Here is a 57,671-nt window from a genome sequence, read left to right as displayed (position 1 = left end):
GGCACCTGCTACTAATTGTGATACGTAATGCTGCTCTCTGTTACACGCCCTTATCTGTTGGATACTTTCTAACGTCTCTGTTAACGCCGACTGGAATAACTCGAAGGCTTTATTCTCTTTACCTTTCAGGTGCTTAACCTGTTTAGCAATACGGGTAGTGAAGTAGATCACGACGGGGTTGAGGAACAAAATAAACAGCGCTAACTGCCAATGCATCCACAATAAGATGACCGCTGTACCCAGTATCGATAGGAACGCAATTAATAAACGACTAAGAGAGCTTCCCAGAAAACGATCAATCGTATCCAGATCGGTCACAAAATGTGATGCGACGGTGCCACTGCCAAGGGTTTCGTACTCTGACATAGAAATACGCTGTAACCGTCCCAGTAAGCCTTCACGTATTCGGTAAGTCACATCCTTAGAGATAATTGTAAATTGTCTGGCTTGCCAGACATTCAACATCAACGCAGTTACGCGTAACACAATCGTGAAAAGTAGTATTGTGCCTATATACAGCGTGGGTGACTGCCAAGCATCCGGGATGTACTGATTTACCGTATTAACAATAGAACCCGGCTGATCTAGTAGCACTTCATCTACAAGTAATGGCATAAACAGAGGCAGAGGAACCGAAGCTATCGCCGCTAATAATGCGATGATATTTGCCTTGGCCAACTCACTTCGATGCTCCTGCGCAACACTAAATATATAATGCCAGGTGTAGAGTTTTTTCACTTTCAATCCCTTACTGAGCCAACTTATAAACAGGGGTTTCGATTATTTATTAACTATTATCATTATCATATACGAAACTAAAGCCCACTACGATCAGCAGCAAAATAGAAATAAAAAAGCCCGCTAGAGAGCGGGCTTAATCGAACTTGTATCTGGTTTTATGCTTGAAGCATAGCGTACAGTTCATCCTTCAGTTTAAGGCGCTTATACTTTGCCTCTTCCTCTACCTGAGTAGAAACAGCTTCCACCTCTGCTTCCATTTTTTCCACAGATTTTGTGACCTTATGGTACTCATCGAACAAGCGGGCGAAGCGAGCATCTTCCATCTTCAGTTCATGTATACGTTCACGGTGCTCAGGAAATTCGTGAATCAAATCATGATGCTCATTAATCATTTGTGTTCCCCTTAATTATGCTTTCTTAACTCTCTGAGTTCAGTCTCCTCCTGTTATCAGAGGAAAGCATTGACGGGTATCAATACTGAATCCAAACTATGAATAAAGTGTCTTTATCAATATTCGGGAGGTGATTTATGTATGCTGCCATCATGAATACAGCACTGGGATCATTGCTGATCAAGGCCGATGACTCTGCAATTAGCTCCATCCACTTCCTAAAAGACAGTGAAACGGTCCCGGAACTTATAGATAACCATCTTATCAATCAGTGTATCCGGGAACTGGGTGAATACTTCGCAGGTCAACGGGTAAAGTTTGATGTCCCGTTGGCCCCCAAAGGCACAGAGTTTCAAAAGTCGGTCTGGATGAAACTACAAGAAATCCCCTACGGGAACACAGCAAGTTACGGTGAAATCGCACGACGCATAGGAAATCCTAAAGCAGCCCGGGCCATTGGGCTGGCCAATAACCGCAACCCCATTCCAATTATCATTCCCTGCCACAGGGTATTGGGGAGTAACGGAAGCCTGACCGGATACGCCGGAGGGATGGAAAATAAAAGCTATTTATTAGCACTTGAGGGAAAGGCAACAGAAGGCTAGTGGCTAGAACTGCCACTAGCTCCTCTGAAAAATCGTTAAACCGCCACACTCTGAACAATGACTTTCGAGGTTTCAGCAAGCTCCACGGATGAACGTTCTGTAGCCTGTGCAGCTAATTGCGCTATTTGCGCTGATTCTTGTATCGAGGTCATATTGTTCATTAACTCCTCTGCAGCGGCGCTCTGCTGAGAGGACGCACTGGCAATTAATGTGCTCATATCATCGATACTTCCTACACTCGAAAGAATATTCTGCAAAGCTTCGCCCGCATCACCTGCTTTATCCACACAACCACGCGCAGCACTTTGGCTGGTTTCCATCATATTCATTGCCTGTGTTGCCTCAGTCTGCAACTCGGCTATGGTGTCATCGATCTCTTTTGTGGACAGCTGAGTTCGCTTCGCCAACTCTCGTACTTCATCAGCAACAACCGCAAAGCCGCGCCCTTGCTCACCAGCACGCGCGGCCTCAATAGCCGCATTCAACGCCAGAAGGTTAGTTTGGTCCGCTATTTCAGTAATCACTGAGGTTTTCGTAGCAATCTCTTCGGTTGCCTGACGTAAACTTTCAATCTGCTGCGCGGCCCGCTCAACATCTGCTGCAAGACTATTAATAGCATCGATTGTTCCACCAACGACTGAATGTCCCTGATTAGCGATATCCGAAGCAACCTGAGTTTCTTCCGAAGTCGTTCTCGCATGCTGCGCTACTTCCTGAATGGCAAACGAAAGCTCTTTGATGCGCTCAGAAACATTTTCAATATCACGCCCTTGCTGCTCGATTGCGCTGTTTGCCTGTCTGGCAATCCCGATCGTATCATCACCCTGTCGGTTCAGATCCTGCGCTGAGTAACTCACTCGGGCATTTGCAGAAACCATACGCGCATGGTCCAACATGGTTTCCAAATAGATAGAACCCACGTCACACACAGCATTCGCATACATCTCTTCCAACACAGGCGAATCCAAAGAACGTTTTGCTCTGGCCTGTAGGAATTTAAGTGGTGCTAATAAGCGGAAGCTAACCCCAGCCGAGATCAAAAAAGATAAGCCGGCTGTTCCCATCATAACCAGTGAATCCCAACCCGATAGCCAACCAGCAAGCATGGGTATAGAACATACGCAAAGCAACAGAATCAGTGTTCGTGCCTGTACAGACAGGTCATGTACAGACAGTCGTGGTCGTCCACTATTGATACGCCCGTAGACACGCTCTGCTCGCTCAACCTGCCCTTTAGTTGGCACCGTTCGTACCGATTGGTAACCAATAGTCTGGCCATTTTCGACGATCGGAGTTGAGTAAGCATTTACCCAATAGAAAGACCCATCTTTACAGCGGTTTTTTACGATCCCTATCCAGGGCTTATTCGCTTTCATTTTCTCCCAGAGATCACCAAAGACAGCAGGTGGCACATCGGGATGGCGAACAACATTATGTGGCTTGCCGATTAGCTCTTCACGAGTAAATCCTGAAACCTCAACGAAGGCATCATTAACAAAAGTGATCTGACCTTTAAGGTCCGTGGTGGAAATCAGAGGGGTGTCGTTGCTAAATGTTCTTTCGGTATTATTAACCGGCTGGTTATTCTTCATAGCAGCCTCTTACTACACAGCATTGGCGTTTATTTTTTATTTTCGGTTACCCGAATATAAAGTGATATCCATGAGAATAAAAGAAAAATAATCCCTATAATTCAACAAGTTACACAGACCGATCGGTCTGTAAATATGCATTAAAAAAGCGCCCAAACAGGACGCTTTTAAAATTTACTTATCTGCCTTTGAACCACCTAGGCAAGTGGGTGAAGGCATAACAGTTCGGCCTTTTTCATTCCACTCATCTAGTGTGAACAGATGCATCGCCAGTGCATGAATCGGGTTATTCATGCGATCCGACATCAACCCATAAATCTGCTGATGTCGCTGGACCAGGCGTTTCCCTTTAAAGTCGTCGGATACTACGGTCAGTTTGAAGTGGGAATCATTAGCCGGACCTGAATGCATATGGCTTTCGTTCTCTATCACCAGATGCTCGATACTCAGGCCATCTTCCAAACGATTACGAATTACAGCTTCAATACTCATCTCTTTCCTTTACTTTCAGGGTCATTTTTCTTGGACTGATCAGTTGCCATCTTCAGAAAACGCTTATGTATTTTACGTGTCAGGAACGCGACCAGACCAATTACTATCGGAACCGATATACCCAGAAGCAGATCTTTGTTCAGATCCACACCCGAATTGTAAGCCGCTTCCAACAGGTACTTTATCAAACCAATAGTGTAGTAACTAATTGCTGCAACCGACAGGCCTTCGACCGTATGCTGCATCATTAACTGAATCTGCGAACGCTGATCCATTGAAGCAAGCAGTTCCTGGTTTTGTGACTGAATCGAAAGCTCAACTCGGGTTCGCATCATGTCAGCCACCCGATCAATCCGTCGTGACAGGTCTTCTAGACGGTTACTGGTTGCTCGACAGGTCTTCACCGCAGGTGTCAATCGGCGCGTCATGAACTCGGTAATAGTCAGGTGTCCGGAGACCTCATCTTCACGTAGTTCTTCCAGTCGAGTAATCACCAGGTCATGGTAAGCATAGGTCGCGCTGAACCGGAAGGTAGCCCGCGCTCGGCAATCTTCAACCCAGGAAGCCATATCCGTCAGCTTAGCCAATAATTGCTGCTCATTAATATCAGAACCATGTGCTAGATGGTCGGTAATATCGGCCAGTTTCTGATCCATATCACCCAGGGTTGGGTTAATCTCACGCGCTGTAGGTAACGATAACAGTGCCATCAGACGATAGGTTTCAATCTCCATGAGTCGCTGCGTAAGACGCCCCAACTGGCTATCACTCATCTGCTTGTTGTAGATAAGGAAGCGGCCAAATCCATCACTATGCATCTGAAAGGTTGTCCAGACTCTGGCATCACCATCCTGCGGACTACTACCCACCATACGCATCCCTTCGAAGAAGCGTTTAACTAAAGGCAGATTAAGTTCATCTGTTTGGCGCGCATCTTCAACCGCAACGTGAAATGCCGAAATAACCGTACCGGGTATTTTTGCTAACCAGCCTTCCGGTAATGGAGACAGCCCGGTTTGTTCGAAAGGGTTGCCCCCCTGCTCAATGCCCGTGTTAATAAACGTATAGGTCGTAAACTCCATATGCTTTTCACGGCGGACCCGCAGTTCATCGAAATCTACGTGGTAACAAAGTTCGTCTTTTTCCGGTGGCGTAACCCCGTAAAAGCTATACAGTTCTTTTAAATGCTCAAACTGCTGAGCACTTTGCTCCGCATTACACATTACTGCGATATGCGTAATCCGTGCAGGGCTTGGAATAACCTGAAAAGGCCGCGAGTGCAGTTCACTGTATAGCGCCTGCCGCATCGGATGCATTTTCAATCCGTGTTGATTAACCATCTGCTCCATTTAGCTCTCCAATACCCGTACTACTGTTCTTCCAAAGAAGCCATCAACAAGGGTTGCTGGCTCAGGTCCAACGCCATAACCTGTGGATATACATCAAACCATTGCTGAAACAACGAAAGGCTTAACTCAAGGGGCCAGAAATCTCCTAATTCATCCCAGGCTGAAAGTTCATTGATGAAGATCTTCTGCCAGTTACTTTCCAGGGCTTGCTGAAATTCCGCTTCGTTATCGACTTCATCTATCAGATAAACCGTTCCTTCCCGGCGATGCTCTTCCAGGGTTAACGACTGGTGTAATCCATCGGCCTCAACATCAAGTCCATTTGTCCACTCAGCAAATGGCTGTTTTGGTAACACAACAAATGCCGATCGATTCAGCAACTTCATGGTTCTTATCCTTAGCTTTAGATATACTCGCTGGCGAAACAGCTGAGCTGTCATAATAACAGCTGCTTCAGATACCAACAGGGGTAAAGAGTTGAGTTTACACTCTGATAGTTAAGATTTTTAGCTTACTACTCTTGGTGGATTCAGATGAACTGCAAAATCAGGTTTTTGTTTGGTTATACCGGTACTCAATAAGCTTTCGACACGGGAGCAATGGTTAGATTTCTGCCGCCGCGAAGCGCCTTATTGCTTTGTGGAAGCCCCCGAGTGCCTGATAGATTTTCAATCAACATTCCTTAAAATAACGCTACTTCCTAATCATTCGCTCGTTCATGATGCTGTTAAATACAGCCTTGGTTCTCGAAGTTCGATGGAGCCCGTCTGGCGTTTGATAAAAAGCTGCAACTGGAATATCCAGCATATTATCCAGGGCCTGGAAGAGATGGACTTCAGTAGTAACGTACGTGACAACTCATTACTCAAAGCCCATACAGATCTGTCAGTCCGTAAATATTTCAGTCGCGAGCGTTGCCTGGTAGCACCTGGCTCACTCGGGTTATTGGAGCCATTAATGGCTGTGCCGGATATCTGGAGTGCCTATCATCTTGCTCAGATGATCACTCACGGCCAATATAAAGATTTACGTAATGAGAAGAAACTTCTGCAAGGAGCCTCCCCTTATGCTGGACTGGAAGCCCCTGATAGCTCGGAGATTATTCTGATTCTGCTAGACCCTGTTGAGCAATGTATAGGCCAGAAAATTGATGGCAGACTGCATATTTTCCGCGGCAAGCAACCTTTCATAAGCCTGATCCCCGAACTCGACTGGCCAAAACCGCGCCTGAAGAAAAGCGCCAGTTAACATACCAGCCTGACAACAAACTAAAAAGGCCGATGCAATGCACCGGCCTTGATGTTAGCTCACTGCTGAAATCAGACTAAGCTGGCTCAACTTCAAAGCTTTCCTCAGCACTATTTTCTGCTTCATCAGCTTCTAAAGCCGCCATCATTTTCAATGGATTGTCAGAATTAAGTAACTCACGCCCCTGCAAGGTTGGGAATTCAACGTCCAGATCGACCACACGTCCATCACGACAAACATTGATGATGGTATCCATGCATGAACTCAGCAATGAATACTTTTCATCCGGGGCAGCAATGATAGTTTGTAACCCCAGATCGCTCATAAAGCCCAGGGACGTAACAGTATTTTCCGAATCCAGTTTGTTAAATGCTTCATCAAATACCGACAAACTCATACCACCGATTGGTTGGCCATCGTTACCTTCTCTGAGTCGGTACGTTGCCCCCTGAGCCGCAGCAATCGCCACATAGAATGGAACCTGATGCTCACCACCTGAACCGGTTTTAATACGCTGCGTCAGGGTTGTCTTACGGTTACCCTGCAGATCTTTAACCACCAATTCGAAGTTGTAGAAGTTTCGGTAATCCTGAAGCAGGCTACTTTCGCCTTCATCTTTAAGCACTTCGTGGATCTTAGCCAAGGCATCTTTATGCGGTTTATCGCTGTCGAACTTAAGGTCAAACAGAGAACCGACATTGGCTGAATCCATCTGTGTATAGGCCTCAACCAATTCCAGAATATCTTTCAGTTCTGGGTTTGGCGTCATCTCGAAACTATACATCTCTTTATGGAACGGACGCCCTTTAAGATGCTGATTCAGTTCGCGGATCATATCTTTGATCTTATTGATCTGATCATTCAGATGAGCCACAAAGTCAGACCGGAACGCAGTTTCAGCCTCCAAACGGGCCCTTTCAGCTTTCTGACTGTAATTTGCCAGCTCAGAATCTTTCAGTGCCTGGACCGTTTCATCAACAAATGCAGACAACTCTTCATGGCTTGAATCCGGGCTGATCTTGTCAAGCTGCTGATGGCTTAAACCACCGCCATGGTACTTAGCTTTGTATTGCGCAACGCCATCACGAACAGCGTTTTTCTTCTTCTCGTGGAGGGAGAGTTCCGATTGCGCTTTTTTAGCGGCTTCGAAGATAATTCTCTCCAACTCACCAGAACAAGTTTCATCGAGATAATCACGTTTTTCCTGTGCTGACTGAGCATCAAACGCGACCTTCTCTTCACACTGGCTACGTGCATTAGAGTGTTCTTCAAGCTCCTGATCGAACACTTCCAAGGATGCAGTATCTTTGATAATCGAGGTGCGAATTTTTTGCAGCTTGTCCATCAGAGTACGCTGCATCTGTTCAGCTTCTTTTTGCTCAGTAACCAGATCACTGATTCGCTGCTGCACGCCTGTATCGTCCTGGTTACGCAGGTCAGTAATCGCCTGACGCTGACCATCGATCTCAGTGGCTAACTGCTCACGCTGATTAACCAGGTCAAACACACGCTCATTTACATTATCTAAACCGTTGTTAAGGGTAATCAATGCATCACGCAGTTTTTCTAAGGATTCATGACTACGACCTAGCTCGGTAAACTCTGTCACCATTTGATCAACCTGCTTACCTTGCAGGGCAGCTTGATCTGAACGACGTCGAATACCCATAATTGGCTGAAGTTCATTGATCGCAGTGGTAGACCCTTCAGTCTGCAACATGCAGTCATAGGTCAAAGCACGCTCGTGGCGCAGCAGTTCGGTTTCTGTTTCAACCGCCATCACTCCGCCCAATGCTCGATTCATATAAGCGCGGGCATGGTCGTTATCGGTATCAATAAAGTGCGCCAGTGAACCCGCTTTATATCGATTTAACCAATCACCTGATTTAGTGGTATTGACGATACGGCAACCTTTCAGGTGGCGACCTTTACGACGATACAAGGTGATTGCCTCTTTCACCCGATCAGGGTCAACAATCAACGCTTCACGACGAGCTCCAAGGAAGGACTCAATCGCTATACGCCATTTATCATCATTGATATCGGCCAATTCACAGATAGGTGTCGATTCAATTCCATAACCCTGTAGCAGTTCCATCAGCTCACGGGTGTTTCGGCGCACAGGTGCATGCCCCTGCTTAAGCGCTTCGACCGCACTCTTCTGATTCTGAATTTCGGAGCGCAACTCATTGATGCGAATAACCGAATGCTCATAACGGCGCGCCACATCGCGGCGCACACCTTCAACCTGAAGCTTTAGGTTTTCCAGAACGTTATCGACTTCAACCGGCGAATGAGGCCACAGATCAGCCATCATATCCTGACCCGAGCGCCACTGCTGAACACACTGCTCAACGACTGGACGGAATTTTTCAGGCAGTAGCTCGCTATTCTCAGCAAACCCTACCGTGGTGCGCATCAGGTTATATACACCCTGAATACGCTCTTTAACCACATTCACTTCATGGGTCTTAGCCGTGATGGAGGACTCAAGTGCTTTCACCTTATGGGCAGAATCTGAAGTATTCAGCTCGGCACGGGCATCAGCAAGGTTCTGCATAATCTGGTTAAGCTCTTCGCTCTTGTTACCCAGATCCTTTTGCAACTGTTCCTCTTTCTCACGGTTGTCATCCAAACGCTCTGCTGCATCTTCCTTTTTCAGGTCAGCATTTTCAAAACGAGTCTCATGGACAACCCATTCATATTCAGCGGCATTCTTAACGTTGCGCTGAATGCCATTACATAGCTCCTGAACCTTTTCCAACTCACCAATTCGATCAGCCACTTCACGGGTTTTGGTCTCCATCGCGCGATATTCATCCAGCGATTTACGGAAAGCACCCACATGGACAATGTTCTCATCCAAAACAAACTCACGAATAAAGCGAGTTGGGCTATCGATCGGTACAAACTTCAGGGCGTTTTTGAAGTTCTTGACGAATTTTTCATCGTCGTTCGGCATCTCAGGATCGTAACTCAGGTGAGATACCATCTCTTTCACAAAACGGCTCGAGCGTTTTTCGATGATCATTTCAGGACACTGCTTCAGAAGATGAGCACGTACTGAATCCCAGGATTTAGGTAAACGCCCTTCACCTTTCTTCTCTGTAAAGTCATCTAGCGAGACCGAAAAGTCAGGAAGGATAAAGCGTCCCAATACATCTTCATCAGCTGATGCCGTTGATGCACTGATCGCTACGCCGACGGTGGTTTCTTTCGCTGTTTCGGTATCAAAAAAGCTCAGCGCCAGATAACAGAGAGAGTCGTGACGGGCTGTATTCTTCTTACCATCATCATCCAGAAAGCCAAGGCAGTATGTACGTAAGCTTCGTTCTGACTTCTCACCTGCCGATGCGTTGAAGCTCAGATGACGCTTGTTGCCGCCCATAAGCACAGTCTGGATCGCATCCAGTAGTGATGACTTACCTGAACCATTTGGGCCAACAACCGCTACGTTACCCTTAATCGGGATCTCTACTGCACCCAATACATACCAGTTAACCAGAATAATTCGGTTTAGCTGCTTCATGGTGTTTCTACCTCTTCTGCCGCCGCTGTTTCTTGTGCAGCAACAGGTTCTTCATTAGTCGTCTCTTCTACCTCAGCCTCCTGAGAAGGCGCTTCAACAGGAGCAGACAATTCATCAATCAGCGCGTTTTCCTGCTCATCCGGATCACAAAGACCTTCTAACTGTCGGACAAAGTCCTCAACAACAACCTGACGAATCACCGGATTAATCTTCAACGGAATATTCTTAGGCGCCATCTCATCAGGCTTTCCTCGCTCAATAACACCATGGCGAGAAAACAGCGAAAGTATCTCTTTCAGACGGGTTTCGTTGGGAATCTCTTTACCTGTCAGGTTTTCATACAGAGTTAGCAGGTCATCTGTACTGGTATATGCCTGACCTGCTTCCACTTCGAAACTTTCCAGTTTTTGCTCATACTGTTGACGAATACAAAGGAGCAGCAAGGATTCGTCGAGGCGCAAACGCATAAAACGCTCTTCCCCCTTTGGAATGATACCCATATACGCTTCATCGGGCTGATGAACAAACGACCAGCCAATCGCTTCGAACAGGTTAGTGAAGTAATCAACATGTGAGGCTACCAGAAAGTAACTTTCTCGATGAGCTGGGCGTTCCGCATAAAGGAACTGGTTTGTCAGCAGTTGATTGGCTGCACGGCTAAAATCGCTTGCCTGGTAATGATCACTGCGACCAATAATTTTTTGCAGATCACCTAGCATTTGAAACGTCCTTTGAATGATCTTTTCTGGTTATACTGAAATTACGACACTCCACCATATCAGCGACGTTGACATAGTTTTCCTCGAAACGGATATCGTATTTCTGAATAGTTTTCTTCGCTTTTTTACCTAATGACTGAAGATGACGGACATAGCTGAAGCAGATGTAATCTTCGATACAGTCAATTTCAAAATCAGCAGCGTCTACCTGATCGCGGCCAATCAGGTGTCTCTCAAGGTAGGCTTCGATACGATCCACCTTAACTTCACGGCGCTCTTTATACTCTTTGAAGAGTTGGCGAAGTTGCAGAACCTTAGGATCGATCTCCTGACGGGTAATCACTTTAGGTTCTGCTGGGGTTTTACGCTTAACCGGTGCTCTCACACTACCTGGAGCCAGGAATCCAACCGTTTCCAGTGTACGGATACGTGGAATTTCGCGGCCATCTTTCTGAGAGATCTCAGAGATCACACGGGACAATCGTGACGCCATACCTGGTGTCGTTTTATCCATATAGCGCACCGTATCCGATACCCTTTTCTCAAGGCGGTAGCGGAAGTCATCGATGATCGCTAAACGCTGATCAACTGATTCGAAGATTCGGATAATACGGTTAATGTGTTGATGAACCCTTGCCTCTGCGTCATGAACATCAACTTCAAACTGCTGCTGGTAATGCATTATCAGCTGCTCGAGTTTTACCGTATCAAACTGAAGCTCTCGCAGAATAGACAAAATCTGCTGACGGAAGCGGAACGGGTTATTCTTGGTTTTCAGCGTCTTATAATCTGAAACAAGAATATGCTCAACGAAGCGGTCAAAGAAGTTTCTGACAATTTCCTGCGGGTTATTCGTTTGTGAGAGGTTAATCTTAAGCTCACGCAACCCTAGCATCATATCGGTGAGGTGCGCGCTAAAGTCTGCTGCAGTCTGCGCAGCTTCTGACAGCGTAATACCACGCCCTTGAGGATCATTAATTGCGGCTTCCAAAGAACTCAATACGTTCAACACCGCACCGCCATAGCTACGCTTTTCAAGGTTTGCGATAGAAACCAGTGTTCTCAGCAGGAAGCTATTGGCAGGCGATAAAAGCACGTAAGTACGATAAATACGTTGCTCTTCCTCAAGCCAGCCAGTTGCGACAAGCCTGCGATAAATTCGGCTTGTATATTCGGCAGTGGATCGCGGCAGCTCTTGCTGCTCTTCTTCTGAGTCATCCTCTTCAGGTTCCCAGCGGCGCACCCCTAACCGAATTACAGCACCTTCAATGGTTGAACGTACCAGGTCCTTAGGTACAAACGGGTCAACCAAATCCTCATCAAAGAACAGGTCGGCCAGTGATATCAGTACAGCCTGATAGACCTGCCGGTTTTGCCCGGAAAGGGGCAAAAACAAGTTATCAGGGAGTTTATTAAACAGCATTCAGCTTTAGTCCACGGTTTTCAAAACCTGGAAATAGGTTTCTGTTTTCTTCGGGTAATAGAGACCGATTCTAGCGGAAAAAAGAGCGAGGGATAAGGGGTAAAAACCTTTGTCTATTCAGGTTTATATATCCTATTGATAGACAAGAAAAAAGCACCCCGAAGGGTGCTTTAGATCAAGGCTTCGTTAACTCAGGTATTAATTACCATCATCAATATGGTTGTTTGTCAGAAGATCATTCAACATAGCCACCGCATCAGCATCAGTTGCTACTGATAGGCTCTGAAGATCTACAGTTTGAACAACATCCGAAGTTGAATTAGTAATTTGCAACTGCAAATGCCCGTCACTTTCAACCGCACCTATTGAATAATCAGGGTCAACCAATACATCAGAAAGATCCAACACATCACCTTCTGCAGTATTGAAGTCGACCACGACATCAGCATCTGGTGCTGCAGCAGTACCCAGATCAGATTGAGTCCAGACGAACAAATCAACACCATCATCACCAGTTAAGATATCATTTGAAGATGTTGCCTCCAGAATATCATTCCCTGTAGAACCATCAATCGATCCATATCCACCAATATTGATGCTAAGGATCGCTGTTGAAGTATCGCCATCAGCATCCACAACACTGTAGTTGAACTGAGCCACGATAACTTCATCAACCGACATTCCGTCTTTGGTATCACGATTAACCTGGAAGCTGTAGTTACCGTCAGAATCAGTTGTCAGAGTACCATAAGGAGAAGATGTATCTCCCCAGACAATCTGACCGCCCTGGTCAGCACCTTCCTGGCTAAGAACCGTTCCAGACACCTGCGGTAGCGGGTCTGTAGATACGATAGAGCCATAAACCACAAAGTTATTTGCAGCATTCTCATCTGTGTAAATCGTTGTTACAGCCTGTGTCGGATTGTTTGGATCACGGAAGCCTTCTATCGAGATAGTGTATTCCTGCCCAGCAACGGTCACCACCTGTGAAGTTGCAGGAAGCGAAATGATATCACGCGGATCAGCTCCATCATTTGGTGTTTCAGTATGATCAAGCAGAACACCGAAGGTGACACTAGTAGACACACCATTGATCACGACGTCCATGGTCATTGTCAACGTCACCTGATCCAGTGTCGAGGATCCAGAGTTAATTGGCCAGTTATTGTGGGTGAATGTCCCCAGATTAATCAACTCACCAGCAACGACTTCATCGCCAGTACCTGATGTGTATTGAGTGTTATCAACAAGAGCGTAACCAGACTGCCCTGAACCACTTGCTGGAGTACCCCAACTCATACTATCAGTATAAGAATCACTATCTGTGTTGGTTAGGACGCGCTGTCCAGTGCCATTATCAAACACAGGGTTAGTCCAACCCGCCTGAAGGTCATTAATACTAATTACATCAACAGGAACAAACACATTAGCTTGAGTAGCTGTTGCAACTGGGGAATCATCTTCAACAGAAACAGTTAGTGTCGATGATGAACTCCCAGATTCATCTGAAATAACAACACCAAAGTCCAAATCACGTGCTTCTTCTTGAGAGGTATCGCTATGATCGATCGGAGCATTCAAATCTACACTGTAATTCACACTGTAGTTGCCAGCCGAGCTACCTGCAGATACCGCACTTAGTGTAATAACCATCACACTGGTAATCGAAGCTGTTGAGCCCGTCAAAGTCTGGTTTGCAGAATTCCAGGTCCAAGTAACAGCTTCACCACCAGAAGTAATCCCACTCGGGCCAGACAAACTAACCGAAAGATCGGCCAATTGGCTATCAGCGTCAATGAAGCTAATGCTGCCACTTGCTTTATCAGAATTTGTGGTATCAGGATTACCAATTGCGTCAACGATTGCATTAGCTAATCCCTCTTCGGAAACAGAAACTGTATCTGGCTGGATAATAAATGGAGTACCACCGCGAATAACATTGAGATCGACGTTACCGGTAGAAATATCCCCATCATTGTCGCGTAGAGAGAATACAAAGGTATCTGTAATCGCACCTGTCAACGTAGCATCAGGCGTGTAGGTATAGTTACCATTATTCATATCTACATTTAGCAGACCACCATTAGAGGTTTCAACAATAAAGCTGCTACCAGCTATTGTAATGTTGTCACCAGCTGCTCCGTTGTGGGTCAGAGTGTTTCCATCATAAGAGAAGTTAACAACTTTAGTGCTGGCTCCATCAGGAATAGTTACCTGAATTGAGGTTACATGGCCATCACCATCCGCTCCGAAGCCACCGCTAGCCAGCGAACCAAACAAGTTACCAGCAGAAGGCTCAACAACTGTTTCAAGAAGCAACTCGGTCAAATCACTTCCTTGCGCTGTTGCATCAAGAGCTGGTCTTTCCTGACCATCAACGCCATTGTAAGCAATTGGCTCTAACGCATTAATATTTGCACCTGCAAAACCAACAGCATAGGAATCAATATCGTTGGAAGTTACAAAGTTTTCCCAAGCAGTAATCTCGGCACCGACAATACCATCACTTCCAGTACCATTGTCGTCAGTTGGCTGACCATCTGATAAGAAGTAAGAAATATTGTTACCTTGTGCAATCTTGCCTGTAGATTCCGCAAATGCCAGTTGAGCCTGGGCTAAGGCCGCATCGTAATCTGTAAGACCTCCCATATTGCTATCAGTTAATCCAGAGATATAACTAATCGCATCGCTTGCAGATATCCAACCGCCATCATTACGAGTAGTTGCACCACTTGAGAAGCTGACAATTTGAACTGCTACTTGCCCTGTATTCTCGTAAGCTTCAAGCATTTCAATTACCGAAGCTTTCATTTGCGTTAGTTCAGCACCACGCATACTTCCCGAGAAGTCCAATACCAACATAACGTTAGCTTTTGTCTCAGGTACGATTATTGTGTCTGAAATATCTCCACTAATAGGCTTATCGTCTTCGATACCTACTGTGAGATTTGCTGTTGTGGTATTAGCACTCTCATCCGTAACAGACACAGTAAACTGAGCAGTCAAAACATCTTCAATACTGTTAACAGGATGATCCACTGGTGCTAACAAATCTAGTGTATAACCAATACTGTGATTACCACCATTACTAACAACCGGATCAAGAGCAATCGTCAATACATAATCAGATGCAGGAACGTCTGAAAATGCTTGACCTGCAGAGTTTGTGAAACCAGTCAGTACCCCTGTTGCTTGATCATAGTGCCACTCCACTGCCTCACCATCAGAACTGATACCAGCAGGCCCTGACAAAGAGATATCAAAGCTGGAACTATCGTAATCGGTGATATGAAGTGTTCCATTAACACTCGCGTTATCCGTAGTATCACTTGGTACTGGTGCGGTATTACCTGTGCCATCCGTATTGTCAGCAATACCGTTAACCAACCCTTCCTCTGATACACGTATTGAAGAATCGGCAATTCGAGGAGCAGAAGACGGCTCAAGCGAAAGATCAACTGTACCAGTAGAACGATCACCATCCGCATCCACAAGGGTGTAATCAGCAGAGAAATCAATACCTTCTTGGTAGTTGTTCGAACTAACCCCACTAAATGCAATTCGATACGCATTGTCGTGGTTTGAAGGAAGAGAACCATCATTGTAAGTAACAACCTGACCCGTTGCAGAATCTATCAGATTACCATTATCGAAATAATAGCTACCGTTCAGGTATTCCCCAGAAGCGGGATCTACAGGATAGGTAGTTAATTCAGGTGCAGATACCTCCATATCAGTGAAGTAAATTGCACCTTCAAGCAATGGAATATCGAAGTTGAAATCAGTCTGAGTTGATCCACCAAAGTCTTTGTCACTGTTTCCGCTTCCATAGAAAACACCGGAATAGGTAACGAGCGTTCCAGCTAGATCAACGCCTGCTGTAACAGTCCAGTAAACAGCATAAACATCAGTTGCAGAATTTCCGGATCCCTCAACCGTCAGGTTGATACCTCTTACTTGCCCTGGGTTACCATCAACATCTTGGAAATCCATTACCAAGTTATCGTTGTCATTGAACCAGTTACCATCAACACCAATAAAGCCCTGACGAGTATTAACCGAAGCATCAGTGCCATTAGCATCTGATGAAGCTGTCATGCTGTCAATCAGGTAAGAACCGAAGCCCAGATCCAACTGACCGGTATTACCACCATTGATAATAGTACCCTGGGAATCATCACTATCAACGAAGCCTAATCGGCCAACATTTTCAAATAATTCAAAGCGATACTGCGGGTTCATATCTGCATTGACATTAGTTGGATCGATTGAAACAGACAGCACATCAGTTCTGACAGTAGAACCTGAACCATCCACGGTCTCGATATAACCGATTAAACTTCCAGAACCATTATCCTCATACTGAACGGTATAGCCATCTACTGTTAGAGCACGAACTTCACCTGTATCAGGATCAATAGCTCCAAGGTTAGCGGTATTCCACTCAACAGAAGTAATGTCATTGGAAATAGTCGCAGTAGTTAGTGTCTGCCATCCTGAGTCGTAACTACCATCATTGTCAGTAGTGATACTTAAATCACCCGCAACAGGAGCGTCATCCGAAACGTTCACTGTGAAACTTGCAGTTTGTCCAGTGCCTTCAGCAATCAAAGTAAATGGTAGGGCAACAGCTGTATCTGCTTCACCTTGAACAGTAGGTAAATGATCAATTGCAGCCAACTGGATAAATGAATAACCGTCATTTGTATTGTTCAATGTAAGCTTGAACACATCTCCAGCACTAGTACTACCGGTTAGAGTTTTGGATCCAGCATCCCAACTGTAAGTGATAGGCAAACCATTAGATGTGAAGGCTGACGGATCAGGGTCTGTATCATCGATCCTTAGGGCAACATCAACTGCAACGTTGTTAATGGTACCGGTGTAAACAGCATTATTACCTGCATCGCTATCGGTATTTTCATTAACATCATCGTCATCTGCTACAGCATTAGTCACAGAGAATGTGTCGTTATCAAGAATAGACGTTGTCTGACTACCAGAATAATTCGTGCCCGAAGTATCAGTGAAGCCATCCACATCAACTGCTTCAAACTCACTGGTAACTACATTCTGAATAGTCATTGTGTAGCTTTCAGAAACTTCAACTAGAAGATCATTAACAGTATCCGCTGTCAGGCCTACACTGCTGCCGTTTGCGGGGATCGTAACCGTGATGTCCTGGTTATGGCTGTACTCTGTGTCTGCATCTTCTGTTGACACATTGGTAAAGCGTACTACCACATCTGTAGCAGAGGTTACTGTCACTGGGTTGCCGTGTTGATCTAACAAACTAACAGTATAAGCAGCCTGTTCTCCCTCTCCAACGCTACTATCTCCGCTAATAACCGCATAGACGATATCTTCAGGTCCCGGAGGTGTATCAGGACCGGTCTGATCAGAGATCTGACCTGTCACGCTGTTATCCGTTGGGTGCTCAACCACGTTCTCGAACGTGTTCGCATTATCCACGATCGTACCAACGCTCAGGGTGTAACCTTCGATACCTTCTGCCAGGTAGTCATCAACAACCGTGTTAGTGATGTCTGCGGTGTTCGCAGGACCACTGATCGTTACCTGAGTGGTCTTCGTGCTGAAGTCCGCACCTTCTGTTGTGTCAGCTGTGTACACCAGGTTAACCGTGATCGATTCACCTGCCGCCAGTGTCACTGGGTTACCCGCTGCATCGACCAGCGATACGGAGTGATCCAGAGTTGCACCGGTTGCTTCATCAACACTGTCGTTGCCCGTCAGACGTACGTAAACCGTATCCTCAGGGCCCGGAGGGGTATCTGGACCGGTCTGATCAGAGATCTGACCTGTTACGCTGTTATCCGTTGGGTGCTCAACCACGTTCTCAAACGTGTTCGCATTATCAACGATCGTACCAACGCTCAGGGTATAGCCTTCGATACCTTCTGCCAGGTAGTCATCCACTACGGTATTAGTGATGTCTGCGGTGTTTGCAGGACCACTGATGGTTACCTGAGTGGTCTTCGTGCTGAAGTCTGCACCTTCTGTTGTGTCAGCTGTGTACACCAGGTTAACCGTGATCGATTCACCTGCCGCCAGTGTCACTGGGTTACCCGCTGCATCGACCAGCGATACAGAGTGATCCAGAGTTGCACCGGTTGCTTCGTCAACACTGTCGTTGCCAGTCAGACGTACGTAAACCGTATCTTCTGAGCCCGGAGGGGTATCTGGGCCGGTCTGATCAGAGATCTGACCTGTCACGCTGTTATCCGTTGGGTGCTCAACCACGTTCTCGAACGTGTTCGCATTATCCACGATCGTACCAACGCTCAGGGTGTAGCCTTCGATACCTTCTGCCAGGTAGTCATCCACTACGGTGTTAGTGATGTCTGCGGTGTTCGCAGGACCACTGATCGTTACCTGAGTGGTCTTCGTGCTGAAGTCCGCACCTTCTGTTGTGTCAGCTGTGTACACCAGGTTAACCGTGATCGATTCACCTGCCGCCAGTGTCACTGGGTTACCCGCTGCATCGACCAGCGATACAGAGTGATCCAGAGTTGCACCGGTTGCTTCGTCAACACTGTCGTTGCCAGTCAGACGTACGTAAACCGTATCTTCAGGGCCCGGAGGGGTATCTGGACCGGTCTGATCAGAGATCTGACCTGTCACGCTGTTATCCGTTGGGTGCTCAACCACGTTCTCGAACGTGTTCGCATTATCCACGATCGTACCAACGCTCAGGGTGTAGCCTTCGATACCTTCTGCCAGGTAGTCATCAACAACCGTGTTAGTGATGTCTGCGGTGTTCGCAGGACCACTGATCGTTACCTGAGTGGTCTTCGTGCTGAAGTCCGCACCTTCTGTTGTGTCAGCTGTGTACACCAGGTTAACCGTGATCGATTCACCTGCCGCCAGTGTCACTGGGTTACCCGCTGCATCGACCAGCGATACGGAGTGATCCAGAGTTGCACCGGTGGCTTCGTCAACACTGTCGTTGCCAGTCAGACGTACATAAACCGTATCTTCTGGACCTGGAGGATTATCAGAGCCCGTTTGATCAAGAATCAGCGTCGTTGTGCTATTTGTGCCAATTTCCAAGCGATCAAAACTACCGCCAGCAACATTAGTAATACTAACGGAATACAACTCACCATTATCTGCCAGGAAGTCATCAAGCGTTTGTACTTCAAATGTCGCAGATGTTGTCCCCGCAAGGATTGTCACATCCGTAGTAACAGGAACCAAATCACCATTCTCTGTTGTAATATTGCCAGTCACCACGCTAACAACAACATCAGATGAAGGTGTTCTATCGATAGATACTGTATAAGTAGCAGTTTCACCTTCTACTACAGATGCCGGGCCAGAGATTGAAACCTCAGCAACAACTGGTTCAATCAAATCGCCTTCATATTGTGGGCGTTCTTCATCGCCTTCGCCGAAACCAATCGTGCTATAACCTGCTGTAGGATCAACCTCCTCAGCAGTACGCTCAATGTTTACTGTTGAAGAACCCTCGTTACCCTGTCCACCAGCTGCAGGCGCATCACCACCGGCTGCAGTTTCTTCAGCGACTTCTGTTGGGTCAGCACCGGCTAAGATTGCAGCCTGAATCGATTCAACATCAGCGGTTGCTTCGGATAGATCGAAGTCTTCAGATTCGGTATATGTCTCTGAGCTTGCCAACCAGTTCTGTCCGCCATCCAGACGAACCGGCTCACCATTCTCCATTGCAATTTCAATAGAAGCATCAGGAGCAACTCTGATCATTTCATCTGCATAGACTTCGTCGCCTAATAAAAGAACACGCTCTGAACCATCTGCCTTAATAGCAACTGCGCGACCAATGAGATGTGAAACAGTACCGATAACACTCATTTCTAGTAATCCTTCAACAAAGATATTCTGGTGATTACACCCTTTATAGAGCCCTTCAATCACAAAAACTATTGTACCGAGGTACAGGTGCCTATTTTTTCTTTAAAATCATGACTCAAGGCAAATTTCAATTTTAAAAAAAGTGCACATTACCTCACCCAGATGTACAGTTTCTGAACAATACTTTTCCTTCGAATCACGCTTTCTGATCACCAAACGAACAATAGCAAAACTCATTTAAAAATTTAGTAAAAATCCCTTGACGACCACCAGCTCGGTCATTAAGATACGCCGCACTTTCGAGCTGTTCCCCGATAGCTCAGTTGGTAGAGCAGTAGACTGTTAATCTATTGGTCGCTGGTTCGAGTCCAGCTCGGGGAGCCAACTAAAGCACGAAAGTACAACTGATGATCCCTGATAGCTCAGTTGGTAGAGCAGTAGACTGTTAATCTATTGGTCGCTGGTTCGAGTCCAGCTCAGGGAGCCACCTTTAAGGTGAAAGTTCGGAGTGTAGCGCAGCTTGGTAGCGCATCTGGTTTGGGACCAGAGGGTCGGGGGTTCGAATCCCTCCACTCCGACCATCTTAGAATTGGTAATCACCTGCCTTTACAGGCATCTATATCGGAGTGTAGCGCAGCTTGGTAGCGCATCTGGTTTGGGACCAGAGGGTCGGGGGTTCGAATCCCTCCACTCCGACCATCTTTTTTTCGTATTCTATTCTTAGCTCTATTAATGCCCGCTATTACACATAGCTTATGTAAGCGCGAGAAGCCCCGCTGGGTTTGAACCGAGCGCAGCGAGATCACATCGGAGTTTACGACGATAGCCCCAACGGGGTGAGCGCAGCGAATAACCAAGCGAAGCGAGATAACGGAACGCAGTGACGGCCCGAAGGGTGAGCGTAGCTAATCACCTCCACCTCGAACAACTTGATCTACTCTATGTAGCTCAACATAAATATTATGCTGAAAAGGACAGAAGCACATACGATTCAAAAAAAATTCGCCTGTAAATACGATTACTCTTTCTGCACACGCTTCAGCTGCTCATGCAGCTCTTCTGCTTCACGCGTGAGAAAAGAATATTTTTCGATATCTCCAGCTCGCTGAGCCTGCATCGCCTTCTCTAGCTTTGCATGATACGCATTTTTTAGCTTTTTCTCTGGATTAGACTTTAAGAACGAAAACATCTATTTCACCTTGGTTTTACATAAACAGATGTTACGGATTGAGCAAGCGAGTCGATCACATCTTAACTACAACTTTTATCATACTGAACCGATAATTTATTTAGCGTACAATTAGCCGCATTCAGCTATTGATCTGTCGCATACAAATCTGCACTTTAATCAACTAACCTCTTCTCTTCATATTTCAACATGAATCTTTGTCGCCCTTCCTGCTTCCCTGGCATGGTTTTATCCTATCTGATACTTATCATACTGATAGCACCATCGTTACGTGCAGGTACATTGAATGACGAATTCAAGCATTCAGATGAAGAGGCATATTTCACAGAAATTGCTTCTGGCCACTTGGAAGCGCTTCGAAAAGCCCCTGGGGTTGTAACTGTTATTACTGCAGATGATATTGAAAGGTCAGGCGCAACTCATCTGGATGAGGTTCTGGAAAGTGTTCCAGGGCTACACGTTAATCGATCAGACCTGAGCCGCCTTGAGCCCGTTTACAGTATCCGCGGCATCCAAAACGGCTTCTCAGCCCAGGCACTTATACTATTTAACAGCATGGAGATTAAAAACCCATTTAGTGGCGGACTCCCTGCTGTATTCAGGCTTCCTTTGAATAGCATATCCCGTATTGAAATCATTAAAGGGGCAAGCTCTGCACTCTATGGAGCCAACGCTTTTTCAGGCGTGATCAACATTATTCCCAAAAAAGGGCAAGATGCTGTAAAGCCAGTAGCTCAAATCAGAACTGGGAGCTTTGGAAGCCACGACCTTACTCTCCAACACCACTATACTACCGAGGCCGGAACCGGCTACTTTCTTTCACTGGAACAGCAGTACAGTGATGGGGACAACAACCGCATCATAGCCCAGGATCTTCAATCCACTACCGATAACCTAATTGCTACAGATGCCTCTTTGGCCCCCGGCCCACTGAACACCCACTACTCGGTAACGAACCTATTCCTGAATATTGAACAAGCAAACTGGAGCTGGAATAACTGGTATTGGGAAAACAACAACGCCGGTAACGGGCAAGGAGCAGCACGCACTCTAGATAACAGCGGTAAGGAAAACATTGTTTCCTTTATGTCCCAGCTGCAATACCGCAGCATCATCGATCAACAAACCTCTATTGAGGGCAATACATACTTCCACTACCTCGACGGTGAAAGTCAGCTTACCCTTTTCCCAGCAAATAGCAGAATCCCAATTGGCAGTGATGGCAATCCTTTTACCGCACCAGGAAATCTCATCAATTTCCCAGATGGCGTCATCGGCATTCCTGCTGGCACAACATACAGATATTACTTTGACCTTGGTCTGCAATATATTGGCATCGTGGATCATATCTTACACTTTCAAACAGGCGCGCAATCCACACAATTTAGAAGCAGGGAGCAGAAAAATTTTGGTCCGGGCATTCTCACGGGAACAGAGATTAGCGTAGACGGCACCCTAACAGATGTAAGCGGGTCACCTAATTCCTATATTACCAATCAAGACAGACAAAATTTCTTTCTTGCCGTTCAAGACCAATGGCATATAACGCCCGACGTTACTCTCACGCTTGGCGGAAGATTAGATCACTATTCCGATTTTGGCAGTACTTTCAACCCAAGAGCCGGGGTTGTCTGGGAACCAAGTCCCGATTTCACAGGAAAACTTCTCTATGGAGAAGCGTTTCGTGCACCATCATTTAGTGAACTTTATCTAAAAAACAATCCTAGCGGCATCGGCTCTTCATCATTAAAACCGGAACAAATTAAAAGCTATGAAATTGTCACTGACTGGATTATCAACCCAGAACTACAGCTAACCAACACCCTCTTCCTCTATAAAGCCAGTGAGCTGATAAAAACCGAATTAAAGAATAATGTTCTGGTTTTTCAAAATACCGGTGCAAACAAAGGCTATGGCATCGAGAGCGAATTTAAGTGGCAGCTGGATCATAACCTTTCATTAAAAGGCTACTATAGCCACCTTAAAAGCAAAAATAGCAACACCAATAAAACAATCGCTGACATACCCAGAAATACAGCCTATCTCGCCCTGAACTCCGATCTCCCAGGCAAATGGCAAATAAACCTAAGCAATCACTGGATTGGCTCCAGCAGCCGCCAAAACGGAGATAATAGAGAAAACCGAGGGAGTTACACCTGGACAACTTTAAAGGCTAGTAAGCAATCACTCATCCCGGGCCTGAAACTAGCTGTAATAGTTAAAAACTTGTTCGACAAAGAGGCTTTCGCCCCTTCATCTTCAACAATACCCGGCGACTATCCCTTAGAAGGCCGTAGCGTTTGGGGGGAACTCACTTACCGTTATTAAACAAGCCTCCCTAAAATCAATCTGGAAGGCATACTCACACCGCCTTTTCATTAAAGAACTTTGTCAGTACTTTGGTCAGATCCATAATATCCCTGGTACCCGCCATTTCACGTATAGAGTGCATAGCAAACTGCGGCACCCCGATATCGATCGTTTTCACACCTAATTCTGACGCGGTGATAGGGCCAATCGTACTACCGCAGCCCATATCGCTACGAACAACAAACGCCTGAACGGGCACATCAACCTGCTCTGCCATATCACGAAACGCCGCGCTGGTTTCACTGTTGGTCGCATAACGCTGATTAGCATTAATTTTAATAACAGGGCCGGCATTCAATAAAGGCCCATGGTTAGCATCATGTTTATCCGCGAAGTTAGGATGAATGCCATGAGCATTATCTGCCGAAATCATCATAGAGTGCTGAATCATTCGAATACGCTCTTCAGCGTCTGGGGCAATACGTTCAAGAACCTGCTGCAACATTGGCCCCTGCGCCCCCGCAGCGCTCATACTTCCCACTTCCTCATGATCATTACAAACCAACAAACAACCTTGTGTTAGATCAGAGGATAACAACCCCTGCAGCCCCATGAAGCAACTTAGTAAATTATCCAGACGAGCAGAAACAAGAAACTCTTCGTTAAGGCCTACCAATGAAGGCTGCTGTGTATCATATAAAACGATCTCGTAATCTAAAACATCACCAACATCATCAGCTCCCTGCTCTAGCAAGCGCTGTTTTAGCAATTGCTTGAAACTGGCTTTCTCCTCCCCTTGCCCAGTGATTACAGGCAAGTAGGTTTGAGCATTGATTGATCTACTTTTATTTGCTTCACGATCTAAATGGATGGCCAATGAAGGAATTACAGCCACTGGCTTTTCAAAATTTATTAGCGCTGACTGCCGGGAACCATCCACAGCTCTGTAGTTCACCCTGCCTGCCATTGAAAGATCACGATCAAACCAGGGATTTAGTAACACACCACCATACACCTCAACCCCAAGCTGCTGATACCCATGGCGATGAATATCCGGCTCTGGCTTCACCTTTAGACAAGGTGAGTCTGTATGCGCTCCTACCATACGCATGCCGCTTGTAGCGAGATCTGACTCTTCAGGCATCACCCAGGCAACAATTGATGAACCATTTCGCAATGTAAAATAGCGTCCTGAAGCCTTTAGATCCCAGGAATCTCTCTCATCCAGTGATTTAAAGCCCGACTTTTCAAGACGTTCAACCATCTCCTGAACAGCATGAAAAGGCGTCGGTGAAGCTGCTAAAAATCGCTGCAGATCAGTAAGTGAATCAGACATTTTATTTCCTTAACAAACTTTATTCAGACGCGTGAAAATCAATCAATTCCACTTTGAAGATTAATGTGGAATTAGCTGGAATATCTTCAGAAGGGCTTAACGCTCCATAAGCAAGCTCCGGCGGGATGTATAACATTCTAACCCCACCTTTTTTCATGAGCGATAAACCTTCAGTCCAGCCCTTTATTACGCGATTCAAAGGGAAAGTTGTTGGCTTACCTCTTTTATAAGAACTGTCAAAGATATGGCCATCAATTCGCATACCTTCATAATGAACCGTCACGGTATCTTTAGATGTGGGGCTTCTTCCCTCACCTTCATGTATCACTTTGTACTGCAGCCCGCTTTTCGTAGTTACTACACCTTCAGCTGACGAATTCTCACGAATAAAGGCATCTCCTTCTTTACGGGTATCATCATTTAACGCCTTTTCAACCAGCTCCTGTCTAAACTTTGCCTCTTCAGGGCTCTCTCCACACCCTGAAAGCACACCTAAACCTGCCAACAATACAAATAACCTAATTTTAGATCTCATCTGTCACAACAACCTGAATGAAAGAAAGTTTCCAACTATTTGATTTTACAACACTGCAGCGCATGTCTACACTCAACTAATCACTTCAGGGAACTCCCTGAACTTTTCCGGGTCATAATTGAATCCAGAGCTTTATATTAAGACATACATTATGCATAGATCGTTGCTAAAGCCACTTGTTATTACCGCTTTTTCTTTTCTAATTCCCGTTACTGCCAACGCGCTTGTCGCCAAACTGGAATCTGAGCCGGTACACAAACAAACCCTTCTAGAAATCACTCAATCCCTGAAGCACGGTCACTACAATAATCTAAATTTAAATGACCAGTTATCAAGCAAGGTATTTGAGCAATACCTGAAAGATCTGGATCCTTCGCGTAGCTATTTTTATAAAAGCGATATCGATGAGTTTGAAACCTATCGAAATGTTTTTGATGACCGAATTAAAGCCGGAAACTTAGAGGAAGCCTACATTATCTTTAATCGCTTCCAGCAGCGCCTGGAAGATCGCTTAAGCTTTACTCTTGATGAGCTCAATAACAACAAAGCTTTCGATTACGCTGTTGATGAGCATTTGGATACTGATCGGGAAAATGCGCCGTGGATCGAATCCGAGCAAGAGATGAATGAGCTGTGGGACAAACGCCTGAAAAGTGCCTTACTCAATCTAAAGCTTGCCGGTAAAGATAACAAAGAAGCAGTTGATGTCCTTATCAAGCGCTACACTAACCAACTAAACAGAGCCAAGCAGGTCAACAGTGAAGATGTTTTCCAGACATTCACTAACGCCTTCACCAAACAGTACGACCCGCATACTCAGTACTTTTCACCCAGAAAATCAGAGAACTTTAAAATCAATATGAGCCTTTCCCTGGAAGGGATTGGCGCAGTACTTAAAAGTGAAAACGAGTTCACCCAAATTGTACGCCTCGTACCTGCGGGTCCTGCTGAAAAAACCGGCCAGCTTAAGGCAACAGACATCATTCTGGGCGTAGGGCAAGGGGAAGAGGGTGAAATTGAAGATGTTGTAGGCTGGAGATTGGACGATGTTGTGCAATTGATCCGAGGCCCCAAAGGCACGACTGTACGCCTTGAAGTTAAAAGCTCTGAACGTGATGACATCCCGTCAAAAATCGTCAAAATAACACGCAATAAAGTTAAGCTTGAAGAGCAATCTGCGCAGAAGCGAATTATTGAAGTTGAACATCTTGGCCGCCCTTTCAAATTAGGTGTTATTGAAATCCCAGCATTCTATATCGACTTTGCGGCCCTTCAGCGCGGTGATGAGAATTATAAAAGCACCTCAAGAGATGTTGAAAAGCTGATTGGTGAATTAGCTGAAGAACAGATCGATGGACTCATTGTTGATCTGAGGAATAATGGCGGCGGCTCTCTACGAGAAGCTAACGATACGGTCGGCCTTTTCATCAAACACGGCCCCACTGTTCAGGTTAAAGACTCCACAGGACGCGTAGAAGTACTTCGTGACCGCGATTCAAAAGTGGCTTACTCTGGCCCTCTCGCCGTTTTAGTCAACCGACTATCAGCCTCTGCGTCTGAAATTTTTGCTGGAGCAGTTCAGGATTACAACCGTGGTATCGTTATCGGTGGGCAAACGTTTGGCAAAGGAACGGTCCAGACATTACTCCCACTTAATCACGGTCAGTTGAAACTAACCCATGCTAAGTTCTATCGAATTTCTGGTGAAAGCACCCAAAACAAAGGTGTTCATCCAGACATCTATTTCCCCACCCTATATGATCCAGAGATCATCGGGGAAAGTGCGCTTGATCAAGCTCTTAGCTGGGATAAAGTCCGCTCAGCACCTCATGGAACCTACCCAAGCATTAAACGCTTCCTGAAGCAGATCGATACCCGATATCAGTCGCGAACTATGACCAACCCTGACTTTATTTTCATGAAGGAGCAGGTTGAGCACCTTAATGAAGCAAGAAAAGAGAGCAGTCAAATCCCTCTAATGGAATCTGCACTTAAAGCCGAACGCGACAAAGCGGAACAATGGCAGATCGATGCCGAGAACCGTCGCCGGGAGAAAAAGCAACTTCCTAAAATAGACAAGATATCCGATCTGGAAGAGGAACTGGAAAAAGACGCACTCGGAAGGCCTATCAATCCTGAATCCGAAGCGATGCTGGTTGAAAGCGGAAGAATTCTGTTAGATGCTGTATTCATGCAGTTACAGTACTCTGCGAATGAGACACTCCCAGAGATCGAACAGAATAAGTAATACCGAGAGATCAAGGATGCAAACCAAGAAACTGATCATTATTGCCGTTGTAGTTCCGGTTGTTCTTGCTGCTGTTGGAATCGGGGGCTACCTGATCTACAACGAGATGCAGGGACAGCACGAACAGAACCTCAAAGATCTTGAAAAGTTTGGCTTTACAGTCCTCCCCTCTAATACTTATTCAGAATCAACGGGGGAGCTAGGTACTAAACAGCTACCCGCTACATTTGCTCAGGACAAGCTCACCCCAACTCAAAAAGTCATTAAAGGCCTCATGGCCGACAATGAAGCACTGCTCGACGAGCAGAAAGAACTCAATAAGAAAATTGACAGCTTAAAAGCAGAAATAGCAGCGCTCGAAGAATACAAAAAGCTGAATGAGCACTTCGCCCCTTTAACGATTGCTGAAGAGGTTGCTGCCGTTGAAAAACAGCTCAAGCAATTACTAATCGATATGCCTGATGCTCGCAGGTTCTCTAATCTCCAAATTGAAGCGATGTCGGCCGCGGCAGGTAATGAGTATAAGAAATTTATTGGCGGGAAAAGATTAATTCTTTCAGAAATGGAACGCGAAGGCCTAGTCAAAGACTACATGCCTGAGTTCTCTTTCTGCATTGGCGATGGTATTGAAATAGCAGCCAACTCTCCACGTGAGGAGCGCCTTATTACCTCTTATTTCCGTCGCCCTGCTGACTCCCCACTTCCGATCAACCTAAAGGCAGATCTGGATGTAGTTGTAAAACCTTGTCAAACAGCCTTATACGAACGGCTCGCAAGCTACGACAAACCCATCTAAGCATGCTTAAATTTCATGCAAAAGCTGTGTAATTACTAGGCTTTTTCTGTATAATACGCGCTCATTTTCTTTCGAACTGGGCGCTATTCCGGTCACAACGCCCTCTTTGAAATTATAAACTGACCCTGCGAATCCGGATTTGCAGGCTGAGCTGTATTTCTTTCGAAACACAGCCCTTACTATAGGACAAATTCAATGAGCGAAAGCTTTGCTGATCTGTTTGAAGAATCCCTTCAGTCTCTAGACATGACTCCAGGTAAACTGGTAATCGGTGAAGTCGTTGATATCGACAGCGACTGGGTTACTGTTCACGCTGGCCTAAAATCAGAAGCAATCATCCCACGTTCTCAGTTCCTGAACGATGCAAACGAACTGGAAATCCAGATCGGCGACGAAGTTAAAGTTGCTCTGGAAGCGGTTGAAGATGGCTTCGGTGAGACTCGTCTGTCTCGCGAAAAAGCGAAACGCGCTGAAGCTTGGGAAGTTCTGCAGACTAAATTTGAAGCTGAAGAAACTGTTAAAGGTTGCATCAGCGGCAAAGTTAAAGGCGGCTTCACAGTTAGCATCAACAACATTCAGGGCTTCCTGCCAGGTTCTCTGGTAGACGTTCGCCCAGTACGTGACGTTGATCACCTGGAAGGCAAAGAGCTGGAATTCAAACTGATCAAGCTGGATCCTAAGCGTAACAACATCGTTGTTTCTCGCCGTGCGGTTCTTCAGGAAGCTAACAGTGCTCAGCGTGATGAGCTGCTGGCTACTCTGGACGAAGGTCAGGAAGTTAAAGGTTTCGTTAAGAACCTGACTAACTACGGTGCATTCATCGATCTGGGTGGTGTTGACGGTCTTCTGCACATCACTGACATGGCTTGGAAGCGCATCTCTCACCCATCTGAGATGCTGAACCCAGGTGACGAGATCACTGTTAAGATCATCAAGTTCGACAAAGAATCTGGTCGTATCTCTCTGGGTCTTAAGCAGCTGTCTTCTGATCCATGGTCTCTGATCAAAGAGCGTTACCCTGCAGGTGCTAAGTGCCAGGCACGCATCACTAACCTGACTGACTACGGCTGCTTCGCTTCTATCGAAGACGGTGTTGAAGGTCTGGTTCACGTTTCTGAAATGTCTTGGACTAACAAGAACATCCACCCATCTAAAGTTGTTCAGATCGGTGATGAAGTAGAAGTGATGATCCTGGACGTTGATGAAGAGCGTCGCCGTATTTCTCTGGGTATCAAGCAGTGCACTGCAAACCCATGGGTTACTTTCGCTGAGCAGTTCGCAGCAGGTGACAAAGTTACTGGTACTATCAAAACTATCACTGACTTTGGTATCTTCGTTGGTCTGCAGGAAGAACTGGACGGTCTGGTTCACATGTCTGACATCACTTGGGAAGCTGATGCTGAAGCTGCTCTTCGCCAGTTCAAGAAAGGTGAAGAAGTTGAAGCAGTTATCCTGTCTATTGATGCTGAGAAAGAGCGTATCTCTCTGGGTATCAAGCAGCTGGAAAGCGACCCATTCGCTGAGTTCGCATCTGCTAACGACAAAGGCGCTATCGTAACTGGTAAAGTTACTTCTGTAGACGCTAAAGGTGCAGTTGTTGAGCTGGCTGAAGGCATCGAAGGTACACTGAAAGTATCTGAGATCTCTGTTGATCGCGTTGAAGATGCATCTTCTGTACTGAACGTTGGTGATGAAGTAGAAGCTAAGATCGTTACTCTGGATCGTCGTAACCGCGTTATCAACCTGTCTATCAAAGCGAAAGAACAGGCTGAAGAAAAAGCAGCAATCTCTGCTGTACGCAACGCTGAAGTTGAAGTATCTGGCCCGACTACAATCGGTGACCTGATCAAAGCTCAGCTGGACAACCAGAAGTAATCACTTCTCGTTAAGCACGAAAAAAGCCGCAATCATTGATTGCGGCTTTTTTGTTTTCGCGCCTTATAATGAATCCATGTAACGGTTGATTTCATTAGCAGGCATTGGCTTAGCATGATAAAAACCTTGCACAACATAACACCCTGATCCAATAAGAAAATCCAGCTGCTCTTTAGTCTCAACACCTTCAGCGACAACCTTCATTTCAGTTTTACCCGCTATAGCCAACAAGCCTGCAATGACAGCTTCTGATTTCAACTCACCCACATGATCAATAAAGAACCGATCAATTTTTATTACATCGATTGGGCACTCGATTAATCGCTGCAATGACGAGTGCTCTGCCCCCAGATCATCCAAAGCAATGCTGACCCCCAGAGACTTAAGACGCATCAAGTTATCCACTACAACGTCATAGCGCCCTATCAAAGCTCGCTCAGTAATTTCTATTTCGAGTAGCTCAGGTGGCAATCCCGTTTTATCCAAAGCTTTCTCAATACGCTCGTAAAAACCTTGTTGCTGAAGCCCGACAGCACATACATTGACAGCAACACGACCAAAACTGACTCCCTGTTGGTGCCACTTTAGAGCTTGCTGACAGGCCTCTAACAGTACCCAACTTTCAATGTGAGGCAACAAACCTGAACGCTGCGCAACGGGAAGAAAATCACCGGGAGAAATCAGCCCCCTCTCTGGACACTGCCACCTTATAAGGGCCTCAAAGCCATCCAGCTTGGAATTACTGTAATCGTATCTGGGTTGGTAATAGAGACAAAACTCACTATCCTGGATTGCCCGATGAAGCCCGTTCTCAATTCTTTTCTGCTCTACTAACTTATCGTGCATCGGCAATTCAAAGAATTGATAGCACTGCCCACCTTTATCTTTAGCCTGGTACATGGCTAAATCAGCGTGCAGCATCAGTTGCTCTGGATCACCAGAGTCATCGGGATAAACGGTGATACCGACACTTGTTCCCGTCCTTATAGTATGACCCGAAAGCTGCAAAGGCTTCGACAACGTCTCAATAATCCGGAGCGCCGTATTAATGACCCCATCAACACTGGCGAGGTTAGACATAACAATTGCAAACTCATCCCCCCCAAGCCTAGCCACTATATCCTCATCTCGAATATTGGCCCTCAATAAATCCGCTACTGAACATAAAAGATCATCACCAATAGCATGGCCAAGCGTGTCATTAACCTCTTTAAAGCGGTCCAAATCAAAAAGCAGTAAAGCGACTTTCTTTCCATTGGTATCAGCTTTTCTCAAGATACACTCAAGTTCTTGCTGGAAACCACGCCGATTAGCCAGCCCCGTCAGAGCGTCATGCTCGGCCAGATGTCTAACCTGCTTCTCTGCGCGAGTTCGCTCTTCAACCTGCACTTCTAACTCACTTGTCCTCTCAGCAACACGTTCTTCTAGCCCGTCCTGAACTTTAAGAAGCTGAAACTCGGTACGCTTTCGCTGTTTCACTTCAGCTTCTAGCTCGCCAAGGTAGCCATCGATATCATCGGCCATCTCGTCAAGTTCGCTGGCCAGAGCCCCCATCTCATCTCTGTTTACCAGCGCAAACCTAAACTGCCGTTGGCCAGAACGAAAGGCGCGAATACCTTTTATCAGCGTCGTAATTCGCTTGGTTAGATAGGATGCGATCCATACAGCTATCACAATAACAACTAGAATCATTAATAAGGTTGAAATGGATAAACGCTCGGCGGTTTCTCTTAAGTTACTAATGATGGCTGTACGACCCTGCTCAGCCTCAAACCTTATCTTTTGCTCAACTCGCTCTATTTCCAGATCGATTCGCTCTTTAGTGGCAACTGTCGCCTTATGAAAGTCATCAACATTTGCACCCACTGTGACAAAGCCAAATCCCCGCTCAGATTCAGCATATTGGCCTGTATAATAGGGAATTGCGGCAGCCGTCGTGAGTTTCCACAGCCCACTCCAAAAAATGACAAATGAGCCAGATCCCCCTTCTCGGGTTAAATCAAACCAACCTGTGCACTGTGGTGCGAAATTAAGAAACCTACAATCTAAGGCTCTTAGCCCGGTATCTTTCAGTTCTGCTGCTGGTTTCTTAGTAAGCTTCTGATTAACAAAAGTAGGCGCATTCTGTAAGTAACTCGCGTAGCTCAGGCCTGACTCTTTCCAGGCTGCATATGCCTCTTGCTCCATCCAAGGGATCTGTGGGTCCCCTGTCTGAGCATCATATCCGGCAATAAAATAATGCCTTGGATGGGCAATATTCCTGCCTTTAGCATCCCAAATAAATGCATAATTACCTTCGGATGCATCGGGGATCTGTGTATACCGCTCCTCAGTTGGCAATATATGATCAGTGAACGCCATGATATGGCGATGATCCAGGGCCAGGGTCACATAACCGATTTTCTGTTCGTCTTTATAGACCGGCGTAGCCCATCGCACTATTCCTCTGAACTTCTGCCCAAGTGGGTTTTCCCTACCCGCGAAAGCACTTTGTTCAGGCTGATATTCAATACCTGTTTTAGCCGCAGATTTAGGTGTGTATGTTCCAATCACATGTGATGGTACATATTCACCAATGACTTCAGAAACATAAATCTGCCCACGATCAAGCTGTTCTAATTCAGAAAAGTAGCTTTCCGCTTTAATGAAGGTATTTCTTTTATCAGACACATCCTTGAGTTCGTCAGTCATCAATTCTGAAGAAACAACCTTCAGCTGCTCGCGTCCTTCAAGGTCAAGATATGTAATTTCGAGATATAAAGGCTGCCAGCTAGAATGAAATTGTTTTTTAGGGAAGGAATGAAAATCTTTTGCGTTTTCCACAAGGCTTGATTTCACCGTATCGGTGGAGGAAATAATCGCTCGCTCACGCCATTTGTTTAGTTCAGGATCATAAAGCCAATCACCCTGATCCATGAGCCGGGATCTACGCTGTGATATAAAGTTTTGAAATGATGTTTTACTAATATCTAACGCAGAAGCTAACAACACATCGGTATCCCTCTGATAGAGAAACCCCGCTATCGCATTGGCGGTATCTGTTGTTATACGTTCGATTTCGTTTCGTGCTTTCTCATCTAATGCCGCTACAGCATCATTAACTGCTAAATCACCTACATCAGTAACACTTTTCTGCGAGATACTACTGAGGTGCTCATAGCGAATACCCAATATATCCGCGAGCTTTGAAGACTGAGACCATGCAAGCCATGCAATAAGAATAAGTGGGAAAACTTTGATAAGGACAAAGAGTGCAACCAGTTTACCCCTAATTCCCCAAACAGAGCCCCCAAACTTATTTTCTGAAGCAGACAACGCGATTAACCCCAGTTACAGCCAGATTAAATACTACATCCTTTTAACACTGAACCATCCTGGAAGCCTGCTAAAGAAACATAAGACAGGCCTAATGAAACATAGTCGGTTTTGCCATGACTGTAAAATGAATTAGAGCAAGAACTCCCTAATAGAGGCTACAAAACTCTTTGCTATTCAATGATGTAATCGACATAGTCTTCAACTTCGATCTCATCATCTTTCACTTCGTACCAACTGAGCACTGAAGCCTCAGCCTCGATTACAGTCTCCTGGCGACCGGAAAGTAATGGATGCCATTCTGGCAGATCCTTACCTTCGTGAATTAACCGATAGGAACAACTAGGAGGTAACCAGTGAAAATCATCAACATCTTGCGGGGTGAGTTTGACGCAATCTGGAACCAGTTTGCAACGATCCTCATAACGGGTACAGCGACAGGTATCAAAATCTAAAAGATGGCATACAACCGAGGTATAAAAAACCTCTTGGGTATCCTCATCTTCAAGCTTATGCAGACAACATAAAGCGCAGCCATCGCAGAGAGATTCCCATTCGCTTGGTGTCATCTCCTGCAAGGACTTACTACGCCAGAATACTTCCTGAGCTACCACTTAACGTACACCACTCTCTGGACGATCACGATGTAGATCAAGCATATAGTCATCCTTAGGAGGTGGCATCTGCAGATAGAAACCCTTCTCATCAATCTCTGCCAGCACCTTTTCAGCATCGACCCTTGCCAGCTCACGATCTTTAGTCAAAGGAATATCCATGACATGTTTTGGTGTGCCAAACATCTCCATCAGCGCTTCTGGAACACGCTTCAGATGATCTCGTTTATCAACATAAAGATACATTTCATCTTTACGTAAGCTCAAAAAAACCGAGCAGATTTTCATTATTAACTACCTTGAACTCTTAATTTTTCAATACGTTGCAGCTCATCCATAAGCGCAGCGTCTAGCATCTCTTTTCTCCAGGCGGACATTGCCTGCGGCAAACGATACTCGCCCTCGTCTACACCAGAACGAATAAGCTGCTCTAACTCTTTCCGACGCAACAGCATTTCAGGTGCGGTATTATTTTCTTCAGCCAAACGCCTGGCGATAGCCTTTAACTTTTTAAGGTGCTTATTCCAAAAGTAATGCAAAGGTTGCGGAATAGGCTCCGGCTCAACCTTGTCGGCACTTGCTTCACCGCCTTTTAAAAAGCCAAGAATAACTTCACCATCTGTTCGAAGAATACTCTTTTTGATCTCATCCAAACGGGATAGATCCGCTAAGCCTTTTGGCCATTGCTCGATAATTTGCAGTATAGCCTGATTGCGTAGAATTCGATTACGAGGAACATTTCGCTTTCTTGCTTGCTGCTCCCGCCATGCGGTTAAATCTCGCAACGCCGCTAACTTATGCTTAGGCAGCCGCCACATCTGTGTGAAACGGGTGTAGTATGAAAAACCATCGACGTCATCAATAGCTGCATCAGCAAGCATTGCCGAACATTCTTGCTCAACCCAGTGGAAGTGCCCGCGGCTTAATAGTTCTTGCCTTTGTATTTCATAAATAGCGGGCAAATAGGCCACATCAAGCGCAGCATATTTTTCCTGGCTGGAAGTGAGAGGACGCTGTAACCAATTCGATGTCGTCTCATGCTTTTCAAGCTGAACTGACAAGCAGCTTTCCAGCATTCTCTGAAGCCCCATGGAGAAACCCCAGTTTATCAAGGCTGCAGCAATCTGTGTATCGAACAATGGTACAGGTAAGGCCCCTATCTCTTTATGAAACAACTCCAGATCTTCGGTGGCTGCATGCATGACTTTTACTACACCCTCATCTTTAAAAAGAGTGGATAGCGAGGAAAAGTCACTTATTTCGAGAGGGTCTATTAGATAACATGCTTGATCATCAGCAACCTGAATCAGGCCAGGCAATGGGTAAAACGTATCTACGCGCTGAAACTCAGTGTCTAAAGCGATAAGCGGCAGGTTACGCCACTTTTCACAACACTCTGATAATTGCTCCGCACTGGTAATCCAGATTGGGTTTTCAGCAGAAGCTTCTAAATGCTTCCAATCATAAGCCGAGTTATCAGACATTTACTAATCTCATAATAAAGAGCGCCTTCCTGCAAGTGCATGAGCCAGAGTACCGCCATCAACAAACTCCAACTCGCCTCCAACAGGAACACCATGGGCTATACGTGAAACCTTAACCCCAAGATCCTTAACTTGAGCGGCAATATAGTGTGCAGTTGCCTCACCTTCCACTGTAGGGTTTGTCGCCAGAATCAATTCTTTGATGTCACTCGACTGAACGCGCTCAAGCAATTTATCGATCCCCAAATCCTCAGGTCCGATACCATCGATAGGCGACAAATGCCCTGAGAGCACAAAGTACAGCCCGTTAAAACCTCCGGTCTGTTCAACTGCCAGCACATCTATTGGGGATTCCAGAATGCAAAGCACACTAGAGTCACGATCGGTAGCTGAACAGATATCACAAATCTCTGTTTCTGATAAGGTTCGGCAAAGCTTGCAATGACCTATTTCAGATACTGACTTTTGCAGCGCCTCTGCCAACGCCAAAGCGCCATCAGGATCCCTTTCTAAGAGATGAAATGCCATACGCTGTGCAGACTTAGGACCAACGCCCGGAAGACACCTAAGCGACGTGATCAGTTGCTGAATTAAAGGGCTAAAAGACATCTAATCAGAACGGCATATTGAAGCCAGGCGGCATACCCATACCACCAGTTACTTCAGCCATTTTTTCCTGGGTGTAAGATTCGATCTTACGAACCGCATCATTCACAGCCGCTGCAATAAGGTCTTCAAGAATCTCTTTATCTTCTTCCATCAGGCTATCGTCAATGCTGATGCCTTTAACATCGTGGCGACCATTCATTACGACTTTAACCAAGCCAGCACCCGATTCACCCGTTTGCTCAGCAGAAGCGATTTGCTCCTGTGCCTTCTGCAGGTTTTCCTGCATTTTCTGAGCCTGTTTCATCAGGTTACCCATTCCACCTTTCATGACTTTTTCCTCAAATTAATCAATTGGCAGCACTGAAGACAACTCTATCTGTGCTGCAAATTCTTGTTCCAGTAATTTTACCGTCACATCATTACGAATTGAATCGATTGCCTTAGCATGGCGCTCTTCGCGTTTACGATTCATATACTGAGCAGGTGTTTCCTGCGTCTGTGTGGCCTGAATAAATTCAAGCTGCACACTGGATTCAAAATACTGATTGATAGCATCGCCAATACGCTGCTGTTGCACTTCATTGAGCATCGTTTTCTGCTCTTTAGTGTAATGCAGTTGTATTATGCCACCTGCAACAGACTCCATAGACAGGTGCGTTGCCAAGCTTTCGGTCATCCCTGTTAGCCCCAGCGAACGGCTGACATGCACCCAGTGACCAAGCTCAATCTTAGTAAAATCTTTAGGACACTCCAGTATTTCCACATGCGTTTTCGCAACGGAGCCAACTATCTCAGAAAGAGGATTTGCAAATTCATTTTCTACGGGGGCTTCATCTGAGTATGTTTCTACCGCAGTTTCTTGCGGGGGGGCAGACTCATCCTCCCAGGGAGGAGGTAGCTCATCCCCGGCTTTAGTCAACTCAGACTTTTTTGCAGGGGAGCCCTCCCCTGCAGGCTCATAACTTGAATCATAATCAGGCAACGGCTCATCATAGCTGGGAGCAGATGGCTGAAATTCTGGAGCTGGAGCTGGAGCTGGAGCTGGAGCTGGAGCTGGAGCTGGAGCTGGAGCTGGAGCATCAGTGTGGGTACTTTGTGCAGCTGCGCCAGATAAATCTGCAACGGTATCAGATAACTGAACGTTTCTGGGTTTTGCCGACGCAGGTCTAAAAGCCAACATCCGTAGCAGGACCATCTCCAAACCTTCACGCGGGTCCGGTACAAATGGCAGGTCTTTACGCCCCATTAGCGCAATCTGGTAATAAAGCTGAACATCTTCTGCTGATAACTGACCGGCTAATTCCGTTATCTGAATCTGGTCCCCCATACTGTTATCCACAGCATCAGGAAGCACTTGTGCAACAGCTATTCGATGCAGCACACTCACCAAGTCTCCCAAAACCGTGTTGTAGTCTGGTGAGAACTGAGCAAGATCAGTAACCGCTTGCATTAAAGCGTTGGCATCTCCGGCAGCCAGGCTATAAAGCATCTGATATACCAAACGCTGATCAATGGTACCCAGCATGGCTCTGACATCTGTTTCTGCGATTTGACCAGCACCAAAAGCGATTGCCTGATCAGTAAGACTCATCGCATCACGCATTGAGCCATCCGCAGAACGTGCCAATAGCCACAATGCAGGCTCTTCAAACGAAATCTGCTCCTGAGTTAAGACATGAGTCAGATGATTTACGATACGCTCAGGAATTAAGTTCTTAAGGTTAAACTGCAGACAACGCGAAAGAATCGTAATTGGAAGCTTCTGTGGATCAGTAGTAGCCAGTAGGAATTTAACGTGCGGTGGCGGCTCTTCCAGAGTTTTTAGCAGGGCATTAAAAGAGTGAGTGGAAAGCATGTGCACCTCATCTATGAGGTACACTTTGTAACGTCCATGAGTAGGCGCGTATTGAACGTTTTCCATTAACTCACGGGTATCTTCAACCTTAGTTCTGGAAGCCGCATCCACTTCGATCAGGTCTACAAAGCGACCTTCTGCAATCTCCTTACATGCGGAACATACACCACAAGGTGTCGAAGAAACCCCTGTTTCACAGTTTAAGGACTTAGCAAACAAACGTGCAATCGACGTTTTACCAACACCACGGGTGCCCGTAAATAAATAAGCATGGTGAAGGCGATCATCATCCAGCGCATTGACTAACGCTTTCAGCACATGCTCCTGCCCAACCATTTCCTGAAATTTGGCCGGACGCCACTTTCGAGCCAGAACCTGATAACTCATCGATATTTGCTACTTTATGAACCAAAAAATCAAAGCCTTATGCTACCTGCTGTACTGATCTTTCGCCAGCGAAACATCCACCCGTAATGAGTTCTCATATGTTCTGAAAGTGATTTCTCGCGCATGTCATGTTTTAGGTTTAAAATAGAGTGATCTGAACACTGGAAATAGCCCCATGTTTAAAAAACGCCCCACAAAAGCAGAACTCAGGAGTCAATTGAGCTCCCAGGTCGACCAGTTTATAAAACATGGCGGTAAGATCCAGGAAGTCGAAATGGGTGAAACCGGCCTGATAGATGGCCGGTATAATTCGCACCGCTCAGGACAATCGGCCCCTAAAGCCCAAGAGCGCACCCCCGTTCACGGTTTACTTGCGCAAATTGATGCTCGTAGGAAAAGCAGCAAGCAAAAGACCAACAAAAACTTGCGGGCCAGAACCCAAAAGAAAAAGATCATCTACGATGATTTTGGTGAACCGGTTAGAACAATATGGACAGATGAGTAATCTGCATTTTTAATCACTCACCCGACCACCGCATTATCCCTCTGTTTTTATTTTCCCAGGCAGTATTTTCCCTCAATACATGAAATAATATCCCCGAGCATTAACTGAGGGGAACAGGTAACAGAATATGACTGAACTTACGATAACCAGACCTGACGACTGGCACATTCATTTACGTGACGGTGAGCAACTTAAAGATACTGTCCGGGATGTCAGCCGCTATATGGGCCGCGCAATTATTATGCCCAATCTGGTCCCCCCTGTTACCAACACAGAAGAAGCACTGGGTTACCACCAGCGAATTATGGAGCAACAACCGCAAGGTAACTTTGATCCATTAATGGTGCTTTATCTGACAGACAAAACCTCGCCTGATGAGATTAAAAAGGCCAAAGCGACCGGTAAAATTTACGCCGCTAAATTGTATCCAGCTGGCGCAACAACCAATTCCGATTCGGGGGTAACTTCGATCAAGAATATCTATCCCGTTTTGGAAGCGATGCAAGAGGCAGGTATGCTGCTTCTAATCCATGGTGAAGTGACTGATTCAGAGATTGATATTTTTGATCGCGAAAAAACCTTTATTGATAACATTCTCAAAGATGTTGTAGCTGATTTTCCTGAGCTAAAAATCGTTCTGGAACACATTACAACGAAAGATGCGGCTGAATTTGTTGCTTCAGCTGGGGATAACGTGGCCGCGACCATTACGGCTCACCACTTGCTCTTTAACCGGAACCATATGCTGGCCGGTGGCATTCGTCCACACTACTACTGCCTGCCTATTCTTAAGCGCAATATTCATCAAGAAGCACTTATAAAAGCGGCAACCTCTGGAAGCCCTAAGTTCTTCCTCGGCACTGACTCTGCCCCACATATGAAACATGCCAAGGAAGCCGCATGCGGATGTGCAGGCTCATATACGGCTCATGCAGCAATAGAGCTCTATGCTGAAACATTTGAAGCCGCCGGCGCTCTGGATAAGCTGGAAGCTTTTGCCAGCCTTAATGGCCCAGACTTTTATGGACTTCCTCGAAATAGTGACACCATCACACTCGTAAAAGAATCCTGGGATGTTCCTGCCAGCTACCCTCTGGGGGATGATCAGGTTGTTCCAATCCGCGCTGGAGAGACTATTAGCTGGAAAGTAAAATAATCCTTTCTGGACTGACTATTTAAGCAACTGCTGATAGTCACTAAGTGCAGAGGCCGCCTCTTCGGGGCGCCCTTTGCGCATACTTTGATAGTGTTTAAGAATCTGCTCAATATAAGCCTGATGCTCTGTTAGAGTGAAATTCCACATCCTGTCTCCCGTTTTGCTTAACGGCCTGTCTGAGCTTGTGGATATGTATAGAAGTTCATAGAAAAGCCCTTTATCACTAACAATTTTCTCATCGATAACTCCCAGCCCTAAATCACTCAAGCACCCCCTTAACCAATAGATTTGCCGGATAGGACACAACAGAAAATCAATTCGCTGCCCCGGATTATTCTTGAGGATATTTTCTACAAACTGCGCAATAAGATCACCGCCCACCCCGGCGATAATCACAAGATGAGATTCTTTGCTGTTAGGCAGAATTAGTTCATTGAGATCCATACAATACACCCGCCACCGCTTTGATAGATCACAGGATACAGCCAATGTCTCTTGCAACTGACGGATAATAGAATCGACCTGATCCACAAAATGAACAACCGAACTCGGATGCCTATCCATCAATGAACGGCCTAGAATGCCGTGATCACAGCAACAGTCCCAGATATGGTCATATTCTTTTTCAATCAGAGAAGCCAGTGTTTCAAGGCGGGGGGATAAGCTCATTTTACCTCAGGAGTAGCGCATTTCTGTCAGCAGAAGAATACCACTGAACTGGATTCTGAGCTAAAAAAATGGGCTCATAAGAGCCCACTTTCAAATCAAATAAACCGATTGCTTCACGCTTTAGGGATACTTCCCATCATCGATTTAGTTTCCATAAACTCTTCCATTCCGTAGCGCCCCCATTCACGGCCGGTACCCGACTGTCTGTAGCCACCAAAGGGAGCTTTAGCATCCGCAGGCGCACCATTGATATGCACCATACCGGTACGCATACGCGCAGCGACTGCATTAGCTCTTTCCAGGTCTGCGGAATACACCCCTCCAGAGAGACCATAAATATGGTTATTTGCTATCGCAACTGCATCATCTTCATCCTTGTAAGTCATGATGCTAACAACAGGACCAAAGATCTCTTCGCGGGCGATACTCATTTCTGGTGTTACACCTGCAAATACGGTTGGCTTCACAAAACAGCCCGTTTCCAAACCTTCTGGTGAACCCACACCGCCAGCAATCAATTCAGCCCCTTCATCAATGCCTTTTTGGATGAGCGCCTGAACACGCTGCCATTGCAGTTTTGATACGACTGGCCCCATCGCAGTATCTTCAGCCATCGGATCACCTGTACGAACAGATTCAGCAGATGCTTTAGCAATCTCAATGGTTTCTGCCAATCGATCCTCAGGTACCAACAAACGGGTCTGAGCATTACAGGACTGCCCTGTATTCGTCATCACCCCACGTACACTGCGTTTAATAACTTTAGCGAAATCAGCATCATCCAGAATGATGTTTGCTGACTTACCACCGAGCTCCAGGGAGACCTTTTTCAAGTTGCCCGCTGCTGCTATTGATACTTTTTTACCCGCTTCAGTAGAACCGGTAAAGGAAACCATATCAATCTGAGGATGCTCGCTCAGGGCCGCACCCACGGTTGGGCCATCGCCATCGACCAGGTTGAATACCCCTTTAGGCACTCCTGCTTCATGCAGAATTTCAGCAAAAATATGTGCCGTTCGCGGAGCAACTTCACTTGGCTTCAGCACCATTGTGCAGCCAGCTGCAATGGCTGGGGCCACCTTACAAGTGATCTGGTTCAACGGCCAGTTCCACGGTGTGATCATCGCACACACGCCCACAGGCTCTTTAACAACGGTAGTTGTACCCATCACTTCCGTGAAGTCAGTTTTTTTAAGGATACTAAGCGCTACTTTAATGTGACCCAGGCCTGCCATCACCTGCATTTGACGGGAAAAACCAATGGGCGCACCCATCTCTTCCGTTGTTGCTCTTGCCAGATCTTCCAATCGAGCTGAATAACCTTCAATGATCCTTTCCAGTAGCGCAATGCGCTCTTCTTTAGTTGTCTGACTAAAAGCCGGAAACGCATTAACCGCTGCTGCAACGGCAGTTTCAACATCATCCCTGTTACCTAAGCGGATCTGTGAAACCACCTGGTCATTTGCTGGATTAAGAACATCCAGTATCTCGGCACCCTGCGGCTCAACCCACTGACCATCAACGTAAAATTTCTGCAGATTATGCATAAACCTATCACCCATCATTTTCTGTTTCTTATAAGGGAATACCATTACATAAACTCTGCGCCATGACCAGCCGAATTTGATACGGCTTTATAAGAAAAAACAAAATTAAAGTATCACTAGAGACAAAAAAAGCCGCAACAGCGGCCTATATCTCAATCTATTTTTAAAAGCCCAGCATAGCCGCCAGCAAACCGATCAAGCCACCAAAAACACCACCCCAGACAACAAGCCAACCCAGATGCTCTTTAATCATCTGCTGGACAATCTGCTTGACCAGTTCTGGTGTCAGTTCATCCAAACGCTGCTCTACAACCCGCTCAACTTTTTCAGACATCTCGGCTAATACATCAGGGCTTTCCAGCTCCTCTTTTAACATCGATACAAAGCTTTCTTCCCGGGTCATCTCTTCAATAGACGACTTCATCTTATCAATGAACGGCTGGCGCAGTGGCTCAAGTACTTCAGTCCCCCCAACCATCGCGAGCATGCCACCAAACGAGGAGTTCTGGATCACCTCTATCAGAGAATCAAAGGTCGGTGAGAAATCCACTTTTTCAATGACAGGCGCCAGATGCAGATCAGGCTGCTTATCCCCCTCTGCGGAGAGAAACCGCTCAATGTTCTCTTTAGTGAAAAACTGCTCCATCATGAGTGCCTTAATCCCGCGCTTAAAATCTTCAAACCGCGCAGGAATAACGCCAGACCCATATAACCCGGGCACCTTCTCAAACAACATATGTACAGCAAGCCAATTGGTCACAGCACCTGAAAGTGCGAATAAGCCAATTGAGAGCAATACGCTATCACCTGTAATTAAACCCGCTAAAAAAGCGATTCCCGCAATTGAATTCGTCAACAGGCTTTTATTCATGTTTAGTCCTTAAATTTCCATTAATACATTGTTTGTATCAGCTCAATGAAATTAAATTTAGCAAACCAATAAGTCGGTTAATTTGCATAAATTGCAAATCTTCAGGTTGCTCAAACCCAACTGCTCAAATATCATGCAAAAAGCATAATTTATTATAGTGTCAGGAAGACAAGATCGGTCAGCATGGATGGCTTTGCAAACCTATCATCGTTGCTCGTATATACCCTCCTGGCCGCCCTTAAGCAGTTGGAGGCCGTTCAATGAACAACCTATCCGTCAGATCCCGACTTGGTATACTTGTTTTAGTCGCAACCATCGCAGTCGTCGTTATAAAATCATTCAGCTTGTTACAATGGCGTAGCGAATTATATCAGGCCAGAGAGGCAGAAATTCAATCTCTTGTTGATTCTGCTTCGGGCGTTATAGATACCCAGATCGCGCTTATGAACGCAGCAGGGATCGAAAAGTCAAATGCTCAGAAAAATGCCATCAGGACGATTGAACTGATGAAATACCGTGGCTCAGAGTATTTCTTCATCTTCGATGCCCAGGCCAATATGGTCGCCCACGGCGGCAACCCTGAACTCAAAGGCAAGAATTTTGCTTCCACAAAAACTGAAGAAGGTGTTGCCGTATTTCAAGAAATGGCCGCACTAGCCAATCAACCCAATTCCGGAAATTTCTTCGCTTATAACTGGCCCAAAGCGGGCAGTAATAAGCCGGTTCCAAAAATCAGTTTTGCATCTTCTATCGATGAGTGGGGCTGGGTCATTGGTACCGGTGTGTATGTCGATGACATAGAGGATGCGTTCATAACTGAACTACTCCATTTTTTATGGCAAGTCACCTTAATTATCATTGTCTTACTTGGTTTAGCTTTACCGATTGTCAGGAGCGTAACTAAGCCCCTTTCAGAAATGGAGGCTGTTCTTGAGAAGGTTTCAGCGAAAGATTTAACCCAAAGAACCCACTTTACGAGCAGGGATGAGATTGGTCACCTTGGCCGCTGCATCGACTCAACATTGGATGTTTTTCAACAACTTATTCATCACCTTGCCGCGTCAATTAAAGAACTCCAGGATAGCGCTACTCAATTAGCCTCCAGCGCAGAGGAAACGAGTGCCGGTGCCCGCCAGCAGTCTAGTGAAACAGAGCTGCTTGCCTCGGCAATGACCGAGATGACATGCACAGTTACAGAGATTTCCAAAAGTGCTGCCGAATCTGCTAGAGCTACAGATGCCGTGGACCATGAGGCAGAGGAAGGAAATGAAGATGTGGAAGACACCATCGCCAGAATTCAACAGTTAGCCGAAGAGATTACGCAAGCCGCATCCGTTGTTACAAGTCTTGAAGCAGATACCGAACAAATCAGTAATGTACTCGAACAAATACAAGGTATCTCAGAGCAAACTAACTTGCTGGCACTGAATGCAGCGATCGAAGCCGCCAGGGCGGGTGAATCCGGTCGAGGCTTCGCCGTTGTTGCTGATGAAGTAAGGCAGCTGGCCATGAGAACACAGTCCTCAACCAGTGAGATCAGAGATATGAATGATAGGCTGCGCAACGGGGCCAAACAAGCCGTCATTTCAATGCAGCGCTCGACCGAAGGCGCAGCACAGAGCGTTGATACGGCGAACCATGCTGGTAAAGAACTAATAAGGATTGTTGAGCAGATGGACCAAGTCCGTGACCTAGCGATTCAGGTAGCAGCTGCGACAGAACAACAAACGCAGGTCGCTGATGAAATGAATCAAAACCTGGTTAATATCGCCCGCGTATCTGACGAAACCGCCCTCGCATCGGAAACAGTCGCAGCGAGTAGCGAACAACTATCCATGCTCGCTGTAGAGCTGGAAAGACAAGTTTCACAATTTAAAGTATGAAAATTTCGGTGGGGCCTGAAGGCTCCACCACCCGCCCCCTAGTTACTTAAATGCAAAGTTACTTGAATGCAAAGTTACTTGAATGCATCGTTACCTGAATGCATCGTTACCTGAATGCATCGTTACTTTGATGCTATTGAGTCTGCCCATCCTACAAGCCAATTTTCAGCCGGCTCATTAGGGGTTAACGTTTCACATGCATCGATAAGCAATGGCTCGCCAATCCGCTGCATTTCCATCTTCTGAAACAACTCATCCATTAACCATCCAGCTTCAGCATAAGTGTCATATGAACTATCACCTAATGAGATCAGGCCATATTTAACATGCTTTAAATCCGGCTGTTTATCCTGCAGCTGGCAATATAGAAGCAGCAAACTATCAGGAATTTCACCCTGGCCTGTCGTAGAAGTGCACACAAGCAAAATTTCTGTTTCGTCTACTACAACTTCATCGATCGTCGCTTGCCTAAGCAATGAAACCTCATGTCCTGCTGCCACTAAGTTTTCACGACACATTTCCGCGACATCCTGGGCATTACCATAAACAGTGCCCACGAGAATTTTAATATTTGCCATAATCTACACCTCCAGCCTGAGGCCGTATTGTGCCGCTTTCCTTAGCCTTTCATCAATAGAGGTGTTAATGGCATTTTCTAATTCTCCACCTACACTGAAACTATGTATTCAAAGAGGGGGAATACAGCATGGGTAATGAGAGTCTGTCCGGGCTGTTGAATGAATGGGAAAGCCGCGCCAAGAAGATTAACAGCCGCACAACCGAAAGCCTGTCTATCTATCAGGGTGATTCAATCAAACTCGAAGCACTTTCACGGATGTATAAGCTTTCAAAAGATGATGTGGTGGCCACTCTGATTCACGAGGCCCTGAATGAACTGGAAGCTAAAATGCCTTACATACAAGGCAGCAAGGTAATACGGATTGAGGATGGGGAAGAGATCTACGAGGACGCAGGTCCGATGCCTCGGTATATGGCTGAGCAGAAAAAGCTGCTGGATGTATCTTAGAAAATGCGCCAGCTGATCTGGCGCATCTCCTATACTCAATTATAGCGTTTTCAGGTATGCGATCAGATAGTCCTGCTCGGCCTTGTCCGTGATCTCGACATGGCGCATACGTGTACCCGGTACAAACTGATCATTGCCAGCAATCCACTTACGTAGGTTTGCTTCAGTCCAGGTAATATCGGACTTTTGTAACGCTTCTGAGTAAGCAAAACGCGGAAGAGAAGCAGCTTTACGACCCACCACGCCACTTAGATCCGGACCGAACGCATTCTTGCTACTGTCCAGAGAATGGCATGCAGAGCACTTATTAAACAGTTCTTTACCCGCAGCTTGCATCATTGCATCGTCATCAGCGACTGCAGATACAGAAAATGACAAAGACAGACCTAAAACCAAAGCACTTGTAATTATAGTTTTCATCTTTTTCCCCTCGAGATGAATAAGTTATGCCTCGAGTCTATGCCTACCGCAGCGCACAATAGTTGATCTCGCTCAGTTTTAAGAACGAGTCAGTGCTAAAGAATGAGAACCGAAAACTTAGGTCTAATACAAAAAACAATAGTCACAAGCACAAAAAAAGCGCAGCTTTCGCTGCGCTTTTTTGTAATAGCCTTATCAGGTAAGAATTACGCTTGTTTAGCGATAATCTCTTTCCACTTAGCCGGGCCTGTTGTATGAACAGATTCACCTGAAGTATCGACTGCAACCGTTACAGGCATATCCTTAACTTCGAACTCGTAGATCGCTTCCATGCCCATTTCAGGGAATGCAAGTACTTCAGCGTTAGTGATCGCTTTAGATACCAGGTAAGCAGCACCACCCACAGCCATTAGGTAAACAGCTTCGTTGTCTTTAATTGCGTCAATTGCAACAGGACCACGCTCGGACTTACCAATCATGCCAAGAAGGCCTGTGCTTTCGATAACCTGACGAGTGAACTTATCCATACGTGTAGATGTTGTTGGGCCAGCAGGACCTACGACTTCATCACGTACTGGATCAACTGGGCCTACGTAGTAGATGAAGCGACCTTTAAGATCAACTGGTAGCTCTTCGCCATTGTTTAGCATCTCTACCATTTTCTTGTGCGCTGCATCACGACCTGTCAGCATTTTACCGTTCAACAGAATCGTTTCGCCGACTTTCCACTCTTTAACTGCTTCTGGAGTGATCTCGTCAAGATTTACACGACGTGTGTTAGAGCCCACCTCAAAGGTCACATCCGGCCAGTCATCCAGGCTTGGCGGCGTCAGAACTGCAGGGCCACTACCGTTCAATGTAAAGTGCGTATGGCGAGTCGCGGCACAGTTAGGGATCATGCAAACAGGCAGTGAAGCCGCATGCGTTGGGTAATCCTTGATTTTAATATCAAGAACAGTCGTCAAACCACCCAAGCCCTGAGCACCTATACCTAATTCGTTAACTGCATCCATGATTTCCAGACGCAGCTCTTCAACACGATTCTGTGGTCCACGCTCGCGCAGCTCATGAATGTCAATTGGATCCATCAGAGATTCTTTGGCCATGACTGCTGCTTTCTCAGCAGTACCACCGATACCTATACCCAGCATGCCTGGTGGGCACCAGCCCGCACCCATTGTTGGTACTGTTTTAACAATCCAATCAACGATGCTGTCAGATGGGTTAAGCATAACCATCTTGGATTTGTTTTCAGAACCGCCGCCTTTCGCTGCAACGTGAACTTCTACTTCGTCACCGTCAACAATTTCATAGTGAATTACCGCTGGCGTATTATCTTTTGTGTTCTGACGCTTACCTGCAGGGTCTGCAAGAATAGATGCACGTAGAACGTTATCAGGATGCATGTACGCACGACGAACACCTTCGTTCACCATGTCAGTTACATTCATTTCAGCATCCCAAGTTACGTTCATACCTACTTTCAGGAATACGGTAACGATACCTGTGTCCTGACATAGAGGTCGCTTACCTTCAGCACACATCCGGGAGTTGATAAGGATCTGCGCCATTGCGTCTTTTGCCGCTGGGTTTTCTTCCTTCAGGTAGGCTTCGTGTACGCCTTGAACAAAATCAAGCGGATGGTAGTAAGAGATAAACTGCAATGCATCAGCAACACTGCTGATGAAATCGTCTTGGCGGATTACACTCATTCGGTGGCTCCCAGTAAGCTTCTTGTCAAAAGGCTGAATTATTTGAGGATTAATCAGGGTAATAAATACCTTAGCCTCATCCTGTTATTCTCTCTTCTCGAAGGAGAGTATTAACTGCGGCTGGATTATACACTAAAAGAATCACACTAAGGTGTCGGGCATTGGTATTATTCGCCAGGATTGCCCATCGCATAGAGTTTTGAATCCGCTAATTGAATTAATTCATCAACGGAACCTGTTACAGCACGGGGAACTGCAACACCAATCAGAAGGCTTGCGGGTGTGGCGACACCATGAATATACAAACTCCCCGGGCTATCTACTCGTTGTCTGAGTCGCTTACCGACAATATCAGCACTCATTTCATCAACCTTTAGCAACAATACGCCAAGGCAACCATCGCCCAGATCTCCACATAGATCCTGTTCACGAATCTCCTCGTTGATGATCACGCTTAATTGTTTCATGACCTCTTCAGCTGTTTTGAAATCCCCCATACGCCTCAATTTCTGAAGTGAGGGTACCTCAATAACAAAAATAGCAAAGCTGCTGCCATAGCGATGATATCTTGCTAGCTCTTTATTTGCCTCAGCCAGAAAAGCATGGCGGGTGGTTAATCCGGTTTCTGCATCAATCGTTTGCAACCTTTGCAGCTGACTTTCTAATTCATGTTTCTGCTTTTGCGTATTTTCCAGGTGATATTTATGCCCTCGATGACGCCAGATCAGATACAGATTCAAAGCAAACAGCATAACAAGCAGGCAAGCCCCGACCCAAACCGAAACCTCTTTCAGTCTTTCCGTTGAAAGCACTTGAGTTGCATACCCCTGCTTTAAATGTCTCTCTATGAGCGCCTCAAGTTCTGCTTCAGAAACTGAATCTAAAGCCTTTTGAATAATGCTATTTAACTCGGGCCAGTCTTTTCGAACTGCAAACCGAAGCTTCCAGGTCATTCCTGTTTCACCCACAACCTCTAGGTTTGTCAGGCTATGCTGCTGCATGTAGTAAGCAGCAGTCGCTCGGCTAACGACAATCGCATCCGCCATACCATAAGAAACCATCCGAATACCGATGGAGATTTCTGGCACTTTAATTAAGGAGATCTCGGGAAAATTATCCTGAACAAAATCTGCAGAGGCATAATCTTCTATAACCACCACGCGCTTACCGGACAACTCTTCTAACGAGAGATTGCTATAACCTTCATTCTCCCGCATATAGATTACCGTGGGTAAAGTGATATAAGGCTCAGAAAAATTCAGATAGGCTTGCCGCTTTGGCACTTTCGCAACAGAACCCAGCATATCCACTTTGCCCAAACGGGTCGCAGACATTACCTCTTCCCAGCTATTAAAACGTTCGATGCGAATAGGCAGATCAACCTTAGCAAGCATCAGATCAAGGAGTTCCGGGGTCACCCCCAGATGACGCTGAGTTTCATCAAAGTACTCAATTGGAGGATAGTTGGGCGCTGGTGCATAACGGATAACAGCATTGCGCTGCAACCAATCAGCTTCCTCTTCCGTGAGCACAATTTCTGCCGCAGATGCTGCTGAAAAGAAACACAGCAGCACCAAAAACAGCGTTATGGATTTCCTTATGAATAACATACTGCCACAGCCCGTTACGTTACCTTCAGGCTATGACCCTATAGAGGATCTGTCAACAGAATCAATTTAAAAAAGGAAAGCACTGCAATAAACAGCACCAAATCCCATAAACGCCAGACCAGTTGCAGGGGTTACAGGCGTTCTCATCTGAGCCGGCTTAGAAATAAATTTAAGTGGGAAAAGTGCCAAAGGAAAGCTCAGGAACACCCAAAATGCCATGGGTAAAATATCCATAATGCTTAACCCAAAGCTTATTAGATAGATGGCGAAAAGGCTCACACAATACAGAATGGTGCCGGCCCGCAAACCGATACGAACCGTCAGCGTTTTGATCCCATCATCGCGATCCGACTCATAATCCCTGATCTCATTACTCAGCAGCAGAAGCGAAGTGAATAAGCTCACCGGAAGAGACAGGAGGAATACCGTTAATGTGACATCAGCAGCAAAAACATAATATGCGCCCGTCACCATAAGAACGCCCATCAGCCAGAAAACCAGAAAAACAGCCAGCCCACGCCGCTTGTAATTGATCGGCTCCAACGTATAGCCAAGCGCGCCAAGAATACCGATTAAAGAGATCCATAATAGAGCTGGCCCCGAGGACAGGATCAAATACAGACCTATCCCCGCAGCGAGAAGAAAACAGCCGTTACCTAACAGGAAGTTACGGCGTATTCTAGACACCGCAATCAGGTCACTCTTTACGGATTCTAAATCAGAATAGTCGTTGATCAGGTTAACACCGGCCTGAAGCGCCAAGCCGGCAATAAGAATAAGAGAGGCGAGAAAGCCATCGCTATAGCCTGCACGATATGCGGCAAGAATACCTGTACCACAAACAACAAGCGCTACACTAAATGAAAATGGGCGTAGCGCTCGTTTGAACAAATAGCGATCGGCAGACATCAGAATCAGCCCTGACGGCTATACTCCGGGGCATTAGGCAGATCGCGCATAATCAGCGCATATTCCAGATCGGCGTCGATATTCATTGGAATGCGCATAACATGGCCAGAACCTGGCGCCACATCTGCTTGCTTACCTTTCTTATCGATCATCTCATCCAGTTTAAATTTATGATTGCCCTGAGGTGTCATCAATTCAAGCGTGTCGCCTTTAAGGAACCGGTTACGAACATCCACTTCGAGCATACCGTCCTGATAACTCATCACCTCACCAACGAACTGCTGATGTACGCCAACAGAGTTACCCGTCTCATAATTCTGGTACTCGTCATGAACATGACGACGATAGAACCCTTCGGTATAACCACGGCTAGCCAGATTCTCTAACTCATCCATCAGGCTCATATCAAACGGCTTGCCCGCTACCGCATCATCAATCGCTTTACGATAAGCCTGTGCAGTACGTGCCACATAGTAGTGAGACTTAGTACGACCCTCAATTTTAAGAGAATCGACACCCATTTCAGCCAGACGGTGTACATGCTGAATCGCACGCAGATCCTTAGAGTTCATAATATAGGTGCCATGTTCATCTTCGAAGGCAGGCATATATTCGCCAGGACGCGTCTCTTCCTGAAGCAGGAAGATCTGATCCGTTGGCTTACCCACCCCTAGATCAGGCTTCACGTCTTGTGCCGCATTTGGATCAAACTGTTCAACAGGAATAATATCGCCCGATTCATCCTGTTTCGCCTCATGAGCATCGTATTTCCAACGGCAACTGTTAGTACAAGTCCCCTGGTTAGGGTCACGCTTATTGATGTATCCGGAAAGCAGGCAGCGACCAGAGTATGCGATACACAATGCGCCGTGAACAAACACTTCGATTTCCATTTCAGGGCATCGCTGACGGATCTCTTCAACTTCATCCAAAGAAAGCTCTCGGGATAAAATCACCCTTTCTACACCCATGGAATGCCAGAACTTTACGGACGCCCAGTTCATCGTGTTTGCCTGAACAGAAAGATGAATCGGCATATGCGGGAAATGCTCTTTGACCAGGTAGATCAACCCCGGATCGGACATAATCAATGCATCAGGCCCCATCTCAACCACAGGCCGAAGATCATCAATATAGGTCTTCAGTTTACTGTTGTGCGGAAGGATATTACTTGCCAGAAAGAACTTTTTGCCCAGTTGATGAGCAAGGTCGATACCTTCAGCCAGGTTATCCATATTAAAATCGTTATTACGGACACGCAGGCTGTAACGAGGTTGGCCAGCATAGACTGCGTCTGCACCATAGGCAAACGCATACTTCATGTTCTTAAGTGTTCCCGCAGGAGACAATAGCTCAGGATTGATCATAAAAAAGGAGTGATATTAAAAGTCAAAGATTGTTATTTGAAAAAAACCGACTCAGGAGAGATCCTTAAGCGGAATTTCAAATAACGGCGTATAGATAGAACCGTCTTCACCTGGCTTACTCTGAAATAAAACAACCGAGTCAGCCAGACTAAACATATCCAGATCAGGCCACTTTTCCGGTGATTTAAAACCATTTTTACCGGGCAGACGCCCCAGAGTAATATGCGGTTTAAAGTCCTCTTCCTCATAGGTCACACCCGCTTTCTTAGCTACATCAACGGTCAGGTCATGTAGCTGCTGGAGCTCTTCATGCACGTCAGGCAACGCCGCAATCAAGGCAAGCTTTTTACTCACCCGATAATACTCAGCCGCATTGATGTGTACCTGAAAAGAACAGAAATCAGCTAAGCACTCGCGCGCGCAGGCTTCAAGATCTTCAACCTGGCCTAACTCAATGTCCCCTAAAAAAGAGAGCGTCAGATGGTAACGATCAGAGTCAACCCAGTTCACTTCCGTTTTCTTGTCATACTCGCAAAGCGTATCAGCATGATCCGCCAACCAGCGTACAACAGAATCGGGCAGTGTCAGTGCAAAAAAAGCACGGATCTTCATAGAGTCCTAATTTATCCCTATATGTGAGGAACCGGCTATTTTGCCTTTATGCTTGGCAGATGGCAAACATTAGAAAGCAGCAAGCTGGTTATTTTTTATTCAGCTTACTTTTGCTCAAGCTGTAACTGCAAATTGTTCAGCTTTTGCTTCACCTGCAGTAGATCCTGATTCAACTGGCGACGCGTGCCATCAAAAGCTCTAACCGCCTGCTCGTTCAGTTTCACCCGGCGAACCAGATCCGCATTGCTCTTACCTTCAAGCGCCACAAGCCTGTCGCTCAACTGACGCTGGGTTTTAATCAGCTCATCGGTCTGCTCCTGAGCTAGCTCAGCTCCGGTTCTCAGCTCAGCTTCAAGCCGTGCTACAAGCTTATTAACTTTATTAATTTCAGAGGAGAGCTGTTTCTTAAGTTTAGTTACTTCCGAGCCCGCACCAGAGGCTTTCTTAAGCGCAGATTCCTGTTTTGCCAGACGAGCTTTAAGCGCATCAGTACTCTTACCTTGCTCTGCCAACGACTTTTTAAGCGCTGCCAGCTCCTTCGCCTGCTTTTCAATCAACGGCTTATTCTTCTGATGCGCGATAGCCCATAGCTTTGCAATTTCTGAGTCCAGCTGTTTATCTTTCTGCTTTAATGTCGATTCCAGAGAGGTCACATTTCCTTGCAAAGCCTCGCCCGATTGCGCAGCGCCCTGCTCTGCTTGCTTTAACAGCTGTTCCAATTGCCCAATTTGTCCCTGCGCCTGCTCAAACGTCGCTTCACGCTCTTTCAGAGACTGCTGCATTTCATAACCGTAATACCCCAGGGCAGACACTGCGACCACCAAAACAATCATCACCAGATACAGCACAGGGCTCGCACCTGAAGCGGATGAGCTTGCCTGGCTACCTGAACCCGCCTGAGCCTTGGCGGCAGGCTGAGCTGATACGGGAGCCGCACGACCTTCTGAAGAAGGCTCGGCAGGGCCTAGATCTGGTACATTAATATCATCATCACGGTTCATAGTGTTCTCTACACATCAAGTAAAACGGAAACTATGCGTATTCTACGCAGAAACAAAAAGCCCCGCAAAATGCGAGGCTCTTCGTTGTACTCAGTGTCCAGGGGGGGATGATTACATCATGCCGCCCATGCCACCCATACCGCCCATGCCGCCCATATCAGGCATAGCAGGTGCACCACCTTCAGATGGCTTATCAGCAACCATCGCTTCAGTAGTGATCATCAGGCCAGCAACAGAAGCCGCAGCCTGAAGAGCAGAGCGAGTTACTTTAGCAGGGTCAAGGATACCCATTTCGATCATGTCGCCGTATTCACCGTTCGCCGCGTTGAAACCGAAGTTGCCTTCACCTTCACGTACTTTAGATACGATAACAGAACCTTCTTCACTGCGTTACCAACGATCTGACGCAGTGGTGCTTCCATAGCGCGGAACGCAAGTTCAACACCTACAGACTGATCGTGGTTATCACCTTTCAGCTCACCAACAGAAGACAGAGCACGGATCAGCGCAACACCGCCGCCAGGTACAACACCTTCTTCTACTGCAGCGCGTGTTGCGTGCAGAGCATCTTCAACACGTGCTTTCTTCTCTTTCATCTCAACTTCAGTCGCTGCACCCACTTTGATTACAGCAACACCGCCTGCCAGCTTAGCTACACGCTCCTGCAGTTTCTCGCGGTCGTAGTCAGAAGAAGTCTCTTCCATCTGTGCACGGATCTGAGCAACACGTGCTTCGATGCTCTCAGCAACGCCAACACCGTCAACGATCGTTGTGTTCTCTTTAGTAATCGAAACACGTTTCGCCTGGCCCAGCTGTTCCAGAGAAGCTTCTTCCAGAGTCAGACCGACTTCTTCAGAGATCACAGTACCGCCAGTCAGGATAGCGATATCTTCCAGCATCGCCTTACGACGATCACCGAAACCTGGTGCTTTAACCGCTGCAACTTTAACGATGCCGCGCATGTTGTTCACAACCAGCGTTGCCAGTGCTTCACCTTCTACGTCTTCTGCGATAATCAGCAGTGGACGTGATGCTTTAGCAACCTGCTCCAGGATTGGCAGCAGATCACGGATGTTAGAGATTTTCTTATCAACCAACAGGATGAACGGCTGCTCAACTTCTGCAGACATGTTGTCCTGGTTGTTGATGAAGTAAGGAGACAGGTAACCGCGGTCGAACTGCATGCCTTCTACTACATCCAGCTCATTTTCCAGCGCAGAACCTTCTTCTACAGTGATAACGCCTTCTTTACCTACTTTAGCCATCGCTTCAGCGATGATCTCACCCACCTGAGTATCAGCGTTAGCAGAGATAGTACCTACCTGAGCGATCGCCTTGTTATCGGCACATGGCACAGCCATATCCTGGATCTGAGCAACAACTGCAGCGGCAGCCTTGTCGATACCGCGCTTAAGATCCATTGGGTTCATGCCTGCAGCAACAGATTTCAGACCTTCATTTACGATTGCCTGAGCCAGAACAGTTGCCGTTGTTGTACCGTCACCAGCAACATCGTTTGCCTGGGAAGCCACTTCTTTAACCATCTGAGCGCCCATGTTCTCGAACTTATCTTCCAGTTCGATCTCTTTCGCAACAGATACACCGTCTTTAGTTACGGTTGGCGCACCGAAAGACTTATCCAGAACAACGTTACGACCTTTTGGGCCCAGTGTTGTTTTAACAGCGTCAGCCAGAATGTTTACACCAGCCAGCATGCGCTGACGAGCGTCGTTACCAAATAGTACTTCTTTAGCCATGATTAAAATCCTGTATCAAAAATTCTTTACGTAATGCTCGATAAACGAAAAGTTCAACCGGAATTAGTCTTCCAGCACACCGTAAATTTCGTTTTCGCTTAGAATCAACAGCTCTTCACCGTCAACTTTAACTGTGTTCGCATAACCACCGAACAGAACTGTATCCCCAACCTGAACAGTCAGCGCCTGACGCTCACCGTTATTCAGAATACGACCTTCGCCAACAGCGATAACTTTACCCTGGTTTGGTTTTTCCTGAGCGGAACCAGGCAGTACGATACCACTAGCAGTAGTAGCTTCTTCTTCATTACGACGAACAACTACACGGTCGTGAAGTGGACGAATTTTCATCTGTTTTCTCTCCTGATCTTTGTCTGACCAAAATCAACATAGTGTTTGTTATGAACAGTCGCAAAGTGCAACTGTCTTTGCATTGCTTAGTTGGGGCATTAAAAATGAATTCAACACCCCGATATAATTTTTTTTGCTATTTATAGCACTTAATCTTTGCGCTCAAACTCACCATCAATCACATCACCGGATTGAGAAGCCGATTGATCGCGCTGATTCGGCTGTAAACGCTCTTCAGGATTCCCCGCATTCTGGAAAGGATCGGAGCTGTAGAATTGAGCCGACGCCTGATGTTGCTGCTGAGAAGCAATCACCGTAAAGCGGCTTAACAATGATTTAGCGAATGCCTGACGCGTGAACGGGATCAAACAGCTAAAACCAATAACATCGGTTACAAAGCCTGGAGTGACTAATAATGCTCCCCCCACGGCCAGAACGATACCCTCAACCATCTCCTGACCCGGGATCTCCCCCTGATTGGCTCTTTGCTGTGCCCTTGCGAGCGTCGACAACCCCTGATAGCGCAACATGTTTACGCCAATAAATGCTGAGAGCAGAACCAGACCAACAGTGTTCCAGGCGCCGATAGCCTCGCCAACGTTAATGAGTACCGTGATCTCAATAATAGGAACAATAATAAACAGCAAGAATAAAAACTTCATGAAACGCCTCAACGTTATGCAGGATCATATGCCTCCCACAAAATAGCAGTCCTATATTCCTATGGGCGAAGTTCATAAAATTCAAGATTGGTGAATTTTTTTTCACTTCCCGCATCAGAAATAAGTGGATACCCTGCTGTATAGAAAATTTAATAAACAAGCACTCAAGTATAGTGCAGCGCAATATTTGCAAGCTAAAACATATGCTTAGCAAACGCGTTACGAAACAAAAAAACTCCTTCAAAGGTCTATAGAACTTATTGATAAATGAATCTATCAGACAAGATGTGGACTTTTTGCAAAAGCGGGATAAGTTTAATTTCTGCACAATGACGCAACGCACAATAAATATAGAGTCAAATCGAAGTAAGGGTAATCCTCAATGGAACTCAAAGATAAAGTAATCGTTATCACTGGCGGTGGCCGTGGTCTTGGTCGCGCAATGGCGCTTGAACTGGCTGCACAAGGTGCAAAACTGGCACTTGCTGATCTGAGCCAGGAAGATCTGGATACGACTGTTGGCCTTTGCATGGAAAAAGGCGTTGAAGCTCGCGCTTACCTCTGCAACGTTGCCAAAGAAGACGAAGTTGAAAAGCTGTTTGCTGATGTTGTAGCTGATTTCGGAACACTCAATGGTCTGGTAAACAACGCCGGTATCACTCGTGACGGCCTGTTCCTGAAAGTAGACCGTGAAACTGGCAAGGTTGCTAAGAAAATGTCTATGGACCAGTGGAATCTGGTTATGGATGTTAACCTGACCGGTACATTCCTGTGTGCTCGTGAAGCAGCAGCACAGATGATCGACCTGGGCACTCAGGGCTGCATCATCAATATCTCCTCCATCTCACGTAACGGCAACATGGGCCAGACCAACTACACTGCTACTAAAGCTGGCGTACAGGCAATGGCAGTTACTTGGGCTAAAGAATTGGCTCGCTACGGCATCCGTGCGAACTCCATCGCTCCTGGCTATATCGGTACTGAGATGGTTATGAGCATGAAACAGGAAGCCCTAGACAAAATCGCTGCTGGCATTCCTGCTAAACGCCTGGGTCAGCCAGAAGAGATTGCTAAGACTGTTACCTTCATCCTGGAAAACGACTACGTCAGCGGTCGTG

44 protein-coding genes, 4 tRNA genes and 1 pseudogene (1 of these 49 only partly in view) are annotated in these 57,671 nt (G+C 46.2%); 15 read left to right on the top strand and 34 right to left on the bottom strand.

Features of this window, described 5'->3' with window-relative positions:
• Positions 1-738, bottom strand: the 5' portion of a protein-coding gene (locus MED92_RS15000; RefSeq protein WP_007022418.1) for an ABC transporter ATP-binding protein. It extends 1,041 nt beyond the left edge of the window; 738 of the gene's 1,779 nt are visible here — the first part of the coding sequence; its start codon is at positions 736-738; its stop codon lies off the left edge, out of view.
• Between the two features lie 158 nt (positions 739-896).
• Positions 897-1,133: an HP1242/YdcH family protein gene (locus MED92_RS14995; RefSeq protein WP_007022417.1), complete on the bottom strand. Its 237-nt coding sequence runs from the start codon at positions 1,131-1,133 to the stop codon at positions 897-899.
• Between the two features lie 137 nt (positions 1,134-1,270).
• Between MED92_RS14995 and MED92_RS19370 the strand changes: the two genes are divergently transcribed.
• On the top strand, positions 1,271-1,738 hold the full coding sequence (locus tag MED92_RS19370; RefSeq protein ID WP_007022416.1) for a methylated-DNA--[protein]-cysteine S-methyltransferase: 468 nt from the start codon (positions 1,271-1,273) through the stop codon (positions 1,736-1,738).
• Between the two features lie 35 nt (positions 1,739-1,773).
• Here the strand turns inward: MED92_RS19370 and MED92_RS14985 are convergent, their stop codons facing one another.
• The 4 genes from MED92_RS14985 to MED92_RS14970 all read right to left on the bottom strand — a co-directional run bounded on the left by MED92_RS14985 (position 1,774) and on the right by MED92_RS14970 (position 5,557).
• Complete coding sequence (locus MED92_RS14985; protein WP_007022415.1) at positions 1,774-3,330, bottom strand: methyl-accepting chemotaxis protein; 1,557 nt, start codon at positions 3,328-3,330, stop codon at positions 1,774-1,776.
• 174 nt (positions 3,331-3,504) lie between these two features.
• Positions 3,505-3,822: a BolA family protein gene (locus MED92_RS14980; RefSeq protein WP_007022414.1), complete on the bottom strand. Its 318-nt coding sequence runs from the start codon at positions 3,820-3,822 to the stop codon at positions 3,505-3,507.
• Entirely contained in the window at positions 3,819-5,171 is a 1,353-nt protein-coding gene (locus MED92_RS14975; protein ID WP_007022413.1) for a DUF3422 family protein, read from the bottom strand. Before MED92_RS14975 ends, MED92_RS14980 begins: the two co-directional genes overlap by 4 nt.
• 20 nt (positions 5,172-5,191) lie before the next feature.
• Positions 5,192-5,557 carry a hypothetical protein gene (locus MED92_RS14970; RefSeq protein WP_007022412.1) on the bottom strand — a complete coding sequence of 122 codons (366 nt, stop codon included), beginning with the start codon at positions 5,555-5,557 and terminating at the stop codon, positions 5,192-5,194.
• 172 nt (positions 5,558-5,729) lie between these two features.
• Between MED92_RS14970 and MED92_RS14965 the strand changes: the two genes are divergently transcribed.
• Positions 5,730-6,419 carry a hypothetical protein gene (locus tag MED92_RS14965; RefSeq protein WP_050764230.1) on the top strand — a complete coding sequence of 230 codons (690 nt, stop codon included), beginning with the start codon at positions 5,730-5,732 and terminating at the stop codon, positions 6,417-6,419.
• A gap of 76 nt (positions 6,420-6,495) precedes the next feature.
• Here MED92_RS14965 and MED92_RS14960 read toward each other — a convergent pair whose 3' ends face one another.
• The 4 genes from MED92_RS14960 to MED92_RS14945 all read right to left on the bottom strand — a co-directional run bounded on the left by MED92_RS14960 (position 6,496) and on the right by MED92_RS14945 (position 19,941).
• A complete protein-coding gene (locus tag MED92_RS14960; protein WP_007022410.1) occupies positions 6,496-9,948 on the bottom strand; it encodes an SbcC/MukB-like Walker B domain-containing protein in 3,453 nt (1,150 codons plus the stop codon).
• Positions 9,945-10,667, bottom strand: coding sequence for a DUF4194 domain-containing protein (locus MED92_RS14955; protein WP_007022409.1), 723 nt, complete (start codon positions 10,665-10,667; stop codon positions 9,945-9,947). Before MED92_RS14955 ends, MED92_RS14960 begins: the two co-directional genes overlap by 4 nt.
• Positions 10,657-12,090 (bottom strand): Wadjet anti-phage system protein JetA family protein, encoded by a 1,434-nt coding sequence (locus MED92_RS14950; RefSeq protein WP_007022408.1) that lies wholly within the window; start codon positions 12,088-12,090, stop codon positions 10,657-10,659. Before MED92_RS14950 ends, MED92_RS14955 begins: the two co-directional genes overlap by 11 nt.
• A 198-nt stretch (positions 12,091-12,288) precedes the next feature.
• Positions 12,289-19,941 (bottom strand): retention module-containing protein, encoded by a 7,653-nt coding sequence (locus MED92_RS14945; RefSeq protein WP_007022407.1) that lies wholly within the window; start codon positions 19,939-19,941, stop codon positions 12,289-12,291.
• A gap of 308 nt (positions 19,942-20,249) precedes the next feature.
• Between MED92_RS14945 and MED92_RS14940 the strand changes: the two genes are divergently transcribed.
• The 4 genes from MED92_RS14940 to MED92_RS14925 all read left to right on the top strand — a co-directional run bounded on the left by MED92_RS14940 (position 20,250) and on the right by MED92_RS14925 (position 20,640).
• Positions 20,250-20,325 (top strand) — tRNA-Asn (locus tag MED92_RS14940).
• A gap of 27 nt (positions 20,326-20,352) precedes the next feature.
• Positions 20,353-20,428, top strand: a tRNA-Asn gene (locus MED92_RS14935).
• Positions 20,429-20,445: 17 nt separating this feature from the next.
• Positions 20,446-20,522 (top strand) — tRNA-Pro (locus MED92_RS14930).
• Between the two features lie 41 nt (positions 20,523-20,563).
• A tRNA-Pro gene (locus MED92_RS14925) sits at positions 20,564-20,640 on the top strand.
• Positions 20,641-20,959: 319 nt separating this feature from the next.
• On the opposite strand, the gene MED92_RS19035 is transcribed toward MED92_RS14925, so the two are convergent.
• Entirely contained in the window at positions 20,960-21,130 is a 171-nt protein-coding gene (locus MED92_RS19035; protein WP_007022406.1) for a DUF6435 family protein, read from the bottom strand.
• Between the two features lie 282 nt (positions 21,131-21,412).
• Between MED92_RS19035 and MED92_RS14920 the strand changes: the two genes are divergently transcribed.
• Positions 21,413-23,458 (top strand): TonB-dependent receptor plug domain-containing protein, encoded by a 2,046-nt coding sequence (locus MED92_RS14920; RefSeq protein ID WP_162010872.1) that lies wholly within the window; start codon positions 21,413-21,415, stop codon positions 23,456-23,458.
• 34 nt (positions 23,459-23,492) lie between these two features.
• On the opposite strand, the gene MED92_RS14915 is transcribed toward MED92_RS14920, so the two are convergent.
• Together MED92_RS14915 and MED92_RS14910 are read right to left on the bottom strand one after the other, a co-directional pair.
• Entirely contained in the window at positions 23,493-24,776 is a 1,284-nt protein-coding gene (locus tag MED92_RS14915) for a M18 family aminopeptidase (RefSeq protein WP_007022404.1), read from the bottom strand.
• Positions 24,777-24,795: 19 nt separating this feature from the next.
• The gene (locus MED92_RS14910; protein WP_007022403.1) at positions 24,796-25,311 is read right to left on the bottom strand and encodes a BamJ family beta-barrel-assembly machinery protein; all 516 of its coding nucleotides are present in this window, start codon (positions 25,309-25,311) and stop codon (positions 24,796-24,798) included.
• A gap of 151 nt (positions 25,312-25,462) precedes the next feature.
• On the opposite strand from MED92_RS14910, the gene MED92_RS14905 reads away from it, so the two are divergent.
• The 3 genes from MED92_RS14905 (at position 25,463) to rpsA (ending at position 30,230) form a co-directional block, all read left to right on the top strand.
• Complete coding sequence (locus MED92_RS14905; RefSeq protein ID WP_007022402.1) at positions 25,463-27,559, top strand: carboxy terminal-processing peptidase; 2,097 nt, start codon at positions 25,463-25,465, stop codon at positions 27,557-27,559.
• A 16-nt stretch (positions 27,560-27,575) separates the two neighbouring features.
• Positions 27,576-28,355, top strand: a complete 780-nt coding sequence (locus MED92_RS14900) for a hypothetical protein (RefSeq protein ID WP_007022401.1) — start codon at positions 27,576-27,578, stop codon at positions 28,353-28,355.
• A gap of 195 nt (positions 28,356-28,550) precedes the next feature.
• Positions 28,551-30,230: a 30S ribosomal protein S1 gene (gene rpsA, locus MED92_RS14895; protein WP_007022400.1), complete on the top strand. Its 1,680-nt coding sequence runs from the start codon at positions 28,551-28,553 to the stop codon at positions 30,228-30,230.
• Positions 30,231-30,293: 63 nt separating this feature from the next.
• Here the strand turns inward: rpsA and MED92_RS14890 are convergent, their stop codons facing one another.
• The 7 genes from MED92_RS14890 to dnaX form a co-directional block, all read right to left on the bottom strand.
• Positions 30,294-33,545: a putative bifunctional diguanylate cyclase/phosphodiesterase gene (locus MED92_RS14890; protein WP_007022399.1), complete on the bottom strand. Its 3,252-nt coding sequence runs from the start codon at positions 33,543-33,545 to the stop codon at positions 30,294-30,296.
• A 173-nt stretch (positions 33,546-33,718) separates the two neighbouring features.
• Entirely contained in the window at positions 33,719-34,159 is a 441-nt protein-coding gene (locus MED92_RS14885; RefSeq protein WP_007022398.1) for a YcgN family cysteine cluster protein, read from the bottom strand.
• Positions 34,160-34,447, bottom strand: a complete 288-nt coding sequence (locus MED92_RS14880) for a YcgL domain-containing protein (RefSeq protein ID WP_007022397.1) — start codon at positions 34,445-34,447, stop codon at positions 34,160-34,162. It abuts the gene before it with no gap.
• 2 nt (positions 34,448-34,449) lie between these two features.
• Positions 34,450-35,643, bottom strand: a complete 1,194-nt coding sequence (gene rnd / locus MED92_RS14875) for a ribonuclease D (RefSeq protein ID WP_007022396.1) — start codon at positions 35,641-35,643, stop codon at positions 34,450-34,452.
• Positions 35,644-35,652: 9 nt separating this feature from the next.
• Positions 35,653-36,252, bottom strand: coding sequence for a recombination mediator RecR (recR, locus tag MED92_RS14870; RefSeq protein ID WP_007022395.1), 600 nt, complete (start codon positions 36,250-36,252; stop codon positions 35,653-35,655).
• 4 nt (positions 36,253-36,256) lie between these two features.
• Positions 36,257-36,580 carry a YbaB/EbfC family nucleoid-associated protein gene (locus MED92_RS14865; RefSeq protein WP_007022394.1) on the bottom strand — a complete coding sequence of 108 codons (324 nt, stop codon included), beginning with the start codon at positions 36,578-36,580 and terminating at the stop codon, positions 36,257-36,259.
• A 15-nt stretch (positions 36,581-36,595) separates the two neighbouring features.
• Positions 36,596-38,494 (bottom strand): DNA polymerase III subunit gamma/tau, encoded by a 1,899-nt coding sequence (dnaX, locus tag MED92_RS14860; protein WP_007022393.1) that lies wholly within the window; start codon positions 38,492-38,494, stop codon positions 36,596-36,598.
• A gap of 175 nt (positions 38,495-38,669) precedes the next feature.
• Between dnaX and MED92_RS14855 the strand changes: the two genes are divergently transcribed.
• A complete protein-coding gene (locus tag MED92_RS14855) occupies positions 38,670-38,999 on the top strand; it encodes a hypothetical protein (protein ID WP_007022392.1) in 330 nt (109 codons plus the stop codon).
• A gap of 127 nt (positions 39,000-39,126) precedes the next feature.
• Positions 39,127-40,155: a dihydroorotase gene (pyrC, locus tag MED92_RS14850; RefSeq protein WP_007022391.1), complete on the top strand. Its 1,029-nt coding sequence runs from the start codon at positions 39,127-39,129 to the stop codon at positions 40,153-40,155.
• A 15-nt stretch (positions 40,156-40,170) separates the two neighbouring features.
• Here the strand turns inward: pyrC and MED92_RS14845 are convergent, their stop codons facing one another.
• The 3 genes from MED92_RS14845 to MED92_RS14835 all read right to left on the bottom strand — a co-directional run bounded on the left by MED92_RS14845 (position 40,171) and on the right by MED92_RS14835 (position 43,242).
• Positions 40,171-40,824, bottom strand: a complete 654-nt coding sequence (locus MED92_RS14845; RefSeq protein WP_007022390.1) for a tRNA (adenine(22)-N(1))-methyltransferase TrmK — start codon at positions 40,822-40,824, stop codon at positions 40,171-40,173.
• A 113-nt stretch (positions 40,825-40,937) separates the two neighbouring features.
• Positions 40,938-42,371, bottom strand: a complete 1,434-nt coding sequence (locus MED92_RS14840; RefSeq protein ID WP_040663289.1) for an aldehyde dehydrogenase family protein — start codon at positions 42,369-42,371, stop codon at positions 40,938-40,940.
• 163 nt (positions 42,372-42,534) lie between these two features.
• Positions 42,535-43,242, bottom strand: a complete 708-nt coding sequence (locus tag MED92_RS14835) for a DUF445 domain-containing protein (protein ID WP_007022388.1) — start codon at positions 43,240-43,242, stop codon at positions 42,535-42,537.
• Positions 43,243-43,502: 260 nt separating this feature from the next.
• Here MED92_RS14835 and MED92_RS14830 point away from each other — a divergent pair, with 260 nt between their 5' ends.
• On the top strand, positions 43,503-45,125 hold the full coding sequence (locus MED92_RS14830; protein ID WP_007022387.1) for a methyl-accepting chemotaxis protein: 1,623 nt from the start codon (positions 43,503-43,505) through the stop codon (positions 45,123-45,125).
• Between the two features lie 122 nt (positions 45,126-45,247).
• On the opposite strand, the gene MED92_RS14825 is transcribed toward MED92_RS14830, so the two are convergent.
• Entirely contained in the window at positions 45,248-45,703 is a 456-nt protein-coding gene (locus tag MED92_RS14825) for a flavodoxin (protein ID WP_007022386.1), read from the bottom strand.
• Between the two features lie 128 nt (positions 45,704-45,831).
• On the opposite strand from MED92_RS14825, the gene MED92_RS14820 reads away from it, so the two are divergent.
• Positions 45,832-46,152 carry a hypothetical protein gene (locus MED92_RS14820; protein WP_007022385.1) on the top strand — a complete coding sequence of 107 codons (321 nt, stop codon included), beginning with the start codon at positions 45,832-45,834 and terminating at the stop codon, positions 46,150-46,152.
• A 39-nt stretch (positions 46,153-46,191) separates the two neighbouring features.
• On the opposite strand, the gene MED92_RS14815 is transcribed toward MED92_RS14820, so the two are convergent.
• The 10 genes and pseudogenes from MED92_RS14815 to MED92_RS14770 form a co-directional block, all read right to left on the bottom strand.
• On the bottom strand, positions 46,192-46,572 hold the full coding sequence (locus MED92_RS14815; RefSeq protein WP_007022384.1) for a c-type cytochrome: 381 nt from the start codon (positions 46,570-46,572) through the stop codon (positions 46,192-46,194).
• A gap of 206 nt (positions 46,573-46,778) precedes the next feature.
• Positions 46,779-48,284, bottom strand: coding sequence for a fumarate hydratase (locus MED92_RS14810; protein WP_007022383.1), 1,506 nt, complete (start codon positions 48,282-48,284; stop codon positions 46,779-46,781).
• 167 nt (positions 48,285-48,451) lie between these two features.
• Entirely contained in the window at positions 48,452-49,816 is a 1,365-nt protein-coding gene (locus MED92_RS14805; RefSeq protein ID WP_162010871.1) for a transporter substrate-binding domain-containing diguanylate cyclase, read from the bottom strand.
• Positions 49,817-49,960: 144 nt separating this feature from the next.
• Positions 49,961-50,803 carry a prenyltransferase gene (locus MED92_RS14800; RefSeq protein WP_007022381.1) on the bottom strand — a complete coding sequence of 281 codons (843 nt, stop codon included), beginning with the start codon at positions 50,801-50,803 and terminating at the stop codon, positions 49,961-49,963.
• 5 nt (positions 50,804-50,808) lie between these two features.
• Positions 50,809-52,125, bottom strand: coding sequence for a prephenate-dependent tRNA uridine(34) hydroxylase TrhP (trhP, locus tag MED92_RS14795; protein ID WP_007022380.1), 1,317 nt, complete (start codon positions 52,123-52,125; stop codon positions 50,809-50,811).
• A gap of 96 nt (positions 52,126-52,221) precedes the next feature.
• On the bottom strand, positions 52,222-52,782 hold the full coding sequence (gene thpR, locus MED92_RS14790) for an RNA 2',3'-cyclic phosphodiesterase (protein WP_007022379.1): 561 nt from the start codon (positions 52,780-52,782) through the stop codon (positions 52,222-52,224).
• Between the two features lie 104 nt (positions 52,783-52,886).
• The gene (locus MED92_RS14785) at positions 52,887-53,783 is read right to left on the bottom strand and encodes a hypothetical protein (protein ID WP_007022378.1); all 897 of its coding nucleotides are present in this window, start codon (positions 53,781-53,783) and stop codon (positions 52,887-52,889) included.
• 111 nt (positions 53,784-53,894) lie between these two features.
• Positions 53,895-55,540: pseudogene (groL, locus tag MED92_RS14780) on the bottom strand (chaperonin GroEL).
• Between the two features lie 63 nt (positions 55,541-55,603).
• Entirely contained in the window at positions 55,604-55,891 is a 288-nt protein-coding gene (locus MED92_RS14775) for a co-chaperone GroES (protein WP_007022375.1), read from the bottom strand.
• 149 nt (positions 55,892-56,040) lie between these two features.
• Positions 56,041-56,553: an FxsA family protein gene (locus MED92_RS14770; RefSeq protein WP_007022374.1), complete on the bottom strand. Its 513-nt coding sequence runs from the start codon at positions 56,551-56,553 to the stop codon at positions 56,041-56,043.
• A 382-nt stretch (positions 56,554-56,935) separates the two neighbouring features.
• On the opposite strand from MED92_RS14770, the gene MED92_RS14765 reads away from it, so the two are divergent.
• Positions 56,936-57,671 (top strand): SDR family oxidoreductase (locus MED92_RS14765; protein ID WP_007022373.1); only part of this gene is annotated, 736 nt, incomplete at its 3' end.

The organism is Neptuniibacter caesariensis, assembly GCF_000153345.1.
Taxonomy (GTDB): Bacteria; Pseudomonadota; Gammaproteobacteria; order Pseudomonadales; family Balneatricaceae; genus Neptuniibacter; species Neptuniibacter caesariensis.
This window is presented reverse-complemented; position numbering and strand designations above follow the sequence as displayed.

Excerpts from the sequence above, each read along its gene's own strand:
- MED92_RS14995 (WP_007022417.1), bottom strand. The coding sequence starts at position 1,133 with ATGATTAATGAGCATCATGATTTGATTCACGAATTTCCTGAGCACCGT.
- MED92_RS19370 (WP_007022416.1), top strand. The coding sequence starts at position 1,271 with ATGTATGCTGCCATCATGAATACAGCACTGGGATCATTGCTGATCAAG.
- MED92_RS14985 (WP_007022415.1), bottom strand. The coding sequence starts at position 3,330 with ATGAAGAATAACCAGCCGGTTAATAATACCGAAAGAACATTTAGCAAC.
- MED92_RS14980 (WP_007022414.1), bottom strand. The coding sequence starts at position 3,822 with ATGAGTATTGAAGCTGTAATTCGTAATCGTTTGGAAGATGGCCTGAGT.
- MED92_RS14975 (WP_007022413.1), bottom strand. The coding sequence starts at position 5,171 with ATGGAGCAGATGGTTAATCAACACGGATTGAAAATGCATCCGATGCGG.
- MED92_RS14970 (WP_007022412.1), bottom strand. The coding sequence starts at position 5,557 with ATGAAGTTGCTGAATCGATCGGCATTTGTTGTGTTACCAAAACAGCCA.
- MED92_RS14960 (WP_007022410.1), bottom strand. The coding sequence starts at position 9,948 with ATGAAGCAGCTAAACCGAATTATTCTGGTTAACTGGTATGTATTGGGT.
- MED92_RS14955 (WP_007022409.1), bottom strand. The coding sequence starts at position 10,667 with ATGCTAGGTGATCTGCAAAAAATTATTGGTCGCAGTGATCATTACCAG.
- MED92_RS14950 (WP_007022408.1), bottom strand. The coding sequence starts at position 12,090 with ATGCTGTTTAATAAACTCCCTGATAACTTGTTTTTGCCCCTTTCCGGG.
- MED92_RS14945 (WP_007022407.1), bottom strand. The coding sequence starts at position 19,941 with ATGAGTGTTATCGGTACTGTTTCACATCTCATTGGTCGCGCAGTTGCT.
- MED92_RS19035 (WP_007022406.1), bottom strand. The coding sequence starts at position 21,130 with ATGTTTTCGTTCTTAAAGTCTAATCCAGAGAAAAAGCTAAAAAATGCG.
- MED92_RS14915 (WP_007022404.1), bottom strand. The coding sequence starts at position 24,776 with ATGTCTGATTCACTTACTGATCTGCAGCGATTTTTAGCAGCTTCACCG.
- MED92_RS14910 (WP_007022403.1), bottom strand. The coding sequence starts at position 25,311 with ATGAGATCTAAAATTAGGTTATTTGTATTGTTGGCAGGTTTAGGTGTG.
- MED92_RS14905 (WP_007022402.1), top strand. The coding sequence starts at position 25,463 with ATGCATAGATCGTTGCTAAAGCCACTTGTTATTACCGCTTTTTCTTTT.
- MED92_RS14900 (WP_007022401.1), top strand. The coding sequence starts at position 27,576 with ATGCAAACCAAGAAACTGATCATTATTGCCGTTGTAGTTCCGGTTGTT.
- rpsA (WP_007022400.1), top strand. The coding sequence starts at position 28,551 with ATGAGCGAAAGCTTTGCTGATCTGTTTGAAGAATCCCTTCAGTCTCTA.
- MED92_RS14880 (WP_007022397.1), bottom strand. The coding sequence starts at position 34,447 with ATGAAAATCTGCTCGGTTTTTTTGAGCTTACGTAAAGATGAAATGTAT.
- rnd (WP_007022396.1), bottom strand. The coding sequence starts at position 35,643 with ATGTCTGATAACTCGGCTTATGATTGGAAGCATTTAGAAGCTTCTGCT.
- recR (WP_007022395.1), bottom strand. The coding sequence starts at position 36,252 with ATGTCTTTTAGCCCTTTAATTCAGCAACTGATCACGTCGCTTAGGTGT.
- MED92_RS14865 (WP_007022394.1), bottom strand. The coding sequence starts at position 36,580 with ATGAAAGGTGGAATGGGTAACCTGATGAAACAGGCTCAGAAAATGCAG.
- dnaX (WP_007022393.1), bottom strand. The coding sequence starts at position 38,494 with ATGAGTTATCAGGTTCTGGCTCGAAAGTGGCGTCCGGCCAAATTTCAG.
- MED92_RS14855 (WP_007022392.1), top strand. The coding sequence starts at position 38,670 with ATGTTTAAAAAACGCCCCACAAAAGCAGAACTCAGGAGTCAATTGAGC.
- pyrC (WP_007022391.1), top strand. The coding sequence starts at position 39,127 with ATGACTGAACTTACGATAACCAGACCTGACGACTGGCACATTCATTTA.
- MED92_RS14845 (WP_007022390.1), bottom strand. The coding sequence starts at position 40,824 with ATGAGCTTATCCCCCCGCCTTGAAACACTGGCTTCTCTGATTGAAAAA.
- MED92_RS14840 (WP_040663289.1), bottom strand. The coding sequence starts at position 42,371 with ATGCATAATCTGCAGAAATTTTACGTTGATGGTCAGTGGGTTGAGCCG.
- MED92_RS14835 (WP_007022388.1), bottom strand. The coding sequence starts at position 43,242 with ATGAATAAAAGCCTGTTGACGAATTCAATTGCGGGAATCGCTTTTTTA.
- MED92_RS14830 (WP_007022387.1), top strand. The coding sequence starts at position 43,503 with ATGAACAACCTATCCGTCAGATCCCGACTTGGTATACTTGTTTTAGTC.
- MED92_RS14825 (WP_007022386.1), bottom strand. The coding sequence starts at position 45,703 with ATGGCAAATATTAAAATTCTCGTGGGCACTGTTTATGGTAATGCCCAG.
- MED92_RS14820 (WP_007022385.1), top strand. The coding sequence starts at position 45,832 with ATGGGTAATGAGAGTCTGTCCGGGCTGTTGAATGAATGGGAAAGCCGC.
- MED92_RS14815 (WP_007022384.1), bottom strand. The coding sequence starts at position 46,572 with ATGAAAACTATAATTACAAGTGCTTTGGTTTTAGGTCTGTCTTTGTCA.
- MED92_RS14810 (WP_007022383.1), bottom strand. The coding sequence starts at position 48,284 with ATGAGTGTAATCCGCCAAGACGATTTCATCAGCAGTGTTGCTGATGCA.
- MED92_RS14800 (WP_007022381.1), bottom strand. The coding sequence starts at position 50,803 with ATGTCTGCCGATCGCTATTTGTTCAAACGAGCGCTACGCCCATTTTCA.
- trhP (WP_007022380.1), bottom strand. The coding sequence starts at position 52,125 with ATGAAGTATGCGTTTGCCTATGGTGCAGACGCAGTCTATGCTGGCCAA.
- thpR (WP_007022379.1), bottom strand. The coding sequence starts at position 52,782 with ATGAAGATCCGTGCTTTTTTTGCACTGACACTGCCCGATTCTGTTGTA.
- MED92_RS14785 (WP_007022378.1), bottom strand. The coding sequence starts at position 53,783 with ATGAACCGTGATGATGATATTAATGTACCAGATCTAGGCCCTGCCGAG.
- MED92_RS14775 (WP_007022375.1), bottom strand. The coding sequence starts at position 55,891 with ATGAAAATTCGTCCACTTCACGACCGTGTAGTTGTTCGTCGTAATGAA.
- MED92_RS14770 (WP_007022374.1), bottom strand. The coding sequence starts at position 56,553 with ATGAAGTTTTTATTCTTGCTGTTTATTATTGTTCCTATTATTGAGATC.